This is a genomic window from Pseudomonas sp. B21-032 (assembly GCF_024748965.1).
Lineage (GTDB): Bacteria > Pseudomonadota > Gammaproteobacteria > Pseudomonadales > Pseudomonadaceae > Aquipseudomonas.
This window is the reverse complement of the sequence record NZ_CP087180.1, coordinates 4,707,871-4,764,183: the sequence shown is the minus strand read 5'-3', so window position 1 is coordinate 4,764,183 and position 56,313 is coordinate 4,707,871. Positions and strand designations below refer to the sequence as shown.

Below are 56,313 nucleotides of genomic sequence, written 5' to 3'. Positions count from 1 at the left end.
CCTTGCAGCAGGAGTACCAGCGGGACCTGCCCGGGCGCGATTTGCAGTTGCGCTCATTGATAAACCTGTTGGTGGTGTGGATCAGTCGCCAATGTTTGCAGCGTCATGGCCAAGGCCTGGCGGTGGCACGCGGACGTGAGTATCTGGAGCGCTTCAACGCGCTGGTCGAGCAGCAGTTTCGTCAGCAGCCGAGCGTCGAGGCGCTGGCCCATGAGGTGGGGATTTCGGTGGCGCACCTGAACAGCATCTGCCGTGAACTGGCCGGGCAGTCGGCCTTGCAGATCATCCATCAACGCCTGTTGCTCGAAGCCAAGCGCGAGCTGATCTACACCAGCCTGAGCATCAAGCAACTGGCCGACAGCCTGGGCTTTGCCGACCCTGCGTATTTCTCGCGGTTCTTCCGCCGCCTGACCGGCAAGGCGCCCAGTGACTTTCGTCACCAGCCCGGGCAATCACCTACTTGAGTGCGCTCAGCGTCGCGGTGTGCGGCACGCAGTGCGCCAGGCTGCAACTGGCGGCGGAGTAGGGTTGATTGCGGATCTGTTCAACCCGCCAGGCGGCGGTGGCATACAAGCCGACCGCAGCGGCCATGGCACAGATAACGGCGCATTTTCTGGATTTGACGCCCATGATACTCACCTCCTGCCAACCACCTACAGGTGCTATTCAAAGCATAGGTCAGCTTGGCCGGGTGTGCCCGTCTAGAGCAGGTCCTGGTCCCAGATGGGCTCGGCGGTAAAGCGCTCGGCGAGAAAGTCGAGCATGCTGCGCAGGGTCGCCGGCATGTGCTTGCGCGAGGTGTACACAGCGTTGAGGTTCAGCTCGCGCGGCTTGGCCCGGGGCAGCAGGCGAACCAGCTCGCCACTGCGCAGGGCGCCGGCAGCCTGGTAGGTCGGCAGCATGGCCACACCGGCGCCAGCCAGCGCCGCCCGTTGCAGGGTCATGGCTTCGTTGGCGCTGATGTTGCCTTGCACCGGTACCGACACCACCTCGCCAGCCACGTCGAAATGCCACAGGCTGCGACCGAAGTAGGAATGGGTCAGGCAGTTGTGCTGGCTGAGCTCCTGCACCTGCTGCGGCGCCGGGTGCTGGCGCAGGTAGGCGGGCGAGGCGCAGATCACCGAGCGGCATACGCTCAGGCGCCGGGCGATCAGGTTCGGGTCCAGGTCGTTGCTGGTGCGGATCGCCAGGTCGATGCGCTCATCCACCAGGTTCACCGTGCGGTCGAGCATCTGCAGGTCGATCTTTACCCCGGGATAGCGTTTGACGTAGTCGGCTACGGCGTCCATCAACTGTGCCTGGCCGAACGAGGTGCTGACGCTGATGCGCAACTCGCCGCGCGGCGCATCGTTGGGGGTACTGACCGCGGCCTGCAGGTCGCCGGCAAGCTCGAGCATCTGCCGGCAGCGCGGCAGGGTTTCCTGGCCGGCGGCGGTCAGGCTCAGGCGCCTGGTGGTGCGCTGCATCAGGCGCGCGCCGACCCAGTCCTCAAGCTCGGCCAGGTAGCGGGAAACCACCGGCCGGGAGAGTTCCAGGTGGTCGGCGGCAGCCGATTGGCTGCCCAGGTCGACCACGCTGACGAAAACCCGCATTGCTGTCAGACGATCCATGATTTGCCCGCTTTCAGAAACAAACTAATCCTAAGCATCGCATTTTTTGTGACAGATCGTGCAACTAAGCTGTTGCTCATTGCCCACTTCACAGGAATCACCTTGATGCCTCGTTCGTTCTCCCTGCGCCGCTTGTTGCTCGCCTTTGCCACCCTTGGGGTCATGGCCCAGGCTTCGGCCGCCGAGCCGCTTAACCTGGATGTCTACAACCCGGGTAGCAATGCCTTGTTTCCGGTCAGTTCGGTGATCGTCAGCGGCAAGCATGACGCCATCCTCGTTGACGCCCAGTTCGGCAAGGCCCAGGCCGAACAGGTACTGGCCAAGCTGCAAGCGAGCGGCAAGCAACTGACCACTATCTATATCAGCCACGGTGACCCGGACTACTACTTCGGCCTGCAGACCCTGACCGACGCCTACCCCAAGGCCAAAGTCGTGGCCTCGGCGGCGACCGTCGCCCATATCGAGCAGACCATGGACGGCAAGCTGGCCTACTGGGGCCCGCAGATGGGCGCCGACAAGCCGGCGAAGCTGATCGTGCCGCAAGTGCTGCAAGGCACCGAGCTCAAGCTTGAAGGCCAGCGCCTGCAAGTGGTTGGCCTCGACGGCCCGCAACCGGACCGCAGTTTCGTGTGGATTCCGTCGATCAAGGCGGTGGTCGGTGGCGTGGTAGTCGCCGAGAACCTGCACGTTTGGATGGCCGACACGCAGTCGGCGCAATCGCACAAGGACTGGCTGGCGACCCTCAAGCGTATCGAGCAGCTCAAGCCCGACACCGTGATCCCTGGCCACTACCTGGGCCAGAGCAGCCGTTCGCTCAAGGCGGTGCAGTTCACCGCGGACTATATCCGTGCCTTCGACGAAGAAACCGCCAAGGCTGGCAACGCCGCCGAACTGATCGCGGCGATGAAAAAACGTTACCCGGACCTGGGCGAAGAGAGCTCGCTGGAGCTCGGCGCCAAGGTCGCCAAGGGCGAGATGAAGTGGTAAGCGTTGTTCAATCCTGACTGGAGAATGTCCATGAGCAAGATCGCAATCATTGGGGCTACCGGCCGTGCTGGCAGCCAGTTGCTGGAAGAGGCCCTGCGCCGCGGCCACAGCGTTACCGCCATTGCCCGAGACCCGTCGAAACTGCAGGGGCGTGAGAGGGTGAAAAGCGTGGCGCTGGACGTCAGCGATGCCGCCGCCCTTGAACAGGCAGTCGCTGGCCACGACGTGGTACTGAGCGCCGCACACTTTTCCAGCATCAAGCCGCAGGCCATCATCGAGCCGGTCAAGCGCGCCGGGGTCAAGCGCCTGCTGGTAGTAGGCGGGGCCGGCAGCCTGTTGCTGCCGTCGGGGCACAAGGTCATCGACAGCCCGGACTTTCCCGAGGCCTACAAGGCTGAAGCCACCGCCGGCGGCCACTACCTTGACACTCTGCGTCAGGAACAGGAACTGGACTGGAGCTTCCTCTCGCCTTCGGCCGAGTTCGTCGAAGGTGAGCGCCGCGGCGCTTACAAACTGGGCAAGGATCACCTGCTGATCGGCGCCGACGGCAAGAGCTGGATCAGCTTTGCCGACTACGCCATCGCCATGCTCGATGAAGTAGAGAAACCGGCACACTCGCGCCAGCGCTTCACCGTCGGTTACTAAGACACCTGGGCCTGCTCGCACAACCAGGCGAGCAGTTCCAGCAAGGCGGCTGAGGCAGTGCCTTGTGGCCGCACCAGGTAGTAAGCCTGGCCGGTGCTGACCTTGAGCGGGAACGGCGTCACCAGCCGTCCGCACTTGAGGTCATCACCGATCAGCGACCAGTCGCCGATGGCCACCCCGGTGCCCTGAGAGGCCATGGACATGGCCATGTCCAGGGTTTCGAAATGCTGGCCCTTGCCCTGCCGGGGCAGGTTCGCCCCGGCGGCATCGAGCCAGGCATTCCAGTCGCGCTGGTCGCGGGTCGGGTGCAGGAGCATGTGCTGATCAAGGTCGGCGACCTGTTGCAAGGGCAGGGCGCCGCTCAGCAGTTGCGGCGCGCACACCGGCGTCAGTTGTTCATCAAAGAGCTTCTGGGTCTGCAGGCCATGGTTGGGCCGGGCGCCATAGACCACCGCCGCATCGAACACTTCCCGACGAAAATCCACCCCGTGCTGCACCGTGGTGGTCAGCTCCACCGGCACCTCCGGGCGCAGCGCCTGCCATTCCATCAGCCGTGGCAGCAGCCAGCGCATCACACACGTCGGGGCCTTGAGCTGCAAGGTGGTGCTGCGCGCACCGACCTGCTGCACGCCTTCCTCGATCAGGGCGAACACCTGCTGCACCCGCGGCAGCCAGTCCTGGCCTTCGCGGGTCAGGCTCAGGCCGCGGGCCTGGCGTAAAAACAGCGGATAACCCAGGTGCTCTTCAAGGCCGGCAATCTGCCGGCTCACCGCACCCTGGGTGATGTGCAGCAATTGCGCGGCGCGGGTGAAGTTGCAGCACTGGGCGGTGACCAGAAAGGTGTGCAGCGCAGGCAATGGAGGCAGGCGTTTCATCAGCTTGAGCCATGACTTGGGAACATGGCTAGTATGAGCTTTTTTGCATTGTGCAGGTAGCCGTCGGGCGGTCCAATACAGGCTGTTTCCCGAACAATTACAGGCACACGATCATGGCGACTTGCGGCGAAGTACTGGTCAAACTCCTTGAAGGCTATGGCGTAGACCATGTCTTTGGAATTCCCGGCGTGCATACCGTGGAACTCTATCGCGGGCTGGCAGGCTCGAGCATCCGCCACATCACTCCGCGCCACGAGCAAGGCGCTGGCTTCATGGCTGACGGCTATGCCCGTACCCGTGGCAAGCCGGGTGTGTGCTTCATCATCACCGGCCCGGGCATGACCAACATCACCACCGCCATGGGCCAGGCCTACGCCGATTCGATCCCGATGCTGGTGATCTCCAGCGTGCAGTCGCGCGACCAGCTGGGTGGCGGGCGCGGCAAGCTGCACGAGTTGCCGGCGCAGGGCAACCTGGTGGCCGGTGTGGCGGCGTTTTCCCACACGCTGATGAGCGCCGATGACCTGCCGTCGGTGCTGGCCCGTGCCTTTGCCGTGTTCGATGGCGCCCGGCCGCGCCCGGTACATATCGAGATTCCGCTGGATGTGCTGGTCGAAGACGCCGATCACCTGCTGGCCTGTACGCCAGTGCGCATCGCCCGTGCTGGCGCCGCGCCTGCGCCGGTTGCGCAAATGGCCGCCATGCTCGCTGCCGCCCGGCGGCCGCTGATTCTCGCCGGAGGTGGCGCCATTGACGCCAGCGCCGCGCTGACTCGCCTGGCTGAATACCTGCAGGCACCGGTAGCGCTGACCATCAATGCCAAGGGCGTACTGCCGGCCAGCCACCCGCTGCAGATCGGCTCGACCCAGTCGCTGGTGGCCACCCGCGCCCTAGTCGCCGAGGCCGATGTGGTGCTGGCGATCGGTACCGAGCTTGCCGAGACCGACTACGACGTGACCTTCAAGGGCGGTTTCGAGATCCCCGGTGAGCTGCTGCGCATCGACATCGACCCCGACCAGACCGTGCGCAACTACCCGCCGAAGGTCGCTTTGGTCGCCGATTCGACCATCGCCACCCAGGCCCTGCTGGTCGCCCTGGCCGAGCAACCGGCCCCGGTGCGCGGCGCCGAATGGGGCGCGGCCCGTGCCGCGCGCCTGCGTGAGGTGCTGCAAGCCGAGCGCGACCTGCCGATGCGCAGCCAGACGCGCATGCTCACAACCCTCCTCGAAACCCTGCCCGGCGCAGTGCTGGTCGGCGATTCGACACAGCCGGTGTACACCGGCAACCTGACCCTGGACATGGACCAACCGCGGCGTTGGTTCAACGCCTCGACCGGCTACGGTACCCTCGGTTACGCCCTGCCGGCAGCCATGGGCGCCTGGCTGGGTAGCGCTGAAGTGGCGGCCGAGCGCGCGCCGGTGGTGTGTCTGATCGGTGACGGTGGCTTGCAGTTCACCCTGCCGGAGCTGGCCAGTGCCCGTGAGGCGCAGGTGCCGCTGATCGTGCTGTTGTGGAACAACCAGGGCTATGAAGAGATCAAGCGCTACATGGTCAACCGCGCCATCGAACCGGTCGGTGTCGACATCTACACCCCTGACTTTATTGGCGTGGCCAAGGCCCTGGGCTGCAGCGCCGAATCGGTGGGTGACCTTGCCCAGTTGCGTGAAGCCTTGCGCCAGGCTTGCGATCGCAAAGGCCCGAGCCTGATCGAAATCGACCAGGCCACCTGGATGCAGGCGGTGCCCGCATGATCAAGCTGCCTGGCATTTATATCGAAGGCGTCTGGCAGCATGGCCCGCAAGCGCTGACGGTAATCAACCCGAGCAACGAGCAGGTGCTGGCGGAAGTTGCCGGGGGTGACGCTGAAGCCGTCGAACGGGCAACGCTGGCTGCCCAGGCTGCGTTTGTTGAGTGGTCCACCTCCAGCGGGCCGACCCGTGCGGCGATCTTGCGGGCCATTGCCGAGGGCGTCGAAGCGCGCCGCGAGCGCCTGGTGCAGTTGCAAGCCAGCAACAACGGCAAGCCGCTGGCTGAAGCCCAAATCGATGTCGATGATGTCGTCGCCACTTTCCGCTATTACGCGGAACTCGCCGATAACCTCGGGCGTGACCGTTCGGTGGCGCTGCCCAGCGAAGATTTTGTCGCCCGGGTGCGCCGTGAACCGTGCGGGGTGGTCGGCTTGATCGTGCCGTGGAACTTCCCCATGGTCACTACCGCCTGGAAGCTCGCGCCAGCCCTGGCGGCCGGCTGCTGCGTGGTGCTCAAACCGTCGGAAGTCACGCCGCTGGCCGAGCTGGAACTGGCGGCAATCATCGCCGAAGCGGGGCTACCGCACGGGGTGTTCAACCTGGTCTGTGGTACTGGCCTTGCAGTGGGCGCGCCGCTGGCGGCCGATCCGCGTGTTGCCAAGATTTCCTTCACCGGCAGCAATGCGGTGGGTGTGCAGGTCATGCAGCGCGCGGCGGAAACGGTCAAGGGCGTGAGCCTTGAGCTGGGCGGCAAGTCGCCGTTGCTGGTGCTCGAGGACGCCGACCTCGAACTGGCAGTGGAGCTGGCTTGCCTGGGTGGCTTCTTCAATGCCGGGCAGATGTGTTCAGCGACCAGCCGGGTGCTGGTCGCCGAAGCCCTGTACCCGGCATTTATCGATGCCCTGAAGGCCCGCGCCGAAGGGATTCGCGTCGGCGAGCCGTTCAGCGGCGACAGTGAAATGGGGCCGCTGGTCAACCAGGCCCAGTACCAGCGGGTGCAGGCGCATATCGCCGCAGGCCTGCAAGCAGGGGCGCAGTTGCTGTGTGGCGGCTCACGGCCGGCGCAGCTGCCTTGCGGCTATTTTGTCAGCCCGACGGTGTTCACCGAGGTGCCACTGGACAGCGCCTTGTGGCGCGAGGAGATCTTCGGCCCGGTGCTGTGCGTGCGTTCGTTTGCCACTGAAGCCGAGGCGCTGGCGCTGGCCAACGATACCGAGTTCGGCTTGGTGGCCAGTGTACTCAGCCGGGACTTGCAGGCGGCTGAACGGGTCGCCAATGCCTTGCAGGCAGGGCTGGTGTGGATCAACGCGCCGCAAGTGATTTTCCCGCAGACGGCCTGGGGTGGCTACAAGCAGAGCAGCCTGGGACGGGAGCTGGGGCCTTGGGGCTTGAGTGCGTTTCAGGAGATCAAGCACGTAGTCAGGGCGGTGTAGGCCGCGATAGCTATCTAGAGCGCGCTGCGCAACCTTGCCAGGTCGCGCACCGGCGGCGCCCCATACAAGCGGCTGTACTCGCGGCTGAACTGCGAGGGGCTTTCATAGCCCACCCGATAACCCGCCACTGCCGCCTCCAGCCCGTCATTAAGCATCAGCCGCCGCGCTTCCTGCAGGCGCAGCTGCTTCTGGTACTGCAGCGGGCTCATGGACGTCACTGCCTTGAACCGGTGATGCAGGGTCGAAGTACTGAGGTTGACCTCGCGCGCCAGTTCGTCGATGCGCAATGGCCGATCAAAGTGCTGGTTGAGCCATTCGATGGCCTGGCACACCCGGTGGGTCTGGCTGTTGGCCATGGCAATTTCATACAGCCGGTAACCCTGCGGGCCACGCAGCAACCGATAGAGAATCTCGCGCTGGATCAGCGGTGCGAGGATCGGGATGTCCTTGGGTGAATCGAGCAAACGAATCAGCCGCAGCAACGCATCGAGCAACAGCGGATCGGTCCGTTCCACATACAGCCCGCGCCCCGACGGCAAGCTCGGTACGCCCAGCGGGCCGGCATCGGCCAGCAGGTTGTTGATCTGCGCCGGGTCGATGTTCAGGCGCACGCCCAGGCTGGGGTTTTCCGGGCTGGCCTCGAGCAGTACGCCGCTGATCGGTAGTGCCACCGACACCACCATGTAATGCAACGGGTCGTACATATAGCGCTCGTCGCCCAGGCACACCTCCTTGCTGCCATGGGCCAGGATGCACAGCGCAGGTTCCGCCAGGGCCGGCATGGAGCGCACGCTTTCTTCGTAGCGCACCAGAAACAGGTCTTCAACCGCCGACTCGACGCCAGCCTGGCGTGGTGCATGGCGCTGGATGAGATCGGCCAGCTCCTGGCGCTGGCGCTCCAGGGCAGGGTCGAGGATCAAGCGGTTGGGGTCGGTAGCGGACATGGGAGCGATTCCTCGGAGAACGACTGCAGGATAGGTTTGTGCAAGCCACGGCGCTAGTCGAAAGCTGCCGCCTGCTTGCCTGATCCTGCAAGACCCGCAGGATCAGGCAAGCGCTCGACAGGAATCGCCTAACCGCCGCGCAGGCGCGTGGCCTAACCTGTGCAGCCTGGCAATTTCATCTGGCTGCACATGGAGAAACGCTCATGACCTCGGCACAATCGGTCACCCACCTTGCTTTTATCCGCGCCAGCAGCGGTCGTTCAGACGAACTGGGCGAGCGCCTGCGTGATCTGCTGGAACCCTCGCGCCAGGCCCCCGGCTGCCTGAAATTCAGCCTGCAACGCTCCCAGGCCGACGCCGACCTGTGGCTGCTCAGCGGCTTCTGGCGCGATCAGCAATCGATGAGTGGTTACTTCGCTTCACCGACCCTCGAGCTGTTCGGCGAGTTGGTACAGGCGCGGGTGGTCGACAGCCTCGACCTGCATACCTTCGGCGAACCATCTGCAGGTTAGAATGGCGGCTTTCGGCAATTGATGTGGATTCAAGGCACATGGCACGTAAAGAATTTTCGCAGTTCGAAGCAGTATCGGCAGCCGTACGCGGCGACGACGGTTACCACGCCGCCATCGCCGTCAAAGGCCTGGGCGCCTCTGGGGCGCCGCGCTTTCACAAGGTCTTGCTGGAGCAGACCTTCAAGACCGCATTGGCCGCTGATGAAGCAGCCTGCGCCGAACTTGAACGCCTGCAGGGCGTCGATGACGACGCCGAGCTGGTCTGGCAACTCAGCTGTTGACCTGCGGGCGGGCCATTTTGAACAGGTTGCCCAGCTCGAAGTAATCCGCCGGGCCGCCGCCACGCAGGATCGGCTGGCCCGCAGCGGTATCGTAGATACCGTCCTTGAGCAGGTGCTCGGCGATATGCACCGCCACCACTTCACCCAGCACCAGCCAGCTAGGCACCAATGCCTGGTCGGCACTTTGCAGCTGGATGATCTGGGTCACCTTGCACTCGAACGACACCGGGCTTTCTTGCACCCGCGGCACCGCAATCACCTTTGACGCGACGGGCGTCAGCCCGCTCAGGGCGAACTCGTCGACCTGCGGCGCAACCGCAGCGCAGCTCTGGTTCATGGCCTCGGCCAGCGGCAAGGTGGCCAGGTTCCAGGCGAACTCGCCGGTCTGCTCGATGTTGTTCAGGCTGTCTTTACGCCCGACGCTGGAAAAACCAATGATCGGCGGAATGTAGTTGAAGGCGTTGAAGAAGCTGTAGGGCGCAAGGTTCAGGCGACCTTCGGCGTCCTGGGAGGAAATCCAGCCAATCGGGCGGGGGCCGACGATGGCATTGAACGGATCGTGGGGCAGGCCGTGGCCTTTTGCCGGTTCGTAGTAATACATCTGCGCTGGCCCGAAGGCCTTCCCTGTGAGTAAGCCTCTAGTGTGCCAAGGCTTGGCCTTGCTGAAAATGACTAAGCCCGGCCGAAGCCGGGCTGACTGCGTCGCAGCAGGGATTAGCTGATGCGGTGGGCCTGGGTGCGATCGAAGCCGTCTTCAGCGAATTTGGCGCCGCCAGTGCGATCGAAACCGTCTTCGGCAAATTTGGCCGCGCCAGTGCGATCAAAACCATCTTCTGCATAAGTGGCCGACTGGCTTTGCACGGCGCTGAAGTTGTGGCCGTATGTGCGGTCGAAGCCGTCTTCGGCGAATGCGTTGGCAGCCAGTACCGAGAAGGCCAGGGTCAGGATCAGTTTGCTTTTCATGGTCGTTGCTCCGAGGTGGTGAGGGGTTGTTTGTTTCTATGGGTTTAATGCTACGCCGATTAAATTGATTAAAAAGCGCAAAAAATAGCGTATAAAAATCGAATAACTAGATGTGTTTAGCGACAGTCCCGCCTTTATCGCGCACCTGTGGGAGCGGGCTTGACCCGCGATGCAGGCAACCCGATCTCCCATGGGTGAACAATGCCCCCCCAGGATTAATCAGTCGTTAAACCGGCCAAAACACTTTTTTCATCAGCCCACTACCGATTTTTCATCGGCGCTTGCGCAGTCTCTGCCGCACCTGACACTGGAGCGCTACCCGATGAATAAACTCCCCCAGATCACCTTGGCCTTCTGGGTCATGAAGATCTGCGCCACCACCCTCGGCGAGACCGCCGGCGACCTGCTTTCAATGACATTGAACGTGGGCTACGCCATGAGCTCGCTGATCCTGATCAGCGTGTTTCTCGCCACCCTGGTCACCCAACTGTTTTCCAGGGCCTACCACCCAGTGCTGTACTGGCTGGTAATCCTTTCCACCAGCACCGCCGGCACGACCATGTCCGACTTCATGGACCGCACGCTGGGCCTGGGCTACGCCACCGGCTCGGCGATCCTGATCGGCATTCTGTTGCTGACCTTTGCCCTCTGGCGCCTGAGCGGCAATCCGCTCAACGTCAATCACATCAAGACGCGCAAGGGCGAGTTGTTCTACTGGGTGGCGATCCTGTTTTCCAACACCCTGGGCACGGCGCTGGGCGACTACCTGGCAGACGATTCGGGCCTGGGCTTTGCCGGTGGCGCCTTGCTGATCGGCAGTGCCATTGCCCTGGTGGTAGTGGCCCGGTACTGGACCCGGCTGTCCGGCGTTGTGCTGTTCTGGATCGCCTTCGTGCTGACCCGGCCCTTTGGTGCGACCCTGGGCGACTTCCTCACCAAACCCCATGAAAAGGGCGGCCTGGACTTCGGCACGGTAGGCTCATCGGCGGTATTGGGCGGTATCTTGCTGGCGATGATCGGCCTGGCCTATTACTACAACAATCGCAATCAGCGCCAGGCGCTGGCCGAGTTGTCCTGAACCGGGTCATGCAAAAAAGGGGCGTCCATTGCTGGACGCCCCTTTTCATTTACAGCGCAAAGTTGGCTGTCAGTCAGTGGTGATCCGCGAATGCTTGCGGGTGTCCTTCATGAACACATACACCAGCAACGAGCAGGCGATACAGGCAGTCACATACCAGTAGTAGCCGGTCTCCATGCCGATGCTCTTGAACCACAGCGCGACGTATTCAGCCGTACCGCCGAAGATCGACACGGTCAGGGCGTACGGCAGGCCAACGCCCAGGGCGCGGATTTCGGTCGGGAACAGCTCGGCTTTGACCACGGCGTTGATCGAGGTGTAGCCGCTGACGATGATCAGCGCCGCCATGATCAGGAAGAACGCGCCCCACCAGGTTTCGATGGTGTGCAGGGTGGTCAGGATCGGGACCGTGCACAGGGTGCCGAGCACGCCGAAGGCGATCAGGATCGGGCGTCGGCCGATCTTGTCGGAGAGGCTGCCGATGACCGGCTGCAGGCACATGAACAGGAACAGGGTGGCCGCCGAAATGGTGGTCGAGTCGGAGATGCTCATGCCCACCGTGTTCACCAGGTACTTCTGCATGTAGGTGGTGTAGGTGTAGAAGGCCAGGGTGCCGCCCATGGTCAGGCCGACCACGGTAGCCAGCTCTTTCGGATGGCGCATCAGGGTGCGCATCAGGCTTTCCTTGGACTTTTCCTTCTTGGTGAAGGAGGCGGTTTCTTCCATGCCGCGACGCAGGTACAGGGCAACCACCGCGCACAGTGCGCCGATCACGAAGGGTACGCGCCAGCCCCAGGCATACAGCTGCTCGGTGGTCAGGGTCTGCTGCAGGATGATCAGCACCGCCAGGGCGATGAGCTGGCCGGAGATCAGCGTCACGTACTGGAAGCTGGAGAAGAAGCCACGGCGTTCCTTGGTGGCCATCTCGCTGAGGTAGGTGGCGGAGGTGCCGTACTCACCGCCTACCGACAGGCCTTGCATCAGGCGGGCGATGACCAGCAGTACCGGTGCGGCGACGCCGATGGTTTCATAGCCCGGGGTCAGGGCGATGACCAGCGAGCCTGCGCACATCAGCAGTACCGAGGCCATCAGTGCGGCCTTGCGGCCCTTGCGGTCGGCGTAGATACCCATCAGCCAGCCGCCGATCGGGCGCATCAAAAAGCCCACGGCGAAGATCGCAGCCGTGTTGAGCAACTGGGCAGTGGTGTCGCCAGCAGGGAAGAAGGCTTTGGCGAAGTACAGGGAAAACGCGGCGTAAACGTACCAGTCGTACCATTCGACCATGTTGCCGATCGAACCGCTGAAAATCGACTTGAGTCGGCTTCGGGTGGTTTTTTCCGCGGCGGGCGCAACGGCCGCCCCGGCGGGCAGGGTGGTGGAGTTATCCATCGAAGGGACCTTCATAGTTGTTTTTGTGGAGCGCGCCGAAACGCAGCCTGCCAGGGCTATAGCAGAAGCTGTGCCAGGTGCTGGAAGCCCGGTCTAGAAGGGTTGTATGGATGTGGTGAGCGGAAATCCGCCTATTCAAACGGGTGGATCGGCGAAAATCCGCTTATGTTGATCGGCGTTTCGATCAAGCAGGGCCGAGAAAATCTTCACGCAACAGGCCGTGGCGTTGCATCTTCTCGTTGAGGGTGCGCCGCGGCAGTTGCAGCTCTTCCATGACCGCCTTGATCTCGCCCTTGTGCCGGCTCAAGGCGGCGCGCAGGCACTGGGCCTCGAAGGCCTCCTGCTGGGCGGCCAGCGACTGCCCGGCTTCGATGGGCGCCGCTGTCGGTTCGCCCAGCCCCAGGGCATGGCGTTCGGCGGCGTTGGCCAGTTCACGGACGTTGCCCGGCCAGTCGTGCCCCAGCAGCTTGCCCAGGTGCGCGCCACTGAGTAGCGGCGCACTGCGGCCAACGCGCTCGGCGGCCAGGCGGGCGAAGTGGTTGAACAGCAGCGGAATGTCTTCACGGCGCTCGCGCAACGGCGCCAGGCGCAATTCGGCGACGTTCAGGCGGTACGCGAGGTCTTCGCGAAAGCGTCCGGCGCGGGCTTCTTCAAGCAGGTCGGGCTTGGTTGCGGCGATGATCCGCAGGTCGACGCTGATGCTCTGGTTGGCGCCCAGGCGTTCGAGCTTCTGCTCCTGCAGCACGCGCAGCAGCTTGGCCTGCTGGGCCAGCGGCATGCTTTCGATTTCGTCGAGGAACACCGTGCCGCCGTTGGCGTATTCAAGCTTGCCGATGCGCTTGCCCTGGGCGCCGGTGAAGGCGCCGCTTTCATGGCCGAACAGCTCGGCTTCGAACAGCTGCTCGGGGATTGCCGCGCAGTTGAGGGCAACGAAAGGCTTGCCGGCGCGCGGGCCGAAGTCGTGCAGGCAGCGTGCGACCTGCTCCTTGCCGCTGCCGGTTTCGCCGCGAATCAGCACATTGACCGGCAGGCTGGCGAGGTCCAGCACCTGCTTGCGCAACTGCTGCATGCCCTGGGACACACCCAGCAGGTTCGCCTCCAGGCGCACCTTGAAATCGGCCTGCTCATGCAGGCGGCGGTTCTCCAGCACCAGCTGGCGTTTTTCCAGGGCGCGGCGCAGGCTGCCGAGCAGGGCTTCGGGGCTGAAGGGTTTTTCCAGAAAGTCGTAGGCGCCGTTGCGCATGGCCTCGACCGCCATCGGCACATCGCCATGCCCGGTGAGCAGAATCACCGGCAGGTCGGCATCGCTGGCCTGCAGCTGTTCAAGCAACTGCAGGCCGTCCATGCCGGGCATGCGCACGTCACTGAGGATCACCCCGGGGAAGTGCCCGGGCAGTTGCTCAAGGCAGTCTTCGGCGCGGCTGAACAGTTGCACGTTGAAGCCCGACAGGCTCAGCCACTGCTCTACGGCGGTGCGGATGCTGGCTTCATCGTCGACAACCATTACTGAGTTCAACATGCAGGTTCCGGGTCCATAGGCAGGGTCAGGCTGAAACGGGCGCCGCCGGGCTGGTTTTCAACCTGCAGGCGGCCACCGGCTTCGTGAATGATGCCATAGGAAATCGCCAGGCCCAGGCCCAATCCTTCGCCCACCGGCTTGGTGGTGAAGAACGGGTCGAAGACACTGCCCAGGTGTTCGGCGGGGATACCGCCGCCGCTGTCGAGCACGCTCAGGCGCCAGTGCTCCTGCTCGGCATCGATGCGCACCTCAAGGCGTTTGTAGCTCTTTTCGGCCATGGCATCCAGGGCGTTGCGCAGCAGGTTGATCAGCACCTGCTCAAGGCGGATCGCATCGCCGCGCACCCAGGCCGGGCGGGCCAGGTACAGGGCGACGCTGACGTCTTCGGCGCGGATCCGCGCATCGAGCAACTGCAGTGCCTGGTCGACCACGGTGGCCAGGTCCAGGCGTTCGCGCAGGCCGCTGGGGCTGTTGCGGGCGAAGGTCTTCAGGTGCCCGGTGAGCGCCGCCATGCGCGTCAGCATCTGCTCCAGCGGCTCCAGGGCCTGGCGCGCTTCGTCCAGGCGCTGGTTGTCGAGCAGCAGGCGCAGGGTTGCCAGTTGCATGCGCTGGGTGGTCAAGGGTTGGTTGATTTCGTGGGCCAGGGCCGCCGACATCTGCCCCAGCGCCGCCAGTTTGGCCGATTGCACCAGGCCTTCCTGGGCGGTGCGCAGGTCGCGGGTGCGGGCCTCGACCAGGCGTTCGAGCTCTTCGCGACTGCGCTGGCGCAAGCGCGCCAGGCGCAGGCGTTGGCTGATGAACAACAGGGCGAACACCAGGCTTAGCCACACGGCAGCGGCGGCCAGCGCGGCGTTGCGCCCGTCATCGCTGACCTGCGGCTTGCGCAGCAGGTGCAGGGTCCAGCCTTCGGCCTCCAGCGGCAGGCTTTCCCACAGGTAATCGGTGCTGCCCTCGGGGCCCTGCACGCGCATCAGGTGGCTGTTGGCGTCGAAGCTGCTGAGGATATGGTGCTGCAATGGCACCAGCGGTTGCTTGTCGTACTGGCGGGTAGCGGCCAGTTCCGCGCGGTCGGCGCTGCTCAACGGTTGCAGTTCGCGGTAGCGCCAGCCGTCCTGGTTGGCGATGAAGATGATCCCGCGGGCGTCGCTGACCAGGAGGATATCGCTGCCCTGGCGCCATTCGCGCTCAAGCTCGGGGAACTCCAGCTTGACCACCATGGCGCCGAGAAAGCGGCTGTTTTCATCATGCACGGCACTGGACAAGAAATACCCCGGCACGCCGCTGGTCACGCCCACCGCATAGAAGCGGCCGCTGCCCTGGCTGCGGGTCTGCTTGAAGTACGGGCGAAAGCCATAGTTGGAGCCGACATAGGTGCTGGGCAGGCGCCAGTTGCTGGCGGCCACGGCCAGGCCGGTGCGGTCGAGCAGTTCCAGGGTCGAGGAATTGGCCGCGCCGTTGATGCGTTCCAGTTTGCGGTTCAGGGCGTCCTGCACCGGGCCTGCGACTGGCCCGCGCAAGGCGCTGATCAGTTCCGGGTCGAGTGCCAGCACGGCGGGCAAGGCGCGGTAGCGCTCGATCAGGGTGTGCAGCGACGTGGCATACAGCCCCAGTTGCTCATTGGCCCGGCGGGCATCCTCGACCATCGACTGGCGCTTGGCATGGTGCATGGCCCAGCCTGCGGTCAGCAGGGTACCGGCAAGGATGAAGAACAGAATCAGGCCCAGACGCAGGGCGCGAAAGGAAGAAGGCATGGTGCAAGTCCCGGCAGTGGGGAAGGCCTCCTGGCCTTCCCTTGGAGCATGGCAACGTTGTTACAGCAGCTCGAAGCTCTGTTGTTGCACGGCCTGCGAATCGAGGCCGACCTGGACCCGGAACTCGCCCGGTTCCGCCGCCCATTGCAGCTGGCCGTTGTAGAACTTCAGGTCGTCGGCGTTGATGGTGAAGCGCAGGGTGCGTTCTTCGCCAGCCTTGAGCATGACTTTCTGGAAGTTCTTCAGCTCCTTGACCGGGCGGCTCATGGACGCGGTGACGTCCTGCAGGTACAGCTGCACCACGGTTTCGCCATCACGCTTGCCGGTGTTCTTGACCACGATGCTGGCTTCCAGGTCCTGGCCCTGTTTGACCGTCTTGCTCGAAAGCTTCAGGTTCGCCAGGCTGAAGTCGCTGTAGCTCAGGCCGTAGCCGAAGGGGTACAGCGGGCCGTTTGGCTCTTCAAAGTACTGCGAGGTGTAGTTGCCTGGCTTGCCTGGGGTGAACGGGCGGCCGATGCTCAGGTGGTTGTAGTACATCGGGATCTGCCCGACCGAGCGCGGGAAGGTGATCGCCAGCTTGCCCGACGGGTTGTAGTCGCCGAACAGCACGTCGGCAATGGCGTTGCCGCCTTCGGTGCCGCTGAACCAGGTTTCCAGAATCGCATCGGCCTGCTCGCGTTCCCAGGCCAGCGACAGCGGCCGGCCGTTCATCAGCACCAGCACCAGCGGTTTGCCGGTGGCTTTCAGGGCCTTGATCAGCTCGCGCTGGGCGGCGGGGATTTCCAGGGTGGTGCGGCTGGACGATTCGTGGGACATGCCACGGGACTCGCCCACCACCGCCACCACCACGTCGGACTGCCTGGCAGCCTTGACCGCTTCATCGATCAGCACCGCGGCAGGGCGCGGATCGTCGATGATTTCCGGGGCATCGAAGTTGAGGAAGTTCAGGTAGTCGAGGATGGCCTTGTCGTGGGTGACGTTGGAGCCTTTGGCGTAGATCACCTTGGCCTTGTCACCGAGCGCCTGGCGCATGCCTTCGCGCACAGTGATCGATTGCTGCGGGCGGCCGGCGGCGGCCCAGCTGCCCATCATGTCGATCGGGGCATCGGCCAGCGGGCCGACCAGGGCGATGGTGCCGGCTTTTGCCAGCGGCAGGGTCTGCTGGCGGTTTTCCAGCAAGACCAGGCTGCGGCGCGCGACGTCACGGGCCTCGGCGCGGTGCAGGCGGCTGTCGGCATAGGTGTCGGCCGGGTCGTCGCTGGCCTTGCCGATGCGCCGGTAGGGGTCTTCGAACAGGCCCATGTCGTACTTGGCGCCGAGCACTTCGCGCACGGCGTTGTCGATATCGGCCTGCTGGATTTCACCGGCCTTGAGCAGGCTGGCCAGCTCTTCGCCGTACAGCGAGTCGTTCATGCTCAGGTCGATGCCGGCCTTGATCGCCAGCTTGGCGGCTTCGCGGCCATCGCGGGCGACACCGTGACGCACCAGTTCGGTGATCGCCCCGTGGTCGCTGACGGTCACGCCTTTGAAGCCCCAGTCCTTGCGCAGCAGGTCGTTCATCAACCAGGTGTTGGAGGTCGCCGGTACGCCGTTGATCGAGTTCAGCGCCACCATGACCCCACCGGCGCCGGCATCGATGGCGGCGCGGTAGGGTGGCAGGTAGTCGTTGAACATCTTGGTCGGGCTCATGTCGACCGTGTTGTAGTCGCGCCCGCCTTCCACCGCGCCGTACAGGGCGAAGTGCTTGACCGCGGCCATCAGGCTGGTTGCCGCCGCCGGGCTCGGGCCCTGGAAGGATTCGACCATCACCTTGGAGATGCGCGAGACCAGGTAGGTGTCTTCGCCGAAGCCTTCACTGGTACGGCCCCAGCGCGGGTCGCGGGCGATGTCGACCATCGGTGCGAAGGTCATGTCGATGCCGTCGGAGGCGGCCTCGGCGGCGGACACCCGGCCAACCTTGGCGATCGCTTCCATGTCCCAGCTGGCGGCCAGGCCCAGGCTGATCGGGAAGATCGTGCGGTGGCCGTGGATCACGTCGTAGGCGAAGAACATCGGGATTTTCAGCCGGCTCTTGGCGGCGGCATCCTGCATCGGCCGGTTTTCTGCGCGGGTGATCGAGTTGAAGGTACCGCCGATGCGGCCGGCGGCGATTTCCTTGCGGATCATCTCGCGGGGCATTTCCGGGCCGATGCTGATCAGGCGCAACTGGCCGATCTTTTCATCCAGGGTCATCTGCTTGATCAGGTTGGCGATGAACGCCTGTTTGTCCTGCAGCGGGGCGGCAGAGGTGTCGGCAAAGGCCGATTGACTGGCCAGGCTGACAACCAGACCCAGCAAACACAGCTTGTTCATGAATTCTGTTCTCAAGGCTTGCGGCAGTATTCACGGTGATACTGCCCAGCCGAAGTTGGGGAAGCGGCTATTGTTGTAGTTTGCTGGGGCATCTTTTAGCCGATTGGGCGATCCCGATCCAGCGGCGATGACGGATTATGCCTCAAGTCCGGTGAATCACGGCGATCAAGGAGCGTAGCGACATGCAGGTAATTCAATTCAAGGGCGTACGCCTGTGGCTGCTGCTGATGCTTGGCAGCCTGCTGGCCGGTTGCGGGATCAACAACATCCCCAACTACGACGAGCAGGTAAAGGCCGCCTGGGCTCAGGTGCAGAACCAGTACCAGCGCCGCGCCGACCTGATTCCCAACCTGGTCGAAACGGTCAAAGGCTACGCCAGGCAGGAGCAGGAAACCCTGACCGCGGTCATAGAAGCCCGGGCCAAGGCGACCTCGATCCAGGTCGATGCCAGTACGCTGGACGATCCACAAAAGTTGCAACAATTTCAGCAGGCGCAGTCGCAGCTGACCGGGGCCTTGAGCCGCTTGATGGTGGTGTCCGAGCGTTACCCGGACCTCAAGTCGAACCAGAACTTCCTGGCCTTGCAGTCGCAACTGGAAGGCACCGAGAACCGCATCGCCGTGGCGCGCAAGGATTTCATCGCCGCCGTGCAGCGCTACAACACCGAGATTCGCACCTTTCCCGGGCGACTCTGGCACAGCGTGATGTACAGCGACCTGCCGATCCGCGAGAACTTCGAGGCCACCAGCGCCGATGCCGAAAAAGCGCCTGAAGTGAAATTCTGATGCGCCTGTTCAAGCTTGCGCTGCTGCTAGCGCTGCTGATCGCTACGCCGCTGCGCGCCGAGCTCAGCTTCCCGGCGCTGAGCGGGCGGGTGGTGGACAACGCCGGCCTGCTCGACGGTGCCAGCCGCAGCCAGCTCGACAACATGCTCAAGGCCCATGAGCAGGGCACCGGCGAACAGGTCGTGGTGGTGACCCTGGCCGACCTGCAGGGGCAGAGCATCGAAGACTACGGCTACCAGCTCGGCCGTCACTGGGGCATTGGCCAGAAAGGCAAGGACAACGGCGCGCTGTTGATCGTCGCCCCCCAGGAGCGCAAGCTGCGCATCGAAGTCGGCTATGGCCTGGAAGAGCGCCTGACCGATGCGCAGTCGTCGGTGATCATCAACCGCATCATCACCCCGGCGTTTCGTCGTGGCGAGTACAGTCAGGGCATCGTCCAGGGCACGGCGGCGATACTCCAGGTGCTGGGCGGCAACCCCTTGGCCGAGCCTTCGCGGGCGCTGGGCAACGATGGCCAGGACGGTGCGCCGGCCTGGGGCATCGGTTTGTTCATCCTGCTGATCCTGGTGGTGTTCGCCCTGCAGTCGCTGGGCCTTGGCGGCAGCGGGCGCGGCGGCATGGGCGGCGGTTTCGGCGGTGGCTACGGCGGCGGTGGTTTTGGCGGCGGCGGTGGCGGAGGGGGCTTCAGCGGTGGCGGGGGCAGCTTCGGCGGCGGTGGGTCGTCGGGGGGCTGGTAAATGAACAACAACGGGTAGCGCAGCGCATGACTTTGCTCACTGAACAACAACAGCGCCAGGTCGCTGAAGCCATTGCCCGGGTCGAGCGGCATACCGATGCCGAACTGGTCACGGTGCTGGCCAGCCGCGCCGACGACTATGCCTATATCCCCTTGCTGTGGGCCAGCCTGCTGGCCCTGGTGGTGCCGGGCGTCGTCCATTACCTCAGCGGCTGGATGAGCGTGCACAGTTTGCTGATCGTGCAGTGGCTGACCTTTATTGCCTTGTGCCTGCTGTTTCGCATCCCGTCGCTGACCACCCGCCTGATTCCGCGCTCGGTGCGCCACTGGCGCGCGGCGAACCTGGCCCGCCGGCAGTTTCTCGAACAGAACCTGCACCACACCGTGGGTGGCACCGGCATGCTGATCTTTGTCAGCGAGGCCGAGCGCTATGTCGAGATTCTCGTCGATGAAGGCATCTCCCGGCACCTGGACAACAAGGTCTGGGACGCGATCGTCAAGCGCTTTACCGCACAGGTGCGCCAGGGCCAGACGCTGCAGGGGTTCGTCAGTTGCATCGAGGCCTGCGGCGAGCTGCTGCGCACCCATGTGCCGCAGACTCACGAGCGCAACGAGCTGCCCAACCGCCTGGTGGTGCTCGGTTAGCCGCGGCGGCATCGGTCGACAAAAGCTGTGCAGGGAAAGCGCATCCACGTAAAATTCCCGGCCCTGCGCATCCCTGCGCCCCCTCCGCAACCCGAGGCACCCTTTCCCGATGTCCGATTCCCCCACCGCCCAGGCCGCGCCGGATGCGCGTGCGCAGTTTCTGAGCCTGCTCGCCACCAGCCTGGAACAGAACGCCCTGATCAAGCTGGTGCTGGCGCGCCATGTCGGCAACGAAGAAACCCTGCAGCGCATCATCGCCAAGCCGCTGACGGTCAAGGGCCAGGCTTGCGTGTCGTTCGTCTACCGCTACAAGACCCGCGACATCACCCGCAACCTGGGCAACGATGAAGCCCTGGCGCTGGTCGATGAGCTGCTGCCGGCGTCGTTTCGCAACGCCCATCTGCTCAGCCTCAGCGACGAAGCGCAGCTGGAATTCAGCAAGAAGGGCAAGCCGATGCTCCATCGCAGCGCCGTGCAGCAGGCGCGCCAGGCGCCGGCCGGGGAGCATGACCGCGAGAAAAAGCGCTACCTGGAGCTGAGCCGGCCGTTCTTGCACGACCTGGGCGTGACCGACAAGCAGCAGGCGCTGATCCCGGCGATGTCGCGCAAGTGGAAGCAGATCAACAAGTTCATCGAAGTGTTTTCCCATGCCCTGAATTCGGCGCCGCTGGCCGCCGACCAGACGCTGCGGGTGGCCGACTTCGGCTCGGGCAAGGGCTACCTGACTTTCGCCATCCACGATTACCTGCGCAATACCCTGCAGCGCGAGGCGCAGGTTACCGGCGTCGAACTGCGCGCGGACATGGTCGAGCTGTGCAACGCCGCGGCCTCGCGCCTGGAGCACCCGGGCCTGGTGTTCGAATGCGGTGACGTGCGCAGTGTGGTGCCCAGCGCCATCGAGGTGATGATCGCCTTGCATGCCTGCGATATCGCCACCGATTACGCGATTCATACCGGCATTCGTTGCGGCGCGGCGATCATCATGTGCTCGCCGTGCTGCCACAAGCAGATCCGCCCGCAACTGCACAGCCCAGGCTTGCTCAAGCCGATGCTGCAGTACGGATTGCACCTGGGCCAGCAGGCCGAGATGCTCACCGACAGCTTGCGCGCCTTGTACCTGGAAGCCTGCGGTTACGAAACCAAGGTTTTCGAGTTCATTTCCCTGGAGCACACCAACAAGAACAAGATGATCCTGGCGGTCAAGCGCCAGGCACCGGTTGAGGCTTCAGCATTGTTGGAGAAGATCCAGCAGCTCAAGGACTTCTACGGGGTCAAGGAGCATTGCCTGGAGACCTTGTTGCGCGCCGATGGCTTGATTCCTGCCTGAATCATCGGGACGCCTTGACTTGACCCGCGATCGCGTCAGCCCAGGCCCCGCACAGGCGCAGGCTGCACCCGTGTCTTGCGCCCCAGCACCACCGTGGCAATCACCCCGGCGGCAAACAGCCAGGTAATCGGCTCGACCTGCTCGCCAAAGAACAGCGCCGAAAAGGCGATGGTGAAGAAGATCTGCAGCAGCTGGATCTGGCTTACCCGGGCAATGCCGCCCAAGGCCAGCCCGGCGTACCAGGCAAAGAAGCCGATGAACTGCGAGAACAGCGACACATAGCCGAACGCCCACCAGGCCTTGGCACTTACCGGCCCCTGGTGCTGCAAGGCCAGGTAGATCACCGGCCCGAGCAACAGCGGCGCCGACAGCACCAGCGCCCAGCAGATCACCTGCCAACCGCCCATTTCTCGCGCCAGCCGGCCGCCTTCGGCATACCCCAGGCCGCCCACGGCAATCGCCGCGAGCATCAGCAGGTCGCCGGCCTGGATCTGCCCGGCGCCCATGATCATCGCGTAGGCCAGCACCAGCGCACTGCCCAGCGCGGCGCAGGCCCAGAAGGCTTTCGATGGCCGCTCATGGGACAACCAGGCGGCGTACACCGCCACGCATAAAGGCTGCAGGCCGTTGACCAGTGCTCCGTGGGACGCCGGCACGCTTTGCATGGCCCAGGCCGAGAACACCGGAAAGCCGAGGATCACCCCCAGCGCCACCAGGCTCAGGCCCTTGATCTGCGCCCAGGTTGGCCATTTTTCCCGGCGCCAGAGCAGCAGCGCCGCAGCCGGGATCGCCGCCAGCAAGGCCCGCCCCAGGCCGTTGAGCAAGGGGTGTAGCTCCTGTACGACGATGCGCGTCATGGGCAGGGTCAGGCTGAAAATAATCACACCGAGAAGGCCAAGGGCCATCCCGGTGTTTTCGCGGCTGGACATACGGAGCGCCTGTGGCAGATAAGTGCTTTCATTGAGCCACAGGGCGGACGGATGATCTTGTTACAGTTGCTGACAAGTTCATCCGTACAGTTGCCTCAGAAGAAGCGGGTGATGCTGACCTTGGCGTTCCGGCCCTGGCTGTAGGCGTACTCGCCACTGAGCTCGGAGCGGTAGTCCTTGTTGAACAGGTTGTCCACCGTCAGGTTCACCTCGGTGCCTTTCAGGTAAGGCTGCTGCGGCTTCCAGTTGGCGAACAGGCCATGGATCTGATAGTCGTCGTTGGCATAGTGGTCGTAATAGCGATCACCCAGGGCGCTGGCCGGGCCTTCGCGGTAGTTGTCGCTCGGCAGGCGGTCGGTCTTGCGCACGAACTGCGCCTGCCAGCCGACCTTGGCGTCCCAGCTGGGGATCTTCACACCCAGGGTGGTGATCCATTTCGGTGCCGGAATGTCCTTGGCCCAGACGTCCGGCCCCCAAGGGTTGGTGTAGGCGCCTTCATGGCGGCCGGTCATCCACGAGTAGGACACCGAACCGAACAGGTAGGTCGAGTCGTAGAAGCTTTCGACCTCGAAGCCCTTGATGGTCACACCCTTGAGGTTGCGGTAGTTGGACATCAGGCCTTTACCGCAGGCATCGGAGATGCTTTCGCCCTTGGCCAGCTGTGCTTCGCAGCCGATGCCGGTGGCCTTGAAGATCTCGTCCTTGATCTCGTTACGAAACAGCGTGGTGCGGATCTGCATGCTGTCGTCAGCGGTGAAGACGTTGGCAAAGTCGGTGACGTTACCGGCACGCAGGGCGGTGATGCGTTCCGGGTCGAGGTTGCGGCTGCTGGCGGTGCGGCTGCCGATGCCCTGGACTTCGTATTGCTCATCAAGCACCGGAGCGCGCCAGGTCTTGCTGTAGTCGGCAAAGAAGGCGGTGTTGGCGGTGGCTTTCCAGAACACTGACAGGCGTGGCGACCAACCGGTGTAGGTTTTTTCGCTGTAGTCGTGGCCATTCTCGGCAACGTTGTAGTACGGCGCCTGGTTCGGCTTGCCCTTGTTGGCAACATGGTCGTAGCGCAGCGACGGGGTGATGGTCACGTCACCGAGGGTGATGGCGTCCTGGATGAAATAGCCCTGGCTGTCGACGGTGCCGCTGGGCATGAAGTACGGCTGGTAGTGGCCGTTGTTGTACTTGGGAATCTCGTAGCTTTTGCCGGGCATCCACATCTGTGTGTCACGGTCGTGGTGGCGGATCTGAAAGCCGCTGGTGAAGGCGTGCTCCAGCGGGCCGGTGGTAAACAGGCTGGTGTTGCGCACATCGAGCATCTGGTCCTGGTATTCGGTGTCCATCTTGCGCCCACCGGTGGACGGCTGGAAGAACGCCGTGGCATCGCGCTCATCGGTCTGCTTGGTGTCGGACTCGGAGTATTTGACCTGCAGGTCGATCAGCGGGTTGTTCACCGGCTGGTACTTGTAGGTGGTCGACCAGGTGGTGTCGGTGGTCGTGCGATTGGCCAGGAAGCGCTTGAGGGCATCCTTGTAGCCGAACCTGTTGATGTCCGACTGGGTCGGCGGCGTCGGGTAGGCGGTGGAAGAGAACGGCGCCCAGCGCTCACTTTCCGAGCGCGACCAGGAGAAGCCCAGGCTGTGCTCGTCGGTAAAGTGCATGTTGGCCTTGAGCAGCGCGCCGTCCAGGTCCAGGGCACTGTTGGGCAGGCGCTGGGGGTTGATCGGGTAGCGGCCCTCGGGGTCGGGCAGGGTACCGGCCAGTTTCATGTCATCGCCGTCGCGCTTGGTCAGGTACACCAGGGCGTCCATGCGGCCATCGTCGGTGCGACCGAACAATGCCGAGCTGTAGACCTGCTGATGGTCGTTGCTGGCATAACCATACTTGAGCATGGCGCCGCTGTTGCGACCTTCCTGGAGCAGGTCGGGGGCGTCCTTGGTGGTCATGTTGACGCTGCCGCCGAAGCCGCCGTTGCCGGTGTAGATCGAGTGCGGGCCCTTTTCTACTTCGATGTTCTTGATCAGCTCCGGCTCGATGAAGATGGTGCCTTGCTGATAGCGCTCAAAGCCGCTCTTGGTCGCGCCGTCGACGGTCATCGGCACGTCTTCGGCATCGCCCAGGCCCCAGATGTTGATGGTCTGGCCGCCGGGCTTGGCCGAACCGCCCATGTTCACCCCGGGCAGGGTCGCGAGCACGCTGGGGATGTTGCTCGGCTGATAGCGGTCGATGTCTTCCTGGGTCAGGGTCGAGCGGCCGACGGTGCTCGGGTCGACCTGCTGGCCGTTACCCACCACGCTCACCGCGCCAAGCTGGATGCTGTTGTCGGCGGTAGCATCGTTGTCTTCACGCAGGCGCACCACATAGGTGTTGCCGACCTTGACCAGGGCAAAGCGGCTGTTGTGCAGCAACTGGCTGATTGCTTCGAGCGGTTCGTAAGCACCTTGCAGCGCCGGGGCCTGGACGCTGTTGAGCAAGGATTCGTCAAACAGCAGTTGCAGCTTGGCCTGCTGCGCCAGCTGGCTCAGCGACGTCGCCAGCGGCTGCGCCGGCAGGTTCAGTTGCACCGGTGCGGCCTGGGCCTGCAGGCTCAGGGCCAGGCACGCGGCCAGCAGCGAAGGACGAACAGACAACGGCTTGAAAGGAGCAAACGCACGCAAGATAAAACCCCCCAATACGGCAACAAAGGCCAGAAAAGGCCTGCAGTGATTACGCAGACGGGAGGAAGACGCAGGGCTGCGGAAAACCCTCACATGCGAATGAAAAATATTCTCAAATTACTGTTTGCGTTCGATCCGCACCCGACCGTCGGCAAGGTTCACCGCCTTGATCGGCAGCAGCACTGGCAGCGCAGTGAGCAGGGCGTCAGGGTCGTTGACGTCAAGATTGCCCGAGACCTTGTAGCGGCCCAACGAGGGATCGGCGAGCAGCACCGGTGCCGTACGGTAGAGCGACAGTTCGTCGATCAGGCTGGCCAGTTCGCGGTTGCGAAAACTCACGTGGCCGCTGCGCCAGTCGGCGATTTCTGCAGCGCTGAGGTTGTGCACGTTGAGGCTGCCGCGGGCCAGGTCATAAACCGCTCGCTGGCCGGCGCTCAGTAGCAGCGGCGGGCGATTCTCGCCGGGGGTTTCCAGCGCTACCTGGCCGTGGGCGACGCTGAGCACCAGCTCCTGCTGGCCGCGGCGCAGGTCGAAACCGGTACCCACCACGCGTACCCGGGCGTTGCCGGCATCGACGAACAGCGGCCGCTCCTTGTCGGGCGCCACTTCGATGTACAGCTGGCCCTGGTCGAGGCGAATCAGCCGGCGTTCGTTGTCAAAACTCAGGCTCAGCCGGGTGCGGGCGTTGACGTCCAGCTGGCTGCCATCGGGCAGGGCCAGGTGTTGTGGGCGTTCGCTCTGCGCGGCCAGTTGTTGCTGGTGATGGCGGTTCGGCAGGCCGAGGTTGGCCGCCAGCAGCGCACACACCAGCCCGGCGGCGATGGCCAGGGCCGGGCGCCAGCGCAACGGTTGGCGGCTGGGCAGGGCGACCGGTTTGTTCAGGCTCTTGAGCGCAGCCAGGTCGTCCCAGAGCTGTTCGAACTGGGCATAGGCGCGGGCATGCTCGGGGTTTTGCAGCCACTGGGCGAAGGCCTTGCGGGCTGTGCGCGAGTTGTCGTTGCGGTTACGGGTAAACCAGCTGGCCGCCTGGGCATCGATGCTGCGCTTATCGATTTCAGGAGTGGGGGTCATTCTGGCTGCTCCATGCCGTTGTCACTGTCCAGGCGATGCTTGCAATGCAGCAGGGCCGCGGCGATGTGCTTTTCCACCATGCTTACGGAAATGCCCATGCGCGTGCTGATCTGCGCCTGCGTCAAACCTTCGAAGCGGTGCAGCATAAGGGCTTCGCGGCGGCGCGGCGAGAGTTCGGCGAGGACAAGTTTCAATTGTTCCAGGCGTTGTTGCTGCTGGGCATGCTTGAGCGGGTCGCTGGCTGTGCCGGCCGGTGTCTGTTCGCTGGCCTGGGCATCCTCGTCGAGCACGCTGTGGCGCACCTTCTGCCGACGCCAGTGATCGCTGAGCAGGTTGCGCGCCATCTGGAACAGGAACGCCCGTGGTTGCTCGACCCGCGCCCGGTCGCGATAGCCCAGCCACTGGGTGAACACGTCCTGGGTCATGTCTGCCGCATCGTTGGCATTGTCCATGCGCTTGCGCAAAAAATGCAGGATGTCGGCATAGAACCCGCGGCAGGTGTCGTGGGCAAAAGGGTCGGGTTTGGGGCGCGGCATGCAAGCTTTCCAGGACGGACCGGAGAGAAAGGTTGCGAATGGTATCGAGAATAATTGTTATTTACCATGCCTGTTTTTGTCGCCGCTCAATGCCGCTTGCGGATCGGCACCGGCACCGGCACTTCCAGCCCGGGCGCTCCCAGCGGGTGGCTGCTGGCATCGAAGAAGTGCAATTGCAGCGCGGGCATATCGGCAAAGCGCTGCACGTAGTGCTGCTTCTGGCTGATGATCGAGGCTGCGCTTAACGGCCGGATGGCGATGGCCAGGTGCGCCGGGCGTGCTTGCTTGATCGCCTCCAGCAGGTGGCGGTCGGTGCTGTCCAGGTGCTGGCCGAAAATGCACAGGCCGCCTTGATGGCCGGCCAGTTCACCGAGCGCCCAGCTTAAGTAATCGGAACTGCGGATGGCCTTGAGCTTGTCGTCGCTGCTGCTTTCGTTGACGAACAGCGGCACATCACCGGGGGTGTTGACGGCAAAGCCGTCGAGCAACTGGCCGTCGCTGGCGCTGCGCTGGCGAGTGCTGCCGTCCTGCTGCTTGAGCAGGTGCAGGCCGCCGTGCAGGTACAGCAGGCGCGTGCCCGGGCCGCGAGTGCGGCGGATATCGAAGTTGCCGTCTTCGTCGAACAACTGCTGGAAACCTTCCGGCTTCTGGCTGGCGGCCCAATGGCAGATCAGGTCGTAGTTGCTGGAGTAGACGCTCTGGTAGTTGCCCAGCTCGCGGTTGATCTGTTGCAAGGTCTGGCTTGGCAGCATGCGCCAGGGGATGTGCACGCTGCGGATGGCGTGGATCAGCGCTTCCTTGATCGCGTAGTAGCGGTTCAGCGGCGCCGAGGAACTGATCGCCAGCGCGGCGTTGATCCGCACCGTGGTGTTCAGGGCACTGAGCACCGGTTCGAACAGCTCGCTGCCCAGCGACTTGAACAGTGCCTGATCGCTCAGGTTCAGGGGCTTGTGCCGCACCCGCTGGGCCTCCTCGAACAGCGAGAAGTAGCTGAACGGCCGCCACAGTGCACGGCTGGCGCCATTGCCCAGCAGCAGGCCGCTGCAGGGGTGACTGGCGTTCAGGTCTGGCCAGTGGTTGAGGCTGGCGTCGAGGTCGGCGTGGGGCATCGGGCATCTCTGTGGCAGGGCAGGCAATCGCCGGCGACTTTAGCATGCAACCGGTCTGTCATCAGCGTTGGCGACTATGCTGGATTCGCTGCGCAGCAAAGGAAGGTTGAAAATGTTTAACGCAATTGTACGAGTGGCTTGCCTGGCGCTGTTGCCGCTTGCGGGGTTCGCCGAGGCCGGGCCGGGCAGTGAATTAGCCAGGGCGCAGGGCATTGCCTACCCGGCGGTGATCGCCCATCGCGGCGCCTCGTATGATGCACCGGAGTCCACGGCGCCGGCCTACCGGCTGGCACGGGAGCTGGGCGCCAATTACCTGGAGCTGGACCTGCAACGCTCCAGCGACGGCGTGCTGGTTGCTGTGCATGACGATAACCTGCTGCGCACCAGCAACGTGGCCGAGCGCTTTCCCGAACGCCAGGACCAGCCGGTGAGTGCCTTCACCCTGGCCGAGCTGAAATCCCTGGACGTCGGCAGCTGGTTCAACAAGGCCTACCCCGATCGCGCCCGGGCAAGCTTCAAGGGTTTGAAAATTCAGACCCTCGATGAAGTCATGGACATCGCCGCGGCCAACCCGCAACGCCAGCCCGGCTTGTACATCGAAACCAAGGTGCCGAACCTGTTTCCCGGTATCGAAGCCGACCTGAACAAAGCCCTGCAGGCCCGTGGCTGGCTCGAGCGGCCGGGCAGGGTGGTGCTGCAGAGCTTTGACCGCAACAGCCTTGCGCTGCTGCACCAGCACATGCCCCAGGTGCCCAAGGTGCTGTTGCTGTGGATCGGCAAGGGCAGCATCGAGCCCGCCTCGCAGCAGACCTTCGCCGAATCCGGTGAAGCCGACAAGGCCGCCTTCTATGCCCGTCAGCAACCCCGGGACAAGGCCGAGTTCGTGCGCTGGCTGGATTACGCCAAGGCCGCCGGCGCCATCGGCACCGGACCGTCGGCGGCGCTGGCCGGGGGCGGCGCGCAGAGTTACGCCGACCTGGTGCAGCCGTGGATGAACCAGCTCAGCCACGACAAGGGCCTGCTGGTGCACGTGTACACCGTCGATGAACCGGTGGATTTTCGCCAGGTGCTGGAGGCGGGTGTGGACGGTATCTTCAGCAACCGCAGCGGCCAGCTGCTGCGCTATCTGGGCCGCCCCAGTGCCCGCAGCGAGGCGCAGATCCTGCGTGCCGAGGGCTACTGAGAGGCTGGCTGGCGCCGCGCGGCTGCCGTAGACTTCGCGCCTTGCACGGACTTTCAGGACACTGCCCCGATGACCTTTTCGCTGCTGCTCGCGGTAATCGCTTCCGGTTTTATCTACGGTATTACCCCGGGCCCCGGCGTGCTGGCGGTGCTCGGCATTGGCGCCACCCGCGGGCGCCGCGCCGGCGCGGGGTTTCTTTGCGGGCACTTGCTCGGCGATGTGCTGTGGTGCAGTACCGCGTTGGTGGCGATCGTCGGTGCCCGGCAAATCGGCAGTTCGGTGTTCGACATCCTCGGTGTGATCAGCGGCCTGTACCTGTTCTGGCTGGGCATGCGCGCCTTGCGCAGCCGCCCGGGCAATGGCGACGGCGAGCAGGGGCCGGTGCGCAAGCCGTTCTGGCATGGCGTGGTATTTGGCCTGACCAACCCCAAGGCCTACCCGGTGGCGGTGGCGACGTTCACCGCCTTGCTCTCGAGCCGCGCCGAAGCGCTGGACTGGTCGATGCTGCCAGCCTTGATCGCCCTGAGCTTTGTTGGCGGCTTGCTGGCCTACCTGATTCTGATCGGCGTGGTCGGTGCCCGTCATGTGCGCACCCTGTACACCCGCTACGAGCTGTGGATCACCCGCGCCTGCGGGGTGATGTTCATTGGCTTTGCCGTCAATGCCCTGGCCCACGCCTTGCCGGGGCTGCTGCCGCGCAACAGCTGAGGGCTGGCAGAAGGCCGCACAGGTATGTGAGAATGATATGAATTCCTATTCATGTTTATCTTCCACGCCGGACCTTCATGACTTCGCTCTCCATGCCCTGGACCGCCGCTGCTCCGGCCCTGCAGGCGGTCGTCGACGATCTGCTGGCCAATTACAGCGACCTGCGCCGTTACCTGTGTGGCCGCCTGCGCAACCCGGATGATGCCGCCGACATTGCCCAGTCAAGCTTTGCCCAGGCTTACGCCCATGCTCTGAACGCGCCAGTGGTCAACGCCCGGGCGTTACTGTTCCAGGCCGCGCGCAATCTGTGCATTGATCAGTACCGGCGGCGCAGCAATGAGCTGGCGGCGCTGGAAGACTGGCTGGCCCGCGTCGATGTGCTGAGCCCCAGCGTCGAAGACATCATCATCGCCCGCGAGCAGTTGCAGCAATTGATCGAGCGTATCGAGCGCATGCCGCGCCTGCGCCGCGAGGTGTTCGTCCGTGTGCGTCTGCACGGCCAGCCCCATCGCCAGGTATGTGCTGAACTTGAGCTGTCGGCCAAGGCTGTAGAGCTGCACATCGCCCGGGCGGTGTTCGATTTGTCCGAGCTGAGCCTGGCGGCACGGCATGTCTGAGTCGTCGCCGGTTTCTCCACGCAAGGTGCAGCAAGCCCTGACCTACCTGGCCGCGCTGAACAGCGACGACCCGCAGCGGGTGCAGCAGACACGTGGCCAGCTGGAGCGTTGGCGCGGCAAAAGCAGTGAGCACGAACGGGCCTGGCAAGAGGCCGAACAACGCTGGCAACTGGTGCATCGGCTGACCCCGCAACTGCGCACGGCGGTAACGCCGGAGCCGGTTAATCTCAGTCGTCGGCGTCTGCTGCGCCAGGGCGGCGGCTTGCTGGTGGCGGTGGCCGGGGCCAGTTGGCTGGGCTGGTTGTGGCGGCGTGCGCCGCAGTTCGATCGCCTGCTGCAAACCGTGCATGCCGAGCCGCCGCGGCAGGAGATTCTGCCCGATGGCAGCCAATTGTTGCTGGCGGCCGAAACCAGCTTGCGCATCGAGTACAGCAACGGCTTGCGCCAGGTGCGCCTGCTGCAGGGCAATGTCTATTTCGATGTGGCGCGCGAGCGCATGCGACCGTTTCTGATCAGCACCCGCCTGGGCGAGGTAGAAGTGCTGGGCACGGCCTTCAGCGTCAGCGATCGTGGCGGCGAGATTCAGGTCGCGGTGGCTCGCGGGCGGGTCGAGGTGCGTGGCCTGCGTGAGGGCTCGCAGGTGTTGCAGGCGGGTGAGCGCATCAACCTCGACGCATACGGGCGCCTGCTCGCGCGCAGGGCTGATGCGCATGCTGCAGCGAGTCTTGAGCATTGGCAGCGGGGCTGGTGGTCGTTTACCGATACGCCGCTGGCCGAGGTAATCGCCGAGGTCAACGCCTATGCCCTGCAACCGGTGACCCTCGCGGCTAGCGCCGCCCAGTTGCACCTGACCGGTAGCTTCCCCAGCAACCAGCCGGAAATGCTCCTGCAGGCGCTGCCGAAAATCCTCCCGGTGAGCCTGGTCAACCAGGGGCAGCAGCGCACCCTGCAACGGCGCTGAAAATAATTTTGAGGGGTAACGCCGAGGTGGCCCGTCTTCATCGCTGAACCCACCTCTGCAAGGACAGATCATGTCGCTTCCCCATGCCCGCCCGGCACACCCTGTGGCTTTTCCCGGCACCCTGCGTCGATTGGCGCTGGCCTGTGCCCTGGGCAGCGCCAGCCTGTTGCCGTTGAGCGCGGCCCATGCCGGCGCTCTGGCCGCCGATGCGCCGGCCTTGAGCCTGAACCTGCCGGGCCAGTCCCTGGAAGCCGCGGTGCATGCCCTGGCCCGCGAAGCCGGGGTGGCCATCGCCGCCGACAGCCAGTTGCTGGCTGGCCGTAGTGCCCCGGCCTTGCAGGGTCGGTTCACCTTGCAGCAGGCCTTGCAGCGCTTGCTGGCCAACAGTGGCCTGGTGGCCAGCGAAGAGAACGGCGTGATCATTCTGCGCAGCCTCGACAGCGATGGCGCCCTGACCCTTGGCGAGCTGAACATCAACGCCAACAGCAACGCCAACGGCATCCCCGAGGCCTACAGCGGTGGCCAGGTCGCCCGTGGCGCGCGGCTGGGCATGCTGGGCAATCGCGAGGTGATGGAGACGCCGTTCAACGTCACCGCCTATACCGCCCAGCACATGGAAAACCAGCAAAGCGGCACGGTTGGCGCGGTGCTGCGCAACGACCCGTCGATCCGCTTCAGTACCGGCGAAGGCCACGCCTACGAGAACTTCATGATTCGTGGCTACTCCCTCGATTCCACCGAGCTTGCGCTGAACGGCCTGTACGGCCTGGCCCCGGACGGCCACGTGGCGACCGAGTTTCTGGAACGTGTCGAGGTGCTCAAGGGCCCCGGTGCCTTGCTCAACGGCATGGCGCCCAACGGCGGTGTCGGCGGGGTGATCAACCTGGTGCCCAAGCGCGCCGGCGAAGCACCGTTGACGCGCCTGACCAGCAGCTACGTGTCCGACGGTTATATCGCCAACCATATCGACCTGGGCCGGCGCCTGGGCGATGAGCAGCGTTTCGGCATCCGCTTCAACGGCGTCTACGGCAGCGGCGAAACCGGTGTCGACCAGCAGTCCAAGGACCGCACCCTGGCGTCGCTGGGCATGGACTATCGCGGCGATGGCTGGAAGCTCGAGCTGGACGCTTACGAAAGCCATGAAAAGCTCGAAGACGGCAGCCCGATGATGGCCGGCTTCAGCAAGCTGGGGCATGTCACCAAGGCGCCGAAACCGGACACCAACATCCTCGACGGCATCTCCGCCAAGCAAGTCAGCAAGGCCGTGGTGCTGCGCGGCGAATACGACCTCAACGACGACTGGACCGCCTACGCCAGCGTCGGCAGCGCCCGCACCCGCTACAAGGGCTTTCTCAACGGCACCCGGGTGATCGTCACCGGCGCCAACGGCGATGCCAGCGGCGAAACCTACAACCAGGCCGGCTACACCCACAGCCTGTCCACCGAAGCCGGGGTACGAGGCAACTTCGTCACCGGCCCGGTGAACCACCAGGTGGTGTTGAGCACCACTTTGCTGCACCAGGACATCGGCCGCGCCGCCACCGTTACCAGCAAGAAATACGTGACCAATATCTACCACCCGGGCAAGCCGATCATTGCCGGCGATATCGGCTCCAGCGACAAGACCGGCGACAACACCCTGTCCAGCTTCGCCGTCGCCGACACCCTGGGCTTTATCGACGACAAGGTGCTGCTGACCCTGGGCGTGCGCTCGCAACGGGTGCGGCAGAAGATGAGCAACCCGGCCTACGACGAACGCGCCCTGACCCCGGCCCTGGGCCTGGTGCTCAAGCCCTGGGACGCGCCGGTGTCGCTGTACGCCAACTACATCGAAGGCTTGACCCAGGGCGGCATGGTCACCGACCTTGCCGCTGCCAACTACGGCGAGCAGTTCGCCCCGTACAAGGCCAAGCAGATGGAGGCCGGGGTCAAGTGGGACCTGGGCGACTTCACCCACACCCTGAGCGTGTTCCAGATCGAGAAGCCGAGCATGCTTCTGGACCGCGCCAGCAACCGTTACACCGACGATGGCGAGCAGCGTAACCGTGGCGTGGAATGGAACCTGTTCGGCTCGCTGACCCCGAGTGTGCGTCTGCTCGGTGGCGTCACCTACACCCGCGCCGAGCTGACCCGCACCGCTGGCGGCAGCTTTGACGGCAACACCGCCCGTGGCGTGCCGGCCTGGTCGGCCAACCTCGGCGCCGAGTGGGACACCCCCTGGATCGAGGGCCTGACCCTGACCGCGCTGGGCATCCACAGCAGCTCGCAATACCTCGATAGCGCCAACGACCTGAAGATCCCGCAATGGACCCGCTATGACCTCGGCGGTCGCTACAGCACGCGTATCCTCAGCAAGGACGTGGTGCTGCGCGCAAGCCTTGAGAACGTCGAGAACCGCGCCTACTGGGCCGGGGTGTTCAACGACGGTTACGCCACGGTCAGCGAGCCGCGCACGCTGAAACTCTCCGCCAGCATCGATTTCTGAGGTGATCATGCAAATATTCAATCAATGGCGCTGCGCCCTGGCGCTGGCCCTGTGCATGAGTGGCAGCGCGATGGCCAGTAGCGGCAACCTCCTGCAACCCGGGCAAACCGTCAGCGCCAGCTTTGCCCAGGGCCAGCAACCGGTCTGGACCTTGCAGCTCAAAGCCGGCGACCTGGTTCAGGGGCGGCTGCAGGGCGATGCCAGCCTGCGCCTGCTCGATGCCCAGGGCCAACCTGTACGGCTGCTCATCGATGGCCAGGACCAACCGCGCGAGTTCATTTTCATCGCCGAGCGCGATGGCGCCTATGGCCTGCGCGCCGAGGCGCTGGCCAGCCGCGCGCAAGCCACTTATGCACTGACCCTGAAGCAAGTAATCGCGGCCAGCGAGCAGAAGCGCACGGCCGCCCCGTTGCCAAGCCCGACCCTGCGCGAGTTGCAGCAACAGCTGGCTCAGGGCGCGAGTACCGAAGCCTTCTGGCAGGCCCGTCAGCAGCAGGGCACGCCGATGGTCGAAAGCGTGGCAGACCAGCCCGGCATGGCCTTGGTGACCTTCCTCTGGCGCGGTGCGCGGGACAACGTGCGGGTGTTCGGCGCGCCCTCGGGCAATCATGATGAACTGCAACGCCTGGGCGACAGCGACGTGTGGTTTCGCAGCTATCGGCTGCCGGCGTCTGCGCGCCTGAGCTACCAGATGGCCCCGGACGTGCCGGCCTCGGATGATCGGCGGATGATCCTCGCCAGCACCCGCCGCGATCCACTCAACCCCAACGGCTTTGCCGATGGCAGCGGCGACCCGTTCCTCTCGCGCTCACGCCTGGAATTGGCGGCAGCTCCGGAGCAACCCTGGGTTGCCGAGCGTCCCGGCATTGCTCGGGGCAGCCTGGAACGCAAGGTGTTGAGCAGTAAATTGCTCGGCAACGAGCGTGACGTTTACCTGTACCGCCCGGCGCAGTGGCAGCCGGGCGCCAAGGGCCAGGGTTTGCTGGTGCTGTTCGATGCCCACGCCTATACCCGCCAGGTGCCGACCCCGACGATTCTCGACAACCTGATCGCCGATGGCCTGATCGCGCCGACTGCGGCGTTGATCATCGCCAACCCCAGTGACCTCAGCCGCCAGCAGGAACTGCCGCCCAACCCGCAGTTCGCCCGCTTCATGGCTGAAGAACTGATGCCCTGGGCGCGCCGGCAAGGTCTTGCGGCAGCGTCAGAACGCACGGTGGTGGCCGGTTCCAGCTACGGCGGCCTGGCGTCGGCCTACCTGGGTCTCAAGCACCCGCAGCTGTTCGGCAATGTCTTGAGCATGTCCGGTTCCTACTGGTGGGGACGTGAGGGCGAAGAGCCGGGCTGGCTCACCCGCGAATACGTCAAGGCGCCCAGGCAAGCGCTGCGCTTTTACCTGCAGTCGGGCCTGTTCGAAGGGCCGAAAATCCTCGACACCAACCGCCATCTGCGTGACGTGCTGCTGGCCAAGGGGTATGCGGTGGAGCAGGTCGAGTACCCGGCCGGGCATGATTATTTGCAGTGGCGGGGCAGCCTGCCGTGTGGCTTGATCAGCTTGATCGGCAACGTTGCGCAAGCGCCCAAGGCCTGTCAGCTCCGGTAATGGCTCGATCGCGGGGCAAGCCCGCTCCTACCCATCTGTAGGAGCGGGCTTGCCCCGCGATGTCGTTTCCATCCCCGGCACCGTTGCCCTGCGACTGCGATTGCGCCACAACCGATACGCCCGGATCCCCGAGCGTACCGAGCCAAACAACAAGCCGTTCTCCATCTCCCGGGCGATCCCCGAGCGCACCAGCATGCGCAAGAAGCGGCCGCGTGCCCGGGCGATACCGAAGTAGATGCCGCGGGCTGTCAGGGTATCGCGCACCTCGCGCAGGGCCGCAATACCGCTGACATCGATGGAACTGACCGCTTCGGCATCGAACAGCACCGCGCGCGGCTGCTCCTCGCGCTGCACCGCCTCGAGCAAACGCATCTTGAAGTAGTCGGCATTGAAGAACAGGATCGCATCGTCAAAGCGATACACCACCAGCCCCTGCACCGTGCGCGCATCCTGGTGGCGGCGGATGTCGACCTGGCCCTCGATGCCCGGTACCCAGCCGAGCACCGCATCGGTAGGCTGGTAGATGCTGTAGAGCAAACGCAGGATCGCCAGGGTCACAGCGATGATGATGCCCGGCAGCACACCGACGCCGAGCACGCCGACGGTAGTCAGCACGCACAGCCAGAACTCGAAGCGGCTGAGGCGGTAGATTTTTTTCAGCGACTGCACATCGATCAGCCCCCAGCCGGCCATCAGCAAAACCGCACCGAGGGCAGCCTGGGGAATCCAGGCCATGGGCGTGGTGAAGGCCAGCAGGATCAGGGCGATGACCAGGGCGGCGATAATCCCCACCAACTGGCTTTTGCCGCCGACCATGTCGTTGACCGCGGTGCGCGAGTCGGCGCCGCTGATGGCAAAGCCCTGGGAAACCCCAGCGGCGATATTGGTGACCCCGAGCGCGAGGAACTCATGGTTGGCGTTGATCGCATAGCCGTGGCGGGCAGCAAAGCTGCGGGCAGTCAGCATGGCGCTGCAAAAGCTCACGGTGGCGATACCCAGGGCGTCGCGCAACAGACTTTTCATTTCTTCCAGGTTGGTTTGCGGCCAGGCCAGTTCCGGCATGCCGGCCGGCACCGGGCCGAGGATCGCCACGCCAAAGCGGTCGAGGCCAAACAGCCCGACTACCAGGGTGGCCACTGCCACGGTGACCAACGCCGCCGGCAGGCGCGGGTAGCGGCGCGGCAACCAGATCAGCAAACCCAGCCCGGCAACGCCGATCACCAGGGTCAGCCAGTGGATTTCGCCCAGGCGCTGCAGCAGGTTGATCAGGCTGAGGACAAAGCCGTTACCCTCGATCTGAAAGCCCAGCACCTTGCCCAGTTGCCCGGCCAGCAGGCTCAGACCGATACCGTTGAGGTAACCGATAAGGATCGGTCGCGAGAAGAAACTGGCAATGAACCCGGCTCGCGCCAGCCCGGCACCGATCAGCATCAGGCCAACGAGGATGGTGACAATCACCGACAACTGCGCCAGCCGCGCCGGATCGCCCATGGCCAACGGCGCAATGGCCCCGGCGACCATGGCGCAGGTGGCGGCATCCGGGCCGACCATCAACTGCCGCGAACTGCCGATCAGCGCATAGACCATCATCGGCAGGATGCACGCGTACAGCCCGTACTGCGGTGGCAGGCCGACGATCTGCGCATAGGCGATGGCGATGGGAATCTGGATCGCCGCCACCGACAGGCCGGCCTGCAGGTCATGACGAAACCATTCGCGGCGGTACTGCAACAGATTGGCCAGGCCAGGCAGCCAGCGGGAGAGAAACATGCACGGATCCTTTCGAGTGTTTCGCGGTGGGCTATTAAAGCGCAGCGCGCGGCGCCTGGGCAGGGCGCCAAGTCAAAAACACTGCTGTTAAGTCTGGCTCAAGCGGTGAAGAATGCCGGCCGATTAAAGGGACAGTGAATGGATACCGATGGAACGCAGGATCAATCGCTGGAAAAAGCGCGCAATGTTGCTGAGCCTGGCCTGGTGCTGTAGCGCCCAGGGCCAGGGCGACATCTTTGGTAGCGGCGGCGACGTCGATGGCATGTTGACCCTTGGAGCCACGTTTTATCTGCCCTTCATGCTCACTGGCGCAACCACTTATGGACCCACCATGGCCTCTGAGGCCAGTTCCGGCAAAGATGGCAAACGCGTGATGGCGCAGGCTCGCGACGATGCTGCGGCGTTCATTGCCAGCGACGGGGCTTACCGGGGTGTCTATCTGGAATCGGCGTTGAACTGGTTGCGTAGCGAAGGGCGTGCGCCAGGCGCAACGGATCGCGACCTGGCCCAGGGAATACTGGTGCTGGCAGCAGTTGAAGCGAAGGGGATCTAGCGAAACAGCCACCAGAGTGGTGGCCAGGGCCTCAGCGGCGCTGAAACCTGAAGGAAGCTGGAGCGGGTGAAGGGAATCGAACCCTCGTTATCAGCTTGGGAAGCTGGAGTAATGCCATTATACGACACCCGCTTTCAGGGCTGACTTTGTACCAGAACTTCGTCGCGATTTGAAGCCCTATGTTGCTTAAGCGTCATCTGCCGGTGGCCAGTAGCGCGAGGTCGTGCATCTTCTGTTCAGCCTTTGGGGCTGTTGATGCAGGAGGCTGCGCTACCGGCGACCGTGTCGCTCAGATAGCCAGTGCATGGTGCTCCTGGGTGTAGCTGTAACGCGGGCGCGATTCTTTCAGTGCCGGCTTGAGGAAGCCAAGCAGGGCTTCGCGGGTGTCGCGGCAGGCGGCCTTGTGTTCCATATCGAGGAAGTGGCCGGTGGCGCGGATCTCGCGAAAGTGGCTGTTGCGCACGTGCTGGCCGAACTGGCGGGCATCTTCGGTGGTGGTGTATTCGTCCCACTCGCCATTCATGAACAGCACTGGAATGTCGATCACCCGCGCCGCCCGCAGGGCATTGCCCAGGTCGTGGTCGAGCACCTGGTTGATGTGAAAGTGCATCTGCGCGTATTCGTGGTTGTCCAGGCTGCTGACGTGGCGGTAGTTGAAGCGCTTGAACAGCGACGGCAGGTGCTTGCCGATGGTGTCGTTGACCAGGTTGCCGACCTGGTAGCGGTCGCAGGCGCTCAGGTACTGGCAGCCGCGTTCGAGGTAGTCGCGCATCGGTTCGTTGATCACTGGCGAGAACGAGCTGACCACCGCCTTTTCGATGCGCCGCGGCTTGTGCGCCAGGGCCAGCAGGGTGCAGGCGCCGCCCCAGGAGAAGGACATGACGTGATCGGCGCCAAAGTGGTCGATCAGCTCCAGGAGGATCTGCCCTTCGGTTTCCTTGGTCAGCAAATGTTCGTTGCGGTTGTGCGCTTTGGACTTGCCGGCGTAGGGCTGGTCATAGAGCACCACGTTGAATTGCGGGTGCAGGTTGCGCACCGTCTGGGCAAACGAGGCCGTCGTGGCCAGCGAGCCATTGATCAGGATGATCGTCTTCTCAGCGGCATCTGCGCGATAGAACTCCGTGTAAACCCGATACTGACCTTGTATATCAAGCACAGCGATTTCTGGCCTCATGTCGTCGACTCCTGGCGCAAAAAGGGTGTTCGCACATGCAAGGATGCGCGTTCTTTATGACAGGTAGGCATACGCCTTGAAGAGAAGCTGAGGGCCCTGGTCGATCCGCGTGGCACGTTGGTCGACCGGTATTGTTCTAGGAGGGCAATCTGCCGGACGCCGGGGCTTCGAGGCACTGGTCGCTGGCAAAAAGGTGTCTTGGACTACAGTCGTGACTGACTGGTCACATGCAGACCGACGATTGGATTCAAGCAGGCACCCGGCCAACCCGCAAGTGCCGTTGGGACAATTGACGAAAATTTTCCGCCCGGCGGTCGCAGGCTCAGATCGCCCGGATTTCTTCAGGGTAGAGCGCGCGGTACTGACCGGGCTGCAGGTTGGGGTCCAGCTGCAACGGGCCCATGCGTTCGCGGTGCAGGCGCACGACCTTGTTGTCGAAGTGGCCGAACATGCGCTTGACCTGGTGGTAGCGGCCTTCGACGATGCTCAGGCGCGCGCTGCGTGGGCCGAGCAAGGTCAATTCGGCGGGCAGGGTGGTGAGGTCTTCAAAGGCGAAGTAGAAACCCTGACGGAATTTCTCGATGTAGTGCTCGCCGATCTCCTGCTCGGTCTCGACGTAGTAAACCTTGGGCAGCTTGGTCTGCGGCTGGGTCAGGCGCCGCGACCACAGGCCATCGTTGGTCAGCAGCATCAGCCCGGTGGTGTTGAAGTCCAGGCGCCCGGCGATGTGCAAATCTTCGGTGTCGGCTTGGTCGATCAACTCGATCACCGTGGGGTGCTGCGGGTCCTGGGTGGCGCTGACGCAGCCCTGGGGCTTGTGAAGCATCAGGTAGCGCAATGGGCGCCCGGCCTGCAGCAGTTGCTCGTCGACCTCGATGCGGCTGAATTCGCGCACCTCGAAGCGTGGATCGCTGACCTGCTGGCCATCCACGCGCACGCGCCGTTCGACCAGCAGCAAACGCACGTGCTGACGGCTGAAGCAGGGCAGGTTGCTGAGGAAGCGATCGAGACGCATACAAAACCAGGTGCAGGGCGCGACAGTTTAACCGGCTGGCGTGGCCTTGGCTGCCTGCAATTGCGCCTCGACCTCGGCGCAGCGCGGGCACAGGCAGGCCTGGTTGCGCAGTTCGGCGGGCAGGGCTTCGAGTACCTTGGGGTCGATGCTCACGCCGTAGCACCAGCAGGCCTGGGCGGCCGTGCGCGGGTCGGCCAGGCTGCAATCGTTGCTGGCGCCGCAGGCGGGGCAGCGGCGGCTGTCATTCATGATCGGGGCTGTTCATGGTCGGTTCGGGGTATCTCGCTGCAGACACGGTTGCGCCCACTTTGTTTGGCCCGGTACAGGGCACGGTCGGCGCGGGCGATCAGGCTGTGCAGGGTATCGTCGGCCTGCAGGTTGCTCAAGCCGATGCTGGCGGTCAGGTGGATCGGCTGCTCGGCATAGGTAAAGGCCAGGGCCTCGGTCTTGCTGCGAATTTTCTCGGCCACCGCCGCGGCGTTCTGGCTGTCGGTGTCCTTGAGCAGCACGATGAATTCCTCACCACCCCAGCGGCAGATGATATCAGCATGGCGTAGGCATTCCTCCAGCACCTGGGCGAACTGGCGCAGCACTTCGTCGCCGGCCAGGTGGCCATGGGTGTCGTTGAGCGCCTTGAAGTGGTCGAGGTCGATCAGCAGGGCGATCAGTGGCTTGGGTTCGCGCTGGGCTTCCTGCAGCGCTTGCGCGGCCAGCAGGTCGAAGCCACGGCGGTTGGGCAGGCCGGTGAGGCTGTCGAGGGTGGCCAGGGCTTCGATGTTGTCCTGATGGCGCTTGACCATGGCATTGAGCAGCGACAACACCACCAGGGTGATCATCGCGCAGATCGCCAGGTTCAGGTACAGCGACTGGCGAATGGCATCCATGGCGCCGTCTTCGCGCTTGTCGACGAACAGGTACCAGTTCAGCTCCGGCACCAGGCGCACGTTGAGGAAATGACTATGGCCATCGCTGCTGTTGTATTCATGGCTGCCGCTGACCGGTTGTGGCATTTGCCCGAGCCCGTCCAGTTCGACCAGCGGCTGCCCGGTCCTGGCGCCATGGGGACCGCCATTGGAGCCGGTAAGCACGATACGCCCCTGCGGATCGACGAAGAACACCTGGCGCTGGTAGCGCTGCTGGTAATCGTCGATCAGGCGGATCACCGCCTCGACCGTCAGGCCGATGCCGGCGACGCCGATGAACTTGCCGTCGTAGTCGAACACCCGGTAGTTGATGAACACCGTGAGGCGGTCCTGGTTGGCCATGTCGAGGTCGACGTTGATCTCGTAGGGCGTGTTCATTTTCAGTACCCGCTGGTACCAGGCATCACGGGGTTCTTGCGGGTTGATTTTCTTCAGTACGCCCTTGGTCTGGTAATAGATACCGCTGTTGCTGGAGACGAAGAACGCCGTATAGGCGTGGTGCTGGCGCATGATTTCGTCCAGGTAACGGGTGACCTGGGCGGTGTCGCGCTCGCCGCCCAGGGCCCAGTCGCGCAAGAAGGTGTCGTGAGCCATCATCGACGAGATCAGGATCGGGCGTACCAGGTCTTTCTGGATTTCCGAATAGACCGTATCGGAGGTCAGCGGCAGCTCGGTGTTGACGATGTTGTCGCGAATCGAGCTGCGTGAGGCGAAGTAGCTGAGCAGGGAGGTCGCCAAGAAGCCGCAGGCGAGCAACAGCAGTAATGTCAGGATCAGCGAGCGCTGCGAAAACAGGGCGGAACGAGGCGGCATGACATTCCCGGTCTGTAGGCCAATGGCCTTCATTCTAGTGGTGTGGCAGAAAAATAACTTTACGATTTTTAAGGGTATCGGCCTTGTATCAATTTATTGCAGCAATGGCACCGGACCTGGTTTTGACAGTCTTATTCAATGTCGATGAACACTTGCCGATCGACGCCGACCAGCGCCGCTGGGATGGGCAGTTTCGCGGTCCGGGAGGCCGCCATGTATCGCCGACTTTTACTGCTTGCAGTGTTGGGTTTGCTGACCACCGCCTGTGTCCCCTATGGAGGTAACGGTTACTACCGCACCGAGGTCTACACCGCCGATCGCTATGGCTATCCGGGGTACTACCGGCCGTCGTATCCCTACAGCCGCGGCTACTATGTAGCACCGCAGCCGCGCTACTACGTGGTGCCACCTTCGCGTTACTACGCGCCGCCACCGCACTACTACCGTCCGGCGCCCCACGGCTATTACCGGGAAACGCCGCATAACTACTACAAGCCTTACCCGGGGCGCGGCCATGACCGCTACCGCCAGGGATCGTCACGTCACGAGCGCAGCCGTGACGGCTGGCCGGATCGCAACTGGCGCCGCTGAGGCGCCATTCAGACCAGGTCCGCCAAGGGGTGACGACCTTCCCACGCCTTACTGAAATGCGCTTCAACCACCGCCGTTGGCACCTGGGCGATATCTGCCCAGTGCCAGCGCGGTTTTTGGTCCTTGTCGATCAACCGTGCGCGCACCCCTTCGCTGAACTCCGGATGCTGGCAGCAATTGAGGCTCAGGGTGTATTCCATCTGGAACACCTGGGCCAGCGACAGGTACTTGGCACGCTGTATTTGCTCCCAGACCAGGTGCGCGGTCAGCGGGCAGCCTTCGAGCATGGTCTGCGCGGCCTTGGCCAGCAGCGGGTCGGCGTGGTTGCGCAGCTGGGCGATGGCACGCCAGGCGCACACCGGGTCGGCGACATCGAGCAACGCGTCGATCTGCTGGCGCCTGGGCAGCCACTGGGCTTCGGGCCTTTGCGCCTGGGCGCCGTTCTGTTGGGCCTTGAGCAGGCTGTTGAGTTGCAGGGCGGTCTGCTCCTGCCAGTTCAATTGCAGCAGGTCGTCGAGCAACTCTTCCTGCTGGCTTTCGCCCAGCAGACGGTCGGCCAGGCCCAGGTCGAGGGCATCGCTGGCGTTGATCGGCGCGCCGGTAAGGCCGAGGAACAAGCCCAGTTTGCCGGGCAGGCGCGACAAGAACCAACTGCCGCCGACATCCGGATACAGGCCGATGCTGATCTCCGGCATGGCCAGGCGGCTGCTGGGAGTGACCACGCGTACACTGGCCCCCTGCAACAAACCCATGCCGCCACCCAGCACATGGCCGTGGCCCCAGCAGATCAGCGGCTTGGGGTAGGTATGCAGGCGGTAGTCGAAGCGGTATTCGGCGGCAAAGAACTGCGCCGCCAGGGGCGGGACCCGGCCGGGATGGTCAAGGCAAGCCTGGGCCAGGCTGCGCACCTCGCCACCGGCGCAGAAGGCCTTGGCGCCTTCGCCGCGCAGCAGCACGCAGACCACATCCGGGTCATCGGCCCAGGCCTTGAGCTGTTCGTCGAGTACCTCGATCATCGGCAGCGACAAGGCATTGAGGGTTTGCGGCGTATTGAGGGTGGCAACGCCGATGCGCGCGCCGTCGACGCCGGTGAGTTCTTCGCACTGTACTGCAGCCATGGGCGACCTCGTGGTTGATCCGCACAAGTATGGCCGCTGCTGGCGATTTCGGCGGTCGCCGGTCGGATCGATTGACAAGCGCAGGCAGCTTTCCTAGTGTCGCGCCATTGTTTTACGGACCCGACCATGACTGACGACGATCGCATCAAACTTGAACCGAGCTGGAAAGAGGCTCTGCGCGCCGAATTCGACCAGCCCTACATGCACCAGTTGCGCGAGTTCCTGCGCGAAGAGCACGCTGCCGGCAAAGAGATCTACCCACCTGGCCCGCTGATCTTCAACGCCCTCAACTCCACCCCGCTGGACCAGGTCAAGGTGGTGATCCTCGGTCAGGACCCGTACCACGGCCCGGGCCAGGCCCATGGCCTGTGCTTTTCGGTGCAACCGGGGGTGGCGACGCCGCCGTCGCTGGTGAACATCTACAAAGAGTTGCAGCGTGACCTCAACATCGAGATCCCCAAGCACGGCTGCCTGCAATCCTGGGCCGAGCAGGGCGTGTTGCTGCTCAACACCACCATGACCGTCGAGCGCGCCAACGCCGCGTCCCATGCCAAAAAGGGCTGGCAGTTCTTCACCGACCGCATCATCGAAGTGGTCAGCGAACACCAGCCCAACAGCGTATTCCTGCTCTGGGGCGCCCATGCCCAAAGCAAGCAGAAACTGATCGATGCCACCAAGCACCTGGTGCTCAAGTCGGTGCATCCATCGCCGTTGTCGGCCTACCGTGGCTTTCTCGGCTGCGGCCATTTCAGCCAGGCCAACCGCTTCCTAAAGCAGTGCGGACTGACCCCGATCGACTGGCGTTTGCCGCCGGTTTGAGGCTGGGCACCTAGCATTTTTGTCAGTTTCGCGATTCGTTTGATTGGCATCTACTACCCCCATCTGTTACCGGGATGGGTACATCATGACCGATCAAGATATCGCTAACCTGCTGATCGAACCTCGTATTCCGGTAGCGCTAGATCCTGCACCGAACGACTATGCTTACCTGATTCACCGCAAGGACCGAGCAGCGCCGCTGCAGGTGATGATTGATCGGGTATGGCCCGGACATGAAGTGTTCGGGCCAACCCTGGTCACCTTGCTGTGGAATGGCGTTGAGGCGGTCGATTCGCTTGAGCTGGAGGCCGGTTTTGATCCGCAGGTCGAGTTTCCACTTGAGCTGAAGGTGCCCCAGGGCAAACTCCTGACTCCGGGTGAGTTCGAGGTCCGGTACCGGGTCGACAACGGTAACCCGTCAATTTCTCATCCTGTCATCATTCGTGTTGATTCAGAGGCGCCCAACCATGGAGGTCTTGGCAGCCGTCTGGATTTTGCTGATACACCGGAGGTAATTACCGAAGCTTACCTCGCTGCCAACGGCCAAAAGCTGAGCGCAACGACCCGTTGGCCGGATGTCGAATATGGCGATGTGCTTTATTGGTATTGGGATCAGTTTTCCACAGACGCCGCCAGTCAGGCCGAACCAAGGATCGAGGATGCCGATGGCTGGGTCGAAGTCGACGATCCGCAGCAAGTCGTTGTGGTGGAAATTCCCGGCGATGTAATCAGGCGAAAAAACAACGGCCTGCGCTATTGCCATTATGTTCTGGTGGATCGCTCGGGTAATTCAGGCCCAGGATCGCGGTCCGTGGAGTTCGAAGTTCTACTGGATGCCCTGCCCGATCTACCACACCCCGACATCCCGCTATCACTGCCCGACGGGCTTGTTGATCTGGAGGACGCGCGGATCGGGGTGCAGGTCGAGATTCCCTTCTTTGCCAATGTACGTCCTGACGATGGATTCGAAGCGTTCTGGAATGGCCACAGCCTTGGGCGACAAACCATTGATGCACAGACTCGCTGGCCCTTGCGCTTTGACGTGCCTTGGGCGGTTCTAAGCCTTGGCGCATTGGAGCAAGTCATCAATGTCGGTGTCAGGTACAACTGGGAGCGGCAGGGAATCAACCCGGTTCCCTCTCCGATACGGGTGGTGTCCGTTGACCTGAGGGTGGCCGGGCCGGTCAATCCCGAGAACCCGGGGCCGATCAACCCATTGCTGCCGCGCCCTGTGGTACTGGGGCAGACCGAGGAAGACGTACTGACCGACGCCGATTTCGGCCTCGATGCCAGGGTCCGGATCCGTTTGCATGCCGAGTTGCTGGAAGGCCAGTGGCTGGGTGTGTACTGGGGCACGCATAGCGATGCATTCGTCCATCAGCTCGACAGCGATGACATTGAACAGGGTGAAGTGCAGATAGACGTACCCTGGGAAGTGGTGTTTGCCCAAGGCAACAACACCGCCTTGCCGGTGTACTACTACACCTTCAATGATCGCAACTATCAGCATTCACCCAGTACCGCGGTGCGGGTTGAAATCATTCGCGTGGTCGATCTTCCAGCTGCGCGCTTCCCTGATGCGGACCTGCACAAATGGATCAATTGTTATACCGTTCCACCCCCTTATGAGGGTATTACCATTCGTATCCCGGCTGCCTCCGGGCTGCAAGCCGGGGACGTGGTGGAAGTCTATTGGCAAGGCTGTGCCAACAACAATGGTTCCAATCCGATCACGGGCACCGATATTGTTCTTGGTAAAGAACAACCGTTGACAGCCGTTGAGGCGCGGGATGGCTTTGATCTGCATCTTTCGCAATTTTCCCCCTATATAGAAGAGCCGGCAAAAGTTGCAGGGTCGGGCCTGGTTTATTATCGGGCAACGCGCCTGGGTGGTGGTCGTCATTATTCCCAGTATGACTTTGTGCGGGTTTCGGTTGTGTGGCCTGGCGGTGGTTTCTGCCTCGGCTAATACAAAAACAATGCAGTACTCACCGTTCTACAATCGTAATGGAGCATCTGTCATGTCGATTATCGAAATGTCTGCCGAGCTGAAAGCCGAGCCTGCACCATCGCCCAACAATACCACGACCATCCCGCCTTTGCGGCCGACCAACACTTTGCCAGACGAGCCTTCAGAGAATCCGCAACAACCTAATCTGCTGCCCAAAAGCGAATACAGCCGAGGTGTAGGCCTGGCCATTGATCCGTTTACCGCCGAGCCAGAATTTGGTACGGATGGCAGAGTTTCTATTAGTTACAACAATGTCGAGGTTTTTCACCGAGACCTGCCTTGGCCTCCGAACTTTGCTGGTGGCGCCATCCAGTTTTTTCTACCGCTGACGGCACTGGGCGACACCCACGGGCCCAGATTGCTTGAGTACGTCATCGAACCGCCCAGTGGTAATGGCGGTATCGCCGATACCTTGACGATCAGTATCGATACCCTGGCCCCGCACAATGACAGCCAGCCACCGCAGCCGTACTTTACCGATCCTGCGCTGGCTGACGGCTTGCTGACGCCGGGCTACCTGGAGAGCAATGGCGGTGTCGAATTTACCGTGCCGGCTTACGATGACTGGCAACCGGGCGACTCGATCCAGGTGTTCATCGACGGTATCGTCGCCCCGGTACATGTCCAGTCGGTGCCTGCCGCGGGACAGTTCACCTTTACCGTCACTGCCGCGAACTTCCCTGCGCTTTCAGATGCACAGCACAAGGTTTACTACCGTCTTTACGATCGCGCAGGCAACGACTATCCGGGCGGCTCCCATCCCTTCTACTTTCGCTGGTTGCAAGGCGAATTGCCGGAGAACCTGCAGGCGCCGCGCATGCCTGAAGCGCCTATTGACCTGGCGGAAGCCCGCAGCAACGTTCCACTGGTTGAAATTGACGAGTATGACGGCGCCGAGGTAGACGACTTTATTCGGCTTTACCTGGTTGAGAATGGCGCACGCAAGTTACTGTCGTTGACCCGCCTGACCCTTGGCTTTACCTGGCCGCTGGAAATGTACTTCCGTTATCCCGAATGGATGGCACTGCCTGTCGCCAACGGTTCCGTCGAGTTGCTGTACACCGTTACCCGATCAGGCGTTGATGTTACTTCTCCAGCAGACACCTTTGCTTATGATCTGCGGGTTGTCGGCCCGGAACCGGACCCGAACAACCCCGACCCGGTCAGCCCGCTGCTGTTTGCCCCGGTCATCAGACCCGCTGTTTCGGGTACCGATGACGTGTTGACACCGGAGGATGCCGACCAGGATTCGACTGTCGTCATCCAGCCTTATGAGAATGCCAAACCCGGAGACATCGTTACGGTGTTCTATGGTTCGACGAATGGCCAGCTCGCTGCGTTCCCGTTACCTGACCCTGTCGGTTCGAGCATCGAGGTACCGTTACCCTGGGACATCGTCAAAGCCATTGGCTCGGGTGAGCAGATTGCGGTGTGGTATGAGATCAGTGGAGCCCCGGGCGGTGACAATTTTCACCGTTCACCGACCAAGTACATCCACGCGACAGTTGCGGCGGTGGTAACGCTTGCTCGGCCGACAGTGCCGAATGTAGCGGCTAACGGATACGTTGCTTGCTGCCAACGTCCCTGGGAGGGTGTCGATATCAAGATGCTTGACAGTGCCAATGTCGTTGAAGGCGACACGTACGAGCTTGACTGGCAGTTGTTCCTGCTTTCCAGCGAGTATCCGATGCCAGGTCTGCCTATCGACGAAACGCGGCACACCTTTAGCGGAACTTTTGACACGGCCGCCGAAGTAGCCAACGGCAAAATTCATCGAGTGCCAGGTTCTCCCTATACAGAGGGAACGGTGAATGGCTACTTCGTTATCCGCTGGCGGTCGTATCATAATGGTGTGCAAACAGGTGAGTCGATGAGCCACTTGAATGGCTACAATATTCATGTTGTTGCCACTAACTGTGTTTGCGGGCCGGGCCAGCTTTGCGGGGTACAGTGCTAAGTTCAGGAGAATGAACAACCTCGCCGGAAGTGCTGAACTTCCAGCGAGGTTGTTGAATAACCCTCCATGTTCGTAAGAATATTCCTACATATTGTTATCCATCAGATCTTTAGTCTTCGCAGCTCTTAACCCAATGCGCTTTCGGTCAGATGACTCTAAGCGCTGATCGCAGAGAGCTGATGATGACTAACTTTGTACCTGGCAACACCACCGTATTGTCCCGAGCAGTCAAAGCTGCCTTGACCCTACCCTTTTTTCTGCTGGCCGAGCCTGTGTTGGCAAAGGTCGTGGACAAGGAATTCACCGTCGACAGCGGCACGCCCCTGGATGCCTATGATGTGCGCCCTGGCGCAGTCCTCAACATCGAGGGCAGCCAAGCCAGTACCCGCGAGCTGCTGTTGAACCAGGCCACGCTGAACATCAACGGTGGCAACGTCAATAGTGTTACGGCACCCGCTATTCGCTTGCTCGACAGTCACGCACGTATCGCTGGCGCCAACATCACCAGTGAGCGTGGCATTGGCTTGCAGGTTGCTCGTTTTATCAACTCGGGCCTGCATTCCACCGCGCAGGTCAGCAATAGCCAGATCAGCGGCGCCAACGCCGGGGCCTGGGTCACTGCCAACAGTGTCTTGAGCCTGGACAATTCACAGGTGATCGCACGCAACCAGGACGGTTGGGGAACGCTGTTGCTCAACGGTAACCTGCAGGCGCGTGACAGCCTGATCCAGGGTGGCGGTATCGGACTGCTGCTGGCCGATGAAAAAGCCTCGATGCATGGCACCGGTGGCGAAGTGAGCCTGGAGGGCACCGCCGTGATTGGTGAACAGGGGCCGGCCATTGAAGTGCGCGGCGCACAGGCGCAGATCAAGGTGAGCAATGGTTCGACCTTGCACGGCGGCAATGGCAACCTGCTGGAACTGACCCAAGGTGGCTCGGCCACTGTCGAGGTCAGCCATTCCGAATTGCTGGGCAATGTACAGGTGGGCGACGCCAGCAACCTGAAGCTTACGCTCGACCAGGCGAAAATGCAGGGTGATGTGCGGGTCGAGGGGCTTGGTGAGGCGAGCGTAAGCCTGATCAACTCCGCGCAGCTGCGGGGCAATCTGCACAATGTTCAGGCGCTGAACATCGCCAGCCAGGCCAACTGGATCATGGATGGCTCGAATCAGGTGGCAGCGCTGAACCTGGACGGTGGGCAGGTCAGCTTCGGCGATTCCGGTGCTTTCCATCAGCTTGACGTCGGCACCTTGACGGGCCAGGGCACCTTCCATATGGCCGTTGACTTTGCCGCGGGCGAGGGTGATCGTCTGAATGTCACTGGCGAAGCCAAAGGGGAGCACAGCCTGGCGATCAAAGCCAGCGGGCTGGAGCTTGATCCGGTTGAGCGGGTTACCGTGGTCACTACCGGTGGCGGCGATGCAGAATTCAGCCTGTTGAACGGTCCTGTAGACCTGGGTGCGTTTTCCTATGACCTGACCAAGGAAGGCAACGACTGGCACCTGGACACCGAGAAGAAAGTCATCAGCCCCGGCACCCGTTCGGTCCTGGCGCTGTTCAATACCGCACCGACCGTGTGGTACGGCGAGCTGTCGTCGCTGCGTACCCGCATGGGCGAGTTGCGCTACAACGAAGGTAAAAGCGGCGCCTGGGGCCGGGCTTACGGTAGCAAGTATAACGTTGCCGAGTCGTCTGGCACCGCCTACAAGCAAACCCAGCAGGGCTTCACCCTGGGTGCCGATGCCCAGGTGGGCGACAGCCAGTGGCTGGTCGGTGTGCTGGCCGGTCATAGCAAGTCCGACCTGGACCTGAGCCGCGGTACTACCGGTACGGTCGACAGCTACTACGCCGGTGCCTACACCACCTGGCTGGACCAGGACAGCGGTTACTACTTTGACGCGGTAGCCAAGGTCAACCGCTTCGACAATAAGTCCAAGGTGGCGATGAGCGACGGCAGCCAGGCCAAGGGCAACTACAAGACCAACGGTGTGGGTGCATCGGCTGAGTTCGGTCGTCACATCAAGCTCGATGACGGCTACTTCGTTGAACCTTTCGCTCAAGTGTCGGCAGTGAGCATCCAGGGTGCGTCCTACGACCTGGACAGCGGCCTGAAGGCTGAAGGTGACCGTACTACCTCGGTGCTCGGCAAGGCCGGTGCCACGGTGGGTCGCAACTTTGATCTTGGCGAGGGACGCTTTGCCCAGCCGTACCTGCGCGCTGCCGCGGTGCACGAGTTCGCCAAGAACAACCAGGTCAAGGTCAACGACAACGTGTTCAACAACGACCTGTCCGGCTCGCGTGCCGAGGTCGGTGCCGGTATTGCCGTGTCGCTGTCCGAGCGCCTGCAGTTGCATGCCGATATTGACTACAGCAACGGCGACAAGATCGAGAAGCCGTTCGGTGCCAACGTCGGCGTGCGTTTCACCTGGTAAGCGCGTAAAGAACAAGAGGAAGCCTTGGCTTCCTCTTTTTTTTGCTTCAGTCGCAGCGTTTGTCCCAGTGCCTGAACAACGGCTCGGCCAGAAACAGCACGAACAGCAAACGCATCACCTGTAGCGCTGTGACCAGTGGCACCGACAGTTGCAGGGTTTCGGCGGTCAGGCTCATTTCGGCGATGCCGCCGGGCATCATGCCCAGGGTCAGCGAGCGCAGGTCGAGGTTGGTCATGACACTGAGCACACCCGCCGCAAGGCCTGCGATCAACATGGTCAGCGCCGTGGCAATCAAGGTGCGGCCGAGAAACGACGGTGCCCGGCGAAAGAACGCGCGGTTGAAGTGACAACCCAGACCGCTGCCGATCAGCCATTGGCCGATCTGGCTGGCGCCATCGGGCAGGGCCACCTGCAGGTTGGCGCTGACACTGGCCACCGCCGCCACCAGCAACGGCCCGAACAGCCACGGGTTGGGTTGTTTCAAACGCTGCCAGCCCAGGGCCAGCAACACCCCCAGCGGGCAGATCACTACCAGCCAGCCCCAGTGCACGCTCCCGGCGTGGGTCAGCGGCACGCCATTGCCGAGCAAAAACTTGAACAGCGCCGGCACACACAGCACCACCGCCAGCACCCGCAAACTCTGCGCTGCCGCCACCTGGCTGAGCACCGCACCGTTACGGGCGCCGAGGTTGACCATCTCCCCGGAGCCACCGGGCATGCTGGAAAAGAACGCTGTGGCGCGGTCTTCGCCAGTACGGCGCAGCAACCACACCCCGACCACACTGGAAACACTGGTGATCAGCGCCCCGCAGAAAATCAGGCCGAAGTTGCTCGCCACCTGCTCGACCACCGCCGGGGTGAAGTGCAGGCCGATCCCGATACCGATGATCCACTGCCCGCACTTGCGCCCACCGGGGATCTCGCTCAATTGCCAGGGCGTCAGGCAACGCACGAGGATGATCGCCAGCAACGAGCCGACCATCCACGGCAGCGGCCAGCCGACCCTGCTGGCGAGGTAACCGCCGGCCAGGCCGACCAGGCCGGTGGCCCAGTACAGTTTCAAGCGGCCATCAGACATCGGCCAGGGCACGACGCTGGAGGCTGCGCTTGCGCCAGATGCGCAGCAGCGGCAAAAGCATCATGGCGATGGTCAGACCCCACACGCTCATGCTGATCGGGCTCGACCAGAGGATGTCCAGGGCACCATTGGAAATCGACAGCGCGCGGCGCAGGTTCTGCTCCATCAACCCGCCGAGGATGAAACCCAGCAAGATTGGCGACAGCGGGAAGTCCATCTTGCGCAGGATGTAGCCGAAGATACCGATGCCGATCATCAGGAACAGGTCGAAGGTGGTGGCATGCACCGCGTACACACCGATCGCGGTGATGATCGCGATCACCGGCACCAGCGCCCAGTTCGGCACGGCGAGGATGCGGGTGAAGATGCGGATCATCGGGATGTTGAGGATCACCAGCATGATGTTGGCGATGAACAACGACGCGATCAGGCCCCAGACGATGTCCGGTTGCTGGGCGAACAGCATCGGCCCCGGGGTGATGTTGTACAGGGTCAGGGCGCCGATCATCACGGCGGTGGTGCCCGAGCCGGGTACGCCGAGGGTCAGCATTGGCACCAGGGCGCCGCAGCAGGAGGCGCCGATGGCGGTTTCCGGTGCGGCCAGGCCGCGCTTGTCGCCCTTGCCGAAGGTGCCGCTGGCACCGGCGATGCGCTTTTCGGTCATGTAGGCCACGGCGCTGGCCAGGGTTGCGCCGGCACCGGGCAGCACGCCCATGATGAAACCGAGCAGGCCGCAGCGAATGTTGACGACGAATACCGAGGCCGCTTCCTTGAAATTGAACAGCATGCGCCCGGTGGCTTTCACCGCTTCGTGGCCATGGTGGGTTTTTTCCAGCAGCAGGAGAATCTCGCTGATGGAGAACAGGCCCAGGACCAGCACCACGAACTGAATGCCATCGGCCAGGTGCACGCTGTCGCCGGTAAAGCGGTACACGCCGCTGTTGGCGTCGATGCCGACACTGGAAAGAAACAGCCCGATCAGCGCGGCGATGAAGGTCTTCAACGGCCGGTCGCCGGCCATGCCACCCAGGCAGACAATGGCGAACACCATCAGCACGAAATACTCCGCCGGGCCGAAGGCGATCGCCCATTTCGCCAATAGCGGCGCGAACAGCACCATGCCGCAGGTAGCGATGAAGGCGCCGATGAACGAACTCCAGGCCGACAGCGACAGCGCCACCCCGGCCAGGCCCTGGCGGGCCATGGGGTAGCCGTCGAGGGTAGTCATGACCGTCGACGCCTCACCGGGGATATTGAGCAGGATCGAGCTGATCCGCCCGCCGTATTCGCAACCCAGGTACACCGCTGCCAGCAAAATCAGCGCCGACTCCGGCGGCAGGCCGAGGGCGAAGGCAATCGGGATCAGCAGCGCCACGCCGTTGATCGGGCCCAGGCCCGGCAGCAGGCCGACCACGGTGCCGATCAGGGTGCCGGCGAGGGCGGTAACCAGGTTGTAGGGGCTCAGGGCGACGCCGAAGCCCTGGCCGAGATAACCAAGCGTATCCATGTCAGTTCTCCAGAACGTCGAGCAGGCCGAGGGGCAGGGGCACATCCATCACACGGTCGAACAGCCAGTACAGGGCGATGCTCATCAGGCCGATGATCACCACGCTGGGCAACCAGCGCCCGCCATACAGGCGCGCCATCGGCACGCCGATGAGGATGCTGCTGACAATGAAGCCCAGTGGCTCGAAGGTGGCGGCAAAGACCAGCAGCAAGGCGACGCAGAGGCCGATCTTGTTCAGGGTTTCGCGGTCCAGTTCGGGTTCGTCGTCCTTGTGCACGATCGGCGTGGGACGAAAGGCCAGGTACAGCAGGCCCGCGGCCATCAGGCCGAGCATCAGCAAGGGATAGGCACGTGGCCCGACCGGTTCGTAGGAAAAGGCTGCCTGGTAGGGCCAGGCCATTACGGCCAGGGCGGCGCACAGCGCCAGCAAAAACAGGGCGAAGAGACGTTGCAGGATCATTGCGGAATCCTCTTTTCGCGGGGCAAGTGGGAGCGGGCTTGCCCCGCGATGCGTTCGAAAGGGGAGAGGCTTATTGAATCAAGCCAAATTCCTTGGCCAGGGCCTTGTAGTCAGCCACCTGCTTCTTGACGTAGGTGTCCAGCTCGACACCGGTCATGGCGAAGGGGAACAGCTCGCGCTGATCGCGCAGCTTGGCGAACTCTTCGGAGGCCAGCAGCTTGTCGAACGAGGCTTTCCACCAGTCGTACTCTTCATCGGTGACTTTCGGCCCGAGGTAGAAACCGCGCACCACCGGCCAGACGATGTCGTAGCCCTGTTCCTTGGCGGTGGGGATGTCCTTCATTTCCGGCTCGTCCAGGCGGGTTTCGGCGAACACCGCAAGCAGGCGCATGTCACCGCTCTGGATGTGTGGCATGGAGTCGGAGATGTCGGTACTGCCGACCTGAATGTGCCCGCCGAGCAGCGCCGTGGCGATTTCGCCGCCGCCTTCCAGGGCCACGTAACGCAGGTCGCGCGGGTTGATCCCGGCGGCCTTGGCGATCAGCGCGGTCTGCATCCAGTCCTGGCTGCCGACGGTGCCGCCGGAGCCGATCACCACCTTGCTCGGGTCTTTTTTCAGCGCCGCGACCAGGTCGTCGAGGGTCTTGTAGGGCGAATCGCTTTTCACGGCAATGGCACCATAGCTGGTGCCTACCGCCGCCAGCCAACGCACGGCGTTTTCATCGAAACGGCCGAACTTGCCCTGGGCCAGGTTCAGCAACGAACCACTGGACCAGGCCACCAGGGTGCCGGCATCGGCCGGACGCTGGGCGACCACCGCGTTATAGGCCACCGCGCCGACACCGCCGGGCATGTAGGTGACGCGCATCGGTTTGCTGAGGATCTTTTCGTTGACCAGGGCGCTTTGCACCAGTTTGCAGGTCAGGTCGAAACCGCCGCCGGGCGAAGCCGGGGCGATGCATTCAGGGCGTTTCGGTTCGCCCGCCAGAACGTTGCCGGCCAGCAGCAGGCAACCGGTGGCGAGGGCAATGCGGCGCAGTGAAAAAGTCATCGTGTCTCTCCGTGAACGTTATTGTTATCAGGGATTACCACAGCGCAAGGCTGTAACTCACCAGCAGTCGCACTTCGTCGGCATCGCGGGCGAAGTTGGAGCGGAAGGTGGCGTTGCGCAGGCGCACGGCGACGTTTTTCAGGGCGCCACTTTGCACCACGTACTTGAACTCGGTGTTGCGTTCCCACTCCTTGCCCTCGCCACCATTGGCCAGGCTGACATTATCGCCGCTGATGTAGCGGCTCATGAAGGTCAGGCCGGGGATGCCGAGCTTGCTGAAGTCGTAGTCGTAACGGGCTTGCCAGGAGCGCTCGTCGGCGCCGGCGAAGTCGTTGATCTGTACGAAGTTGACCAGGTACGGGTCGGCGCCATCGACATAGGGGAAGGCGGTGTCGCCGGACAGGTGCTGGTAGCCGGCGCTGAGCTTGTGGCCGTTCAGGCCGTAGCTGAGCATGCCGTTGAGCGCGGTGTTGTCGATGTTGCCACCGCGGGCCTGGCCCTGGTCGTCACTGAAGGCCATGCGCAGGTCGGCGCCGAAGGTGCCCGGGCCCCACGGCTGGGAGGCGATCAGGCCGACGAAGTGCTGGCGGTAGACGTCATCGAGCTGGGCCCAGTGGTAGCTGCCGGTGATCTTGTCGGTGAACCTGTAGTCCAGGCCGGCCATGTCGAAATGGTTGCCGGCGACGGTGCCAAGAAATCGGCTGTTCTTGTTGTTGAGGGCGATGTCCTCGTTGTTGGTGCTGTCGCGGTCGCGGGCTTTTTCCAGGCGCCCGCCGGTGAAGGTCAGGTTGCTGATTTCGCCCGAGGTCAGCAGGCCGCCCTCGAAAGTCTGCGGCAGGATGCGCCCGTCGTTTGGCTGCAGGGTTGGCAGCTCCGGGATCAGCGTGCCGATCTTGAGTTCGGTCGCGGAGATCTTCACCTTGCCGGTCAGGCCGAGCTTGGAATACTCGTCGGCGGCGCGGCCATCGTCGTGGGTTGGCAGCAGGCCGGTGCCGGTGCGGTCGGGGCTTGAGTCGAGCTTGATACCGAGCATCCCCAGGGCATCCAGGCCGAAGCCTACAGTACCGTCGGTATAACCTGACTCGAAATTGAGCATGAAGCCCTGGGCCCATTCGTCACGCTTGGATTGCTGGGCGCTGGTGCCATCGCGAAAGTCGCGGTTGAAGTACATGTTGCGGGTTTCGAAACTCGCCTTGCTGTCATCGAAGAAGGCGGCCTGGCTCAACGGGGCGACGCCGGCAAGGGCGAGGGCGCTGGCAACTGCGGTCTGGCGGGAAGGTAGACGTCGGGTAGGCGCGTACGCCTGCGGCTGCATGGACAGCATCGTGGAGTGACTCCGTTATTGTTCTTATTAGTTCGGACCTTGGGTCCGGTTTTACGGCAAGCAGAGTGAGCCGTGAGAGGATGCTAGGGCGTGAACCTTTCGCTAACCTTTCAGCAGCTTTTGATTGCGCCGAAGGCTTCACAGGCGGGCTGTCGGCTGTACACTCCGCGCCATTGAACGCGACGCAAAGGGGAGAAATCGATGCGTGTGCTGCTCGTCGAAGACCATCTGCAACTGGCCGAAAGCGTGGCCCAGGCCCTGAAAAGCACCGGCCTGACCGTGGATGT

The 56,313-nt window shown here is 63.2% G+C and carries 50 protein-coding genes, 1 tRNA gene and 1 pseudogene (2 of these 52 cut by a window edge); 25 read left to right on the top strand and 27 right to left on the bottom strand.

The annotated features are described in order from the left end of the window. Positions 1-464 carry the 3' portion of a helix-turn-helix domain-containing protein gene (locus tag LOY54_RS21935; protein ID WP_093379957.1) on the top strand. Its footprint begins 415 nt before the window's first position, so only the last 464 of its 879 coding nucleotides appear in the window; the start codon falls outside the window, past its left edge; it ends in the stop codon at positions 462-464. On the opposite strand, the gene LOY54_RS21930 is transcribed toward LOY54_RS21935, so the two are convergent. Beyond that, entirely contained in the window at positions 457-630 is a 174-nt protein-coding gene (locus LOY54_RS21930; protein WP_184959330.1) for a hypothetical protein, read from the bottom strand. The two genes, LOY54_RS21935 and LOY54_RS21930, sit on opposite strands and share 8 nt — an antisense overlap. A 71-nt stretch (positions 631-701) precedes the next feature. Then, positions 702-1,610 (bottom strand): LysR family transcriptional regulator, encoded by a 909-nt coding sequence (locus LOY54_RS21925; protein WP_045197516.1) that lies wholly within the window; start codon positions 1,608-1,610, stop codon positions 702-704. A 105-nt stretch (positions 1,611-1,715) separates the two neighbouring features. Here LOY54_RS21925 and LOY54_RS21920 point away from each other — a divergent pair, with 105 nt between their 5' ends. Next, positions 1,716-2,597 carry an MBL fold metallo-hydrolase gene (locus tag LOY54_RS21920; RefSeq protein ID WP_258607907.1) on the top strand — a complete coding sequence of 294 codons (882 nt, stop codon included), beginning with the start codon at positions 1,716-1,718 and terminating at the stop codon, positions 2,595-2,597. A gap of 30 nt (positions 2,598-2,627) precedes the next feature. Then, on the top strand, positions 2,628-3,242 hold the full coding sequence (locus LOY54_RS21915; RefSeq protein ID WP_045197520.1) for an NAD(P)-dependent oxidoreductase: 615 nt from the start codon (positions 2,628-2,630) through the stop codon (positions 3,240-3,242). Here LOY54_RS21915 and LOY54_RS21910 read toward each other — a convergent pair. Next, entirely contained in the window at positions 3,239-4,117 is an 879-nt protein-coding gene (locus LOY54_RS21910) for a LysR substrate-binding domain-containing protein (protein ID WP_258607906.1), read from the bottom strand. The two genes, LOY54_RS21915 and LOY54_RS21910, sit on opposite strands and share 4 nt — an antisense overlap. Positions 4,118-4,230: 113 nt before the next feature. Here LOY54_RS21910 and LOY54_RS21905 point away from each other — a divergent pair, with 113 nt between their 5' ends. Both LOY54_RS21905 and LOY54_RS21900 read left to right on the top strand, forming a co-directional pair. Beyond that, positions 4,231-5,868, top strand: a complete 1,638-nt coding sequence (locus LOY54_RS21905) for a 5-guanidino-2-oxopentanoate decarboxylase (protein WP_258607905.1) — start codon at positions 4,231-4,233, stop codon at positions 5,866-5,868. After that, complete coding sequence (locus LOY54_RS21900) at positions 5,865-7,298, top strand: aldehyde dehydrogenase family protein (protein WP_258607904.1); 1,434 nt, start codon at positions 5,865-5,867, stop codon at positions 7,296-7,298. The genes LOY54_RS21905 and LOY54_RS21900 overlap by 4 nt, the downstream gene beginning before the upstream one ends. A gap of 14 nt (positions 7,299-7,312) precedes the next feature. On the opposite strand, the gene LOY54_RS21895 is transcribed toward LOY54_RS21900, so the two are convergent. Continuing rightward, positions 7,313-8,242 carry an AraC family transcriptional regulator gene (locus tag LOY54_RS21895; protein ID WP_045197533.1) on the bottom strand — a complete coding sequence of 310 codons (930 nt, stop codon included), beginning with the start codon at positions 8,240-8,242 and terminating at the stop codon, positions 7,313-7,315. Positions 8,243-8,445: 203 nt separating this feature from the next. On the opposite strand from LOY54_RS21895, the gene LOY54_RS21890 reads away from it, so the two are divergent. Both LOY54_RS21890 and LOY54_RS21885 read left to right on the top strand, forming a co-directional pair. Further along, positions 8,446-8,754 (top strand): antibiotic biosynthesis monooxygenase family protein, encoded by a 309-nt coding sequence (locus LOY54_RS21890; RefSeq protein ID WP_045197535.1) that lies wholly within the window; start codon positions 8,446-8,448, stop codon positions 8,752-8,754. Between the two features lie 38 nt (positions 8,755-8,792). After that, positions 8,793-9,035 (top strand): hypothetical protein, encoded by a 243-nt coding sequence (locus tag LOY54_RS21885; RefSeq protein ID WP_213603373.1) that lies wholly within the window; start codon positions 8,793-8,795, stop codon positions 9,033-9,035. Here LOY54_RS21885 and LOY54_RS21880 read toward each other — a convergent pair. Both LOY54_RS21880 and LOY54_RS21875 read right to left on the bottom strand, forming a co-directional pair. Further along, positions 9,025-9,636, bottom strand: coding sequence for a flavin reductase family protein (locus LOY54_RS21880; protein WP_195884920.1), 612 nt, complete (start codon positions 9,634-9,636; stop codon positions 9,025-9,027). The two genes, LOY54_RS21885 and LOY54_RS21880, sit on opposite strands and share 11 nt — an antisense overlap. Before the next feature lie 116 nt (positions 9,637-9,752). Beyond that, positions 9,753-9,998, bottom strand: a pseudogene (locus LOY54_RS21875) (hypothetical protein); the annotation flags it as partial. Between the two features lie 322 nt (positions 9,999-10,320). Between LOY54_RS21875 and LOY54_RS21870 the strand changes: the two are divergent. Beyond that, complete coding sequence (locus LOY54_RS21870; protein WP_195884919.1) at positions 10,321-11,076, top strand: hypothetical protein; 756 nt, start codon at positions 10,321-10,323, stop codon at positions 11,074-11,076. A gap of 69 nt (positions 11,077-11,145) precedes the next feature. Here the strand turns inward: LOY54_RS21870 and LOY54_RS21865 are convergent, their stop codons facing one another. The 4 genes from LOY54_RS21865 to bglX form a co-directional block, all read right to left on the bottom strand. After that, on the bottom strand, positions 11,146-12,465 hold the full coding sequence (locus tag LOY54_RS21865; protein ID WP_045197546.1) for an MFS transporter: 1,320 nt from the start codon (positions 12,463-12,465) through the stop codon (positions 11,146-11,148). 184 nt (positions 12,466-12,649) lie between these two features. Beyond that, on the bottom strand, positions 12,650-13,984 hold the full coding sequence (locus tag LOY54_RS21860) for a sigma-54 dependent transcriptional regulator (RefSeq protein ID WP_258607902.1): 1,335 nt from the start codon (positions 13,982-13,984) through the stop codon (positions 12,650-12,652). Then, on the bottom strand, positions 13,978-15,735 hold the full coding sequence (locus LOY54_RS21855; protein ID WP_093379981.1) for an ATP-binding protein: 1,758 nt from the start codon (positions 15,733-15,735) through the stop codon (positions 13,978-13,980). The genes LOY54_RS21860 and LOY54_RS21855 overlap by 7 nt, the downstream gene beginning before the upstream one ends. 60 nt (positions 15,736-15,795) lie before the next feature. Continuing rightward, positions 15,796-18,087, bottom strand: coding sequence for a beta-glucosidase BglX (bglX, locus tag LOY54_RS21850; RefSeq protein ID WP_258607900.1), 2,292 nt, complete (start codon positions 18,085-18,087; stop codon positions 15,796-15,798). Between the two features lie 182 nt (positions 18,088-18,269). On the opposite strand from bglX, the gene LOY54_RS21845 reads away from it, so the two are divergent. The 4 genes from LOY54_RS21845 to LOY54_RS21830 all read left to right on the top strand — a co-directional run bounded on the left by LOY54_RS21845 (position 18,270) and on the right by LOY54_RS21830 (position 21,580). Continuing rightward, positions 18,270-18,872, top strand: a complete 603-nt coding sequence (locus LOY54_RS21845) for a LemA family protein (RefSeq protein WP_045197554.1) — start codon at positions 18,270-18,272, stop codon at positions 18,870-18,872. Next, on the top strand, positions 18,872-19,609 hold the full coding sequence (locus LOY54_RS21840; RefSeq protein ID WP_093379987.1) for a YgcG family protein: 738 nt from the start codon (positions 18,872-18,874) through the stop codon (positions 19,607-19,609). The genes LOY54_RS21845 and LOY54_RS21840 overlap by 1 nt, the downstream gene beginning before the upstream one ends. A 26-nt stretch (positions 19,610-19,635) precedes the next feature. After that, entirely contained in the window at positions 19,636-20,253 is a 618-nt protein-coding gene (locus tag LOY54_RS21835) for a TPM domain-containing protein (RefSeq protein WP_093379990.1), read from the top strand. A gap of 109 nt (positions 20,254-20,362) precedes the next feature. Then, on the top strand, positions 20,363-21,580 hold the full coding sequence (locus LOY54_RS21830; protein ID WP_093379993.1) for an SAM-dependent methyltransferase: 1,218 nt from the start codon (positions 20,363-20,365) through the stop codon (positions 21,578-21,580). A 35-nt stretch (positions 21,581-21,615) separates the two neighbouring features. On the opposite strand, the gene LOY54_RS21825 is transcribed toward LOY54_RS21830, so the two are convergent. From LOY54_RS21825 to LOY54_RS21805, 5 genes are all read right to left on the bottom strand, one after another. After that, positions 21,616-22,509, bottom strand: a complete 894-nt coding sequence (locus LOY54_RS21825) for a DMT family transporter (protein WP_045197562.1) — start codon at positions 22,507-22,509, stop codon at positions 21,616-21,618. 95 nt (positions 22,510-22,604) lie between these two features. Then, entirely contained in the window at positions 22,605-25,160 is a 2,556-nt protein-coding gene (locus LOY54_RS21820; RefSeq protein ID WP_371128669.1) for a TonB-dependent hemoglobin/transferrin/lactoferrin family receptor, read from the bottom strand. A gap of 114 nt (positions 25,161-25,274) precedes the next feature. Beyond that, positions 25,275-26,228 carry a FecR domain-containing protein gene (locus tag LOY54_RS21815; RefSeq protein ID WP_093379996.1) on the bottom strand — a complete coding sequence of 318 codons (954 nt, stop codon included), beginning with the start codon at positions 26,226-26,228 and terminating at the stop codon, positions 25,275-25,277. Continuing rightward, positions 26,225-26,764 (bottom strand): RNA polymerase sigma factor, encoded by a 540-nt coding sequence (locus LOY54_RS21810; RefSeq protein WP_093379999.1) that lies wholly within the window; start codon positions 26,762-26,764, stop codon positions 26,225-26,227. The genes LOY54_RS21815 and LOY54_RS21810 overlap by 4 nt, the downstream gene beginning before the upstream one ends. Before the next feature lie 86 nt (positions 26,765-26,850). After that, positions 26,851-27,873: a DUF4917 family protein gene (locus LOY54_RS21805; RefSeq protein WP_258607898.1), complete on the bottom strand. Its 1,023-nt coding sequence runs from the start codon at positions 27,871-27,873 to the stop codon at positions 26,851-26,853. 112 nt (positions 27,874-27,985) lie between these two features. Here LOY54_RS21805 and LOY54_RS21800 point away from each other — a divergent pair, with 112 nt between their 5' ends. From LOY54_RS21800 to LOY54_RS21775, 6 genes are all read left to right on the top strand, one after another. Further along, a complete protein-coding gene (locus tag LOY54_RS21800; RefSeq protein WP_258607896.1) occupies positions 27,986-29,056 on the top strand; it encodes a glycerophosphodiester phosphodiesterase in 1,071 nt (356 codons plus the stop codon). Positions 29,057-29,125: 69 nt separating this feature from the next. Next, complete coding sequence (locus tag LOY54_RS21795; RefSeq protein WP_258607894.1) at positions 29,126-29,764, top strand: LysE family translocator; 639 nt, start codon at positions 29,126-29,128, stop codon at positions 29,762-29,764. A 77-nt stretch (positions 29,765-29,841) separates the two neighbouring features. Next, complete coding sequence (locus LOY54_RS21790) at positions 29,842-30,381, top strand: RNA polymerase sigma factor (protein ID WP_195884911.1); 540 nt, start codon at positions 29,842-29,844, stop codon at positions 30,379-30,381. After that, positions 30,374-31,342 carry a FecR domain-containing protein gene (locus tag LOY54_RS21785; RefSeq protein ID WP_045197575.1) on the top strand — a complete coding sequence of 323 codons (969 nt, stop codon included), beginning with the start codon at positions 30,374-30,376 and terminating at the stop codon, positions 31,340-31,342. The genes LOY54_RS21790 and LOY54_RS21785 overlap by 8 nt, the downstream gene beginning before the upstream one ends. A gap of 70 nt (positions 31,343-31,412) precedes the next feature. Continuing rightward, complete coding sequence (locus LOY54_RS21780) at positions 31,413-33,827, top strand: TonB-dependent receptor (RefSeq protein WP_258607891.1); 2,415 nt, start codon at positions 31,413-31,415, stop codon at positions 33,825-33,827. A 7-nt stretch (positions 33,828-33,834) separates the two neighbouring features. Then, positions 33,835-35,430, top strand: a complete 1,596-nt coding sequence (locus LOY54_RS21775; RefSeq protein ID WP_258607889.1) for an alpha/beta hydrolase-fold protein — start codon at positions 33,835-33,837, stop codon at positions 35,428-35,430. A 27-nt stretch (positions 35,431-35,457) separates the two neighbouring features. Here LOY54_RS21775 and LOY54_RS21770 read toward each other — a convergent pair whose 3' ends face one another. Further along, positions 35,458-37,200, bottom strand: coding sequence for a SulP family inorganic anion transporter (locus LOY54_RS21770; RefSeq protein WP_258607887.1), 1,743 nt, complete (start codon positions 37,198-37,200; stop codon positions 35,458-35,460). A gap of 148 nt (positions 37,201-37,348) precedes the next feature. On the opposite strand from LOY54_RS21770, the gene LOY54_RS21765 reads away from it, so the two are divergent. Further along, entirely contained in the window at positions 37,349-37,753 is a 405-nt protein-coding gene (locus LOY54_RS21765; protein WP_177329157.1) for a DUF2388 domain-containing protein, read from the top strand. 58 nt (positions 37,754-37,811) lie between these two features. On the opposite strand, the gene LOY54_RS21760 is transcribed toward LOY54_RS21765, so the two are convergent. The 5 genes from LOY54_RS21760 to LOY54_RS21740 all read right to left on the bottom strand — a co-directional run bounded on the left by LOY54_RS21760 (position 37,812) and on the right by LOY54_RS21740 (position 41,678). After that, a tRNA-Gly gene (locus LOY54_RS21760) sits at positions 37,812-37,885 on the bottom strand. A 157-nt stretch (positions 37,886-38,042) separates the two neighbouring features. After that, on the bottom strand, positions 38,043-38,927 hold the full coding sequence (locus tag LOY54_RS21755; protein ID WP_123564672.1) for an alpha/beta fold hydrolase: 885 nt from the start codon (positions 38,925-38,927) through the stop codon (positions 38,043-38,045). A 322-nt stretch (positions 38,928-39,249) separates the two neighbouring features. Next, the gene (locus tag LOY54_RS21750; RefSeq protein WP_195884907.1) at positions 39,250-39,942 is read right to left on the bottom strand and encodes a pseudouridine synthase; all 693 of its coding nucleotides are present in this window, start codon (positions 39,940-39,942) and stop codon (positions 39,250-39,252) included. Positions 39,943-39,969: 27 nt separating this feature from the next. Then, entirely contained in the window at positions 39,970-40,191 is a 222-nt protein-coding gene (locus LOY54_RS21745) for a cysteine-rich CWC family protein (RefSeq protein WP_045197585.1), read from the bottom strand. Continuing rightward, a complete protein-coding gene (locus tag LOY54_RS21740; RefSeq protein ID WP_258607886.1) occupies positions 40,188-41,678 on the bottom strand; it encodes a sensor domain-containing diguanylate cyclase in 1,491 nt (496 codons plus the stop codon). The genes LOY54_RS21745 and LOY54_RS21740 overlap by 4 nt, the downstream gene beginning before the upstream one ends. A 213-nt stretch (positions 41,679-41,891) precedes the next feature. Here LOY54_RS21740 and LOY54_RS21735 point away from each other — a divergent pair, with 213 nt between their 5' ends. After that, entirely contained in the window at positions 41,892-42,269 is a 378-nt protein-coding gene (locus LOY54_RS21735) for a hypothetical protein (protein WP_258607885.1), read from the top strand. An 8-nt stretch (positions 42,270-42,277) separates the two neighbouring features. Here the strand turns inward: LOY54_RS21735 and LOY54_RS21730 are convergent, their stop codons facing one another. Next, positions 42,278-43,387 carry an enoyl-CoA hydratase/isomerase family protein gene (locus LOY54_RS21730; protein WP_258607884.1) on the bottom strand — a complete coding sequence of 370 codons (1,110 nt, stop codon included), beginning with the start codon at positions 43,385-43,387 and terminating at the stop codon, positions 42,278-42,280. 126 nt (positions 43,388-43,513) lie between these two features. Here LOY54_RS21730 and ung point away from each other — a divergent pair, with 126 nt between their 5' ends. From ung to LOY54_RS27715, 4 genes are all read left to right on the top strand, one after another. After that, the gene (gene ung / locus LOY54_RS21725; protein ID WP_258607883.1) at positions 43,514-44,206 is read left to right on the top strand and encodes a uracil-DNA glycosylase; all 693 of its coding nucleotides are present in this window, start codon (positions 43,514-43,516) and stop codon (positions 44,204-44,206) included. Positions 44,207-44,291: 85 nt separating this feature from the next. Beyond that, complete coding sequence (locus LOY54_RS21720) at positions 44,292-46,175, top strand: DUF4982 domain-containing protein (protein WP_258607882.1); 1,884 nt, start codon at positions 44,292-44,294, stop codon at positions 46,173-46,175. 52 nt (positions 46,176-46,227) lie between these two features. After that, entirely contained in the window at positions 46,228-48,174 is a 1,947-nt protein-coding gene (locus tag LOY54_RS21715) for a hypothetical protein (protein WP_258607881.1), read from the top strand. A gap of 1,154 nt (positions 48,175-49,328) precedes the next feature. Further along, on the top strand, positions 49,329-50,606 hold the full coding sequence (locus LOY54_RS27715; protein WP_408980603.1) for an autotransporter outer membrane beta-barrel domain-containing protein: 1,278 nt from the start codon (positions 49,329-49,331) through the stop codon (positions 50,604-50,606). Between the two features lie 46 nt (positions 50,607-50,652). Here the strand turns inward: LOY54_RS27715 and LOY54_RS21705 are convergent, their stop codons facing one another. From LOY54_RS21705 to LOY54_RS21685, 5 genes are all read right to left on the bottom strand, one after another. After that, complete coding sequence (locus tag LOY54_RS21705) at positions 50,653-51,684, bottom strand: AbrB family transcriptional regulator (protein WP_093380044.1); 1,032 nt, start codon at positions 51,682-51,684, stop codon at positions 50,653-50,655. Continuing rightward, positions 51,677-53,191, bottom strand: a complete 1,515-nt coding sequence (locus tag LOY54_RS21700) for a tripartite tricarboxylate transporter permease (RefSeq protein WP_258607879.1) — start codon at positions 53,189-53,191, stop codon at positions 51,677-51,679. Before LOY54_RS21700 ends, LOY54_RS21705 begins: the two co-directional genes overlap by 8 nt. 1 nt (position 53,192) lies before the next feature. Beyond that, complete coding sequence (locus LOY54_RS21695) at positions 53,193-53,651, bottom strand: tripartite tricarboxylate transporter TctB family protein (protein ID WP_045197606.1); 459 nt, start codon at positions 53,649-53,651, stop codon at positions 53,193-53,195. Between the two features lie 70 nt (positions 53,652-53,721). Then, positions 53,722-54,702, bottom strand: a complete 981-nt coding sequence (locus LOY54_RS21690; protein WP_045197609.1) for a tripartite tricarboxylate transporter substrate binding protein — start codon at positions 54,700-54,702, stop codon at positions 53,722-53,724. Between the two features lie 34 nt (positions 54,703-54,736). Then, entirely contained in the window at positions 54,737-56,026 is a 1,290-nt protein-coding gene (locus tag LOY54_RS21685; protein ID WP_258607877.1) for an OprD family porin, read from the bottom strand. Between the two features lie 201 nt (positions 56,027-56,227). Here LOY54_RS21685 and LOY54_RS21680 point away from each other — a divergent pair, with 201 nt between their 5' ends. Continuing rightward, positions 56,228-56,313, top strand: partial view of a response regulator gene (locus tag LOY54_RS21680; protein WP_045197613.1) — the start only. The gene runs 586 nt beyond the window's last position; 86 of the gene's 672 nt are visible here — the first part of the coding sequence; its start codon is at positions 56,228-56,230; its stop codon lies off the right edge, out of view.

Coding starts and splice junctions, on each gene's coding strand:
- LOY54_RS21715 (WP_258607881.1), top strand. CDS start 46,228: ATGTCGATTATCGAAATGTCTGCCGAGCTGAAAGCCGAGCCTGCACCA.
- LOY54_RS21885 (WP_213603373.1), top strand. CDS start 8,793: ATGGCACGTAAAGAATTTTCGCAGTTCGAAGCAGTATCGGCAGCCGTA.
- LOY54_RS21770 (WP_258607887.1), bottom strand. CDS start 37,200: ATGTTTCTCTCCCGCTGGCTGCCTGGCCTGGCCAATCTGTTGCAGTAC.
- LOY54_RS21695 (WP_045197606.1), bottom strand. CDS start 53,651: ATGATCCTGCAACGTCTCTTCGCCCTGTTTTTGCTGGCGCTGTGCGCC.
- LOY54_RS21920 (WP_258607907.1), top strand. CDS start 1,716: ATGCCTCGTTCGTTCTCCCTGCGCCGCTTGTTGCTCGCCTTTGCCACC.
- LOY54_RS21860 (WP_258607902.1), bottom strand. CDS start 13,984: ATGTTGAACTCAGTAATGGTTGTCGACGATGAAGCCAGCATCCGCACC.
- LOY54_RS21895 (WP_045197533.1), bottom strand. CDS start 8,242: ATGTCCGCTACCGACCCCAACCGCTTGATCCTCGACCCTGCCCTGGAG.
- LOY54_RS21880 (WP_195884920.1), bottom strand. CDS start 9,636: ATGTATTACTACGAACCGGCAAAAGGCCACGGCCTGCCCCACGATCCG.
- LOY54_RS21700 (WP_258607879.1), bottom strand. CDS start 53,191: ATGGATACGCTTGGTTATCTCGGCCAGGGCTTCGGCGTCGCCCTGAGC.
- LOY54_RS21855 (WP_093379981.1), bottom strand. CDS start 15,735: ATGCCTTCTTCCTTTCGCGCCCTGCGTCTGGGCCTGATTCTGTTCTTC.
- LOY54_RS21825 (WP_045197562.1), bottom strand. CDS start 22,509: ATGTCCAGCCGCGAAAACACCGGGATGGCCCTTGGCCTTCTCGGTGTG.
- LOY54_RS21845 (WP_045197554.1), top strand. CDS start 18,270: ATGCAGGTAATTCAATTCAAGGGCGTACGCCTGTGGCTGCTGCTGATG.
- LOY54_RS21705 (WP_093380044.1), bottom strand. CDS start 51,684: ATGTCTGATGGCCGCTTGAAACTGTACTGGGCCACCGGCCTGGTCGGC.
- LOY54_RS21765 (WP_177329157.1), top strand. CDS start 37,349: ATGGAACGCAGGATCAATCGCTGGAAAAAGCGCGCAATGTTGCTGAGC.
- LOY54_RS21915 (WP_045197520.1), top strand. CDS start 2,628: ATGAGCAAGATCGCAATCATTGGGGCTACCGGCCGTGCTGGCAGCCAG.
- LOY54_RS21930 (WP_184959330.1), bottom strand. CDS start 630: ATGGGCGTCAAATCCAGAAAATGCGCCGTTATCTGTGCCATGGCCGCT.
- LOY54_RS21835 (WP_093379990.1), top strand. CDS start 19,636: ATGACTTTGCTCACTGAACAACAACAGCGCCAGGTCGCTGAAGCCATT.
- LOY54_RS21905 (WP_258607905.1), top strand. CDS start 4,231: ATGGCGACTTGCGGCGAAGTACTGGTCAAACTCCTTGAAGGCTATGGC.
- LOY54_RS21810 (WP_093379999.1), bottom strand. CDS start 26,764: ATGCCGCGCCCCAAACCCGACCCTTTTGCCCACGACACCTGCCGCGGG.
- LOY54_RS21925 (WP_045197516.1), bottom strand. CDS start 1,610: ATGGATCGTCTGACAGCAATGCGGGTTTTCGTCAGCGTGGTCGACCTG.
- LOY54_RS21755 (WP_123564672.1), bottom strand. CDS start 38,927: ATGAGGCCAGAAATCGCTGTGCTTGATATACAAGGTCAGTATCGGGTT.
- LOY54_RS21800 (WP_258607896.1), top strand. CDS start 27,986: ATGTTTAACGCAATTGTACGAGTGGCTTGCCTGGCGCTGTTGCCGCTT.
- LOY54_RS21790 (WP_195884911.1), top strand. CDS start 29,842: ATGACTTCGCTCTCCATGCCCTGGACCGCCGCTGCTCCGGCCCTGCAG.
- LOY54_RS21815 (WP_093379996.1), bottom strand. CDS start 26,228: ATGACCCCCACTCCTGAAATCGATAAGCGCAGCATCGATGCCCAGGCG.
- LOY54_RS21805 (WP_258607898.1), bottom strand. CDS start 27,873: ATGCCCCACGCCGACCTCGACGCCAGCCTCAACCACTGGCCAGACCTG.
- ung (WP_258607883.1), top strand. CDS start 43,514: ATGACTGACGACGATCGCATCAAACTTGAACCGAGCTGGAAAGAGGCT.
- bglX (WP_258607900.1), bottom strand. CDS start 18,087: ATGAACAAGCTGTGTTTGCTGGGTCTGGTTGTCAGCCTGGCCAGTCAA.
- LOY54_RS21690 (WP_045197609.1), bottom strand. CDS start 54,702: ATGACTTTTTCACTGCGCCGCATTGCCCTCGCCACCGGTTGCCTGCTG.
- LOY54_RS21890 (WP_045197535.1), top strand. CDS start 8,446: ATGACCTCGGCACAATCGGTCACCCACCTTGCTTTTATCCGCGCCAGC.
- LOY54_RS27715 (WP_408980603.1), top strand. CDS start 49,329: ATGGATGGCTCGAATCAGGTGGCAGCGCTGAACCTGGACGGTGGGCAG.
- LOY54_RS21735 (WP_258607885.1), top strand. CDS start 41,892: ATGTATCGCCGACTTTTACTGCTTGCAGTGTTGGGTTTGCTGACCACC.
- LOY54_RS21740 (WP_258607886.1), bottom strand. CDS start 41,678: ATGCCGCCTCGTTCCGCCCTGTTTTCGCAGCGCTCGCTGATCCTGACA.
- LOY54_RS21780 (WP_258607891.1), top strand. CDS start 31,413: ATGTCGCTTCCCCATGCCCGCCCGGCACACCCTGTGGCTTTTCCCGGC.
- LOY54_RS21795 (WP_258607894.1), top strand. CDS start 29,126: ATGACCTTTTCGCTGCTGCTCGCGGTAATCGCTTCCGGTTTTATCTAC.
- LOY54_RS21750 (WP_195884907.1), bottom strand. CDS start 39,942: ATGCGTCTCGATCGCTTCCTCAGCAACCTGCCCTGCTTCAGCCGTCAG.
- LOY54_RS21745 (WP_045197585.1), bottom strand. CDS start 40,191: ATGAATGACAGCCGCCGCTGCCCCGCCTGCGGCGCCAGCAACGATTGC.
- LOY54_RS21730 (WP_258607884.1), bottom strand. CDS start 43,387: ATGGCTGCAGTACAGTGCGAAGAACTCACCGGCGTCGACGGCGCGCGC.
- LOY54_RS21775 (WP_258607889.1), top strand. CDS start 33,835: ATGCAAATATTCAATCAATGGCGCTGCGCCCTGGCGCTGGCCCTGTGC.
- LOY54_RS21870 (WP_195884919.1), top strand. CDS start 10,321: ATGAATAAACTCCCCCAGATCACCTTGGCCTTCTGGGTCATGAAGATC.
- LOY54_RS21685 (WP_258607877.1), bottom strand. CDS start 56,026: ATGCTGTCCATGCAGCCGCAGGCGTACGCGCCTACCCGACGTCTACCT.
- LOY54_RS21910 (WP_258607906.1), bottom strand. CDS start 4,117: ATGAAACGCCTGCCTCCATTGCCTGCGCTGCACACCTTTCTGGTCACC.
- LOY54_RS21830 (WP_093379993.1), top strand. CDS start 20,363: ATGTCCGATTCCCCCACCGCCCAGGCCGCGCCGGATGCGCGTGCGCAG.
- LOY54_RS21865 (WP_045197546.1), bottom strand. CDS start 12,465: ATGGATAACTCCACCACCCTGCCCGCCGGGGCGGCCGTTGCGCCCGCC.
- LOY54_RS21785 (WP_045197575.1), top strand. CDS start 30,374: ATGTCTGAGTCGTCGCCGGTTTCTCCACGCAAGGTGCAGCAAGCCCTG.
- LOY54_RS21840 (WP_093379987.1), top strand. CDS start 18,872: ATGCGCCTGTTCAAGCTTGCGCTGCTGCTAGCGCTGCTGATCGCTACG.
- LOY54_RS21720 (WP_258607882.1), top strand. CDS start 44,292: ATGACCGATCAAGATATCGCTAACCTGCTGATCGAACCTCGTATTCCG.
- LOY54_RS21900 (WP_258607904.1), top strand. CDS start 5,865: ATGATCAAGCTGCCTGGCATTTATATCGAAGGCGTCTGGCAGCATGGC.